General features: G+C 63.7%; 53 protein-coding genes (2 of these 53 running past the window's edge). 31 read left to right on the top strand and 22 right to left on the bottom strand.

Annotation, left to right across the window (positions count from 1 at the left end; genetic code table 11):
• Together CV_RS03980 and CV_RS03975 are read left to right on the top strand one after the other, a co-directional pair.
• Positions 1-1,767, top strand: partial view of a sensor domain-containing diguanylate cyclase gene (locus CV_RS03980; RefSeq protein WP_052278759.1) — the 3' portion only. It extends 222 nt beyond the left edge of the window; 1,767 of the gene's 1,989 nt are visible here — the last part of the coding sequence; its start codon lies off the left edge, out of view; it ends in the stop codon at positions 1,765-1,767.
• 34 nt (positions 1,768-1,801) lie between these two features.
• Positions 1,802-2,605, top strand: coding sequence for a DUF3025 domain-containing protein (locus CV_RS03975; protein ID WP_011134366.1), 804 nt, complete (start codon positions 1,802-1,804; stop codon positions 2,603-2,605).
• Here the strand turns inward: CV_RS03975 and CV_RS03970 are convergent.
• Positions 2,557-3,765 (bottom strand): YihY family inner membrane protein, encoded by a 1,209-nt coding sequence (locus CV_RS03970; protein WP_043595462.1) that lies wholly within the window; start codon positions 3,763-3,765, stop codon positions 2,557-2,559. The genes CV_RS03975 and CV_RS03970 overlap by 49 nt on opposite strands.
• A 98-nt stretch (positions 3,766-3,863) precedes the next feature.
• Here CV_RS03970 and wrbA point away from each other — a divergent pair, with 98 nt between their 5' ends.
• Both wrbA and CV_RS03960 read left to right on the top strand, forming a co-directional pair.
• A complete protein-coding gene (gene wrbA, locus CV_RS03965) occupies positions 3,864-4,460 on the top strand; it encodes an NAD(P)H:quinone oxidoreductase (protein ID WP_011134364.1) in 597 nt (198 codons plus the stop codon).
• A 190-nt stretch (positions 4,461-4,650) separates the two neighbouring features.
• On the top strand, positions 4,651-5,643 hold the full coding sequence (locus CV_RS03960; RefSeq protein WP_011134363.1) for an NADP-dependent oxidoreductase: 993 nt from the start codon (positions 4,651-4,653) through the stop codon (positions 5,641-5,643).
• Between the two features lie 75 nt (positions 5,644-5,718).
• Here CV_RS03960 and CV_RS03955 read toward each other — a convergent pair whose 3' ends face one another.
• Genes CV_RS03955 through hemA form a run of 5 tightly spaced genes read right to left on the bottom strand, consistent with a single transcriptional unit; the run spans position 5,719 to position 11,821 of the window.
• On the bottom strand, positions 5,719-7,614 hold the full coding sequence (locus CV_RS03955) for a phenylacetate--CoA ligase family protein (protein WP_043595459.1): 1,896 nt from the start codon (positions 7,612-7,614) through the stop codon (positions 5,719-5,721).
• Complete coding sequence (locus tag CV_RS03950) at positions 7,611-8,789, bottom strand: ATP-grasp domain-containing protein (protein WP_011134361.1); 1,179 nt, start codon at positions 8,787-8,789, stop codon at positions 7,611-7,613. Before CV_RS03950 ends, CV_RS03955 begins: the two co-directional genes overlap by 4 nt.
• Positions 8,786-9,745 carry a 3-oxoacyl-ACP synthase III family protein gene (locus CV_RS03945; protein WP_011134360.1) on the bottom strand — a complete coding sequence of 320 codons (960 nt, stop codon included), beginning with the start codon at positions 9,743-9,745 and terminating at the stop codon, positions 8,786-8,788. The genes CV_RS03950 and CV_RS03945 overlap by 4 nt, the downstream gene beginning before the upstream one ends.
• Positions 9,745-10,587 carry a TauD/TfdA dioxygenase family protein gene (locus CV_RS03940; RefSeq protein WP_011134359.1) on the bottom strand — a complete coding sequence of 281 codons (843 nt, stop codon included), beginning with the start codon at positions 10,585-10,587 and terminating at the stop codon, positions 9,745-9,747. Before CV_RS03940 ends, CV_RS03945 begins: the two co-directional genes overlap by 1 nt.
• 22 nt (positions 10,588-10,609) lie before the next feature.
• Positions 10,610-11,821 carry a 5-aminolevulinate synthase gene (hemA, locus tag CV_RS03935; protein WP_011134358.1) on the bottom strand — a complete coding sequence of 404 codons (1,212 nt, stop codon included), beginning with the start codon at positions 11,819-11,821 and terminating at the stop codon, positions 10,610-10,612.
• 183 nt (positions 11,822-12,004) lie between these two features.
• Here hemA and CV_RS03930 point away from each other — a divergent pair, with 183 nt between their 5' ends.
• Together CV_RS03930 and CV_RS03925 are read left to right on the top strand one after the other, a co-directional pair.
• A complete protein-coding gene (locus tag CV_RS03930) occupies positions 12,005-13,225 on the top strand; it encodes an MFS transporter (RefSeq protein ID WP_043597329.1) in 1,221 nt (406 codons plus the stop codon).
• A 190-nt stretch (positions 13,226-13,415) separates the two neighbouring features.
• A complete protein-coding gene (locus CV_RS03925; protein WP_011134355.1) occupies positions 13,416-15,014 on the top strand; it encodes a peptide ABC transporter substrate-binding protein in 1,599 nt (532 codons plus the stop codon).
• A 51-nt stretch (positions 15,015-15,065) separates the two neighbouring features.
• Here the strand turns inward: CV_RS03925 and CV_RS03920 are convergent, their stop codons facing one another.
• Positions 15,066-15,839, bottom strand: coding sequence for an AraC family transcriptional regulator (locus CV_RS03920; RefSeq protein WP_011134354.1), 774 nt, complete (start codon positions 15,837-15,839; stop codon positions 15,066-15,068).
• 96 nt (positions 15,840-15,935) lie between these two features.
• Between CV_RS03920 and CV_RS03915 the strand changes: the two genes are divergently transcribed.
• The 7 genes from CV_RS03915 (at position 15,936) to CV_RS03885 (ending at position 23,405) form a co-directional block, all read left to right on the top strand.
• Positions 15,936-17,135, top strand: a complete 1,200-nt coding sequence (locus CV_RS03915; RefSeq protein WP_011134353.1) for an MFS transporter — start codon at positions 15,936-15,938, stop codon at positions 17,133-17,135.
• Between the two features lie 97 nt (positions 17,136-17,232).
• Entirely contained in the window at positions 17,233-19,089 is a 1,857-nt protein-coding gene (asnB, locus tag CV_RS03910) for an asparagine synthase (glutamine-hydrolyzing) (RefSeq protein ID WP_011134352.1), read from the top strand.
• 217 nt (positions 19,090-19,306) lie between these two features.
• Positions 19,307-19,849, top strand: a complete 543-nt coding sequence (locus CV_RS03905; protein ID WP_011134351.1) for an iron transporter — start codon at positions 19,307-19,309, stop codon at positions 19,847-19,849.
• A gap of 99 nt (positions 19,850-19,948) precedes the next feature.
• On the top strand, positions 19,949-20,284 hold the full coding sequence (locus CV_RS03900) for a cupredoxin domain-containing protein (RefSeq protein ID WP_011134350.1): 336 nt from the start codon (positions 19,949-19,951) through the stop codon (positions 20,282-20,284).
• 17 nt (positions 20,285-20,301) lie between these two features.
• A complete protein-coding gene (locus CV_RS03895; RefSeq protein ID WP_043595454.1) occupies positions 20,302-21,126 on the top strand; it encodes an FTR1 family iron permease in 825 nt (274 codons plus the stop codon).
• The gene (locus CV_RS03890) at positions 21,123-22,580 is read left to right on the top strand and encodes a 4Fe-4S binding protein (RefSeq protein WP_011134348.1); all 1,458 of its coding nucleotides are present in this window, start codon (positions 21,123-21,125) and stop codon (positions 22,578-22,580) included. Before CV_RS03895 ends, CV_RS03890 begins: the two co-directional genes overlap by 4 nt.
• Before the next feature lie 60 nt (positions 22,581-22,640).
• The gene (locus CV_RS03885) at positions 22,641-23,405 is read left to right on the top strand and encodes a substrate-binding periplasmic protein (protein WP_011134347.1); all 765 of its coding nucleotides are present in this window, start codon (positions 22,641-22,643) and stop codon (positions 23,403-23,405) included.
• On the opposite strand, the gene ybaK is transcribed toward CV_RS03885, so the two are convergent.
• From ybaK to CV_RS03860, 5 genes are all read right to left on the bottom strand, one after another.
• A complete protein-coding gene (gene ybaK / locus CV_RS03880) occupies positions 23,389-23,868 on the bottom strand; it encodes a Cys-tRNA(Pro) deacylase (protein ID WP_011134346.1) in 480 nt (159 codons plus the stop codon). The genes CV_RS03885 and ybaK overlap by 17 nt on opposite strands.
• A gap of 65 nt (positions 23,869-23,933) precedes the next feature.
• Positions 23,934-24,551, bottom strand: a complete 618-nt coding sequence (locus CV_RS03875) for a sulfite oxidase heme-binding subunit YedZ (protein WP_011134345.1) — start codon at positions 24,549-24,551, stop codon at positions 23,934-23,936.
• Positions 24,551-25,468 carry a protein-methionine-sulfoxide reductase catalytic subunit MsrP gene (gene msrP, locus CV_RS03870; RefSeq protein ID WP_011134344.1) on the bottom strand — a complete coding sequence of 306 codons (918 nt, stop codon included), beginning with the start codon at positions 25,466-25,468 and terminating at the stop codon, positions 24,551-24,553. Before msrP ends, CV_RS03875 begins: the two co-directional genes overlap by 1 nt.
• A gap of 84 nt (positions 25,469-25,552) precedes the next feature.
• Positions 25,553-26,473 carry a TIGR01212 family radical SAM protein gene (locus CV_RS03865; protein ID WP_011134343.1) on the bottom strand — a complete coding sequence of 307 codons (921 nt, stop codon included), beginning with the start codon at positions 26,471-26,473 and terminating at the stop codon, positions 25,553-25,555.
• Positions 26,474-26,549: 76 nt separating this feature from the next.
• Complete coding sequence (locus CV_RS03860; RefSeq protein ID WP_011134342.1) at positions 26,550-26,732, bottom strand: protein MIGRI; 183 nt, start codon at positions 26,730-26,732, stop codon at positions 26,550-26,552.
• 161 nt (positions 26,733-26,893) lie between these two features.
• Between CV_RS03860 and CV_RS03855 the strand changes: the two genes are divergently transcribed.
• From CV_RS03855 to CV_RS03840, 4 genes are all read left to right on the top strand, one after another.
• Entirely contained in the window at positions 26,894-28,036 is a 1,143-nt protein-coding gene (locus tag CV_RS03855; protein WP_011134341.1) for a homoserine O-succinyltransferase MetX, read from the top strand.
• Positions 28,033-28,629, top strand: a complete 597-nt coding sequence (gene metW / locus CV_RS03850; RefSeq protein ID WP_011134340.1) for a methionine biosynthesis protein MetW — start codon at positions 28,033-28,035, stop codon at positions 28,627-28,629. Before CV_RS03855 ends, metW begins: the two co-directional genes overlap by 4 nt.
• A 25-nt stretch (positions 28,630-28,654) precedes the next feature.
• Positions 28,655-28,843, top strand: coding sequence for a YqaE/Pmp3 family membrane protein (locus CV_RS03845; protein WP_011134339.1), 189 nt, complete (start codon positions 28,655-28,657; stop codon positions 28,841-28,843).
• Between the two features lie 91 nt (positions 28,844-28,934).
• On the top strand, positions 28,935-30,212 hold the full coding sequence (locus CV_RS03840) for an AmpG family muropeptide MFS transporter (protein ID WP_011134338.1): 1,278 nt from the start codon (positions 28,935-28,937) through the stop codon (positions 30,210-30,212).
• A gap of 20 nt (positions 30,213-30,232) precedes the next feature.
• On the opposite strand, the gene CV_RS03835 is transcribed toward CV_RS03840, so the two are convergent.
• The 6 genes from CV_RS03835 to polA all read right to left on the bottom strand — a co-directional run bounded on the left by CV_RS03835 (position 30,233) and on the right by polA (position 36,122).
• Positions 30,233-30,655, bottom strand: coding sequence for a type IV pilin protein (locus CV_RS03835; protein ID WP_043595449.1), 423 nt, complete (start codon positions 30,653-30,655; stop codon positions 30,233-30,235).
• Positions 30,652-31,287, bottom strand: coding sequence for a pilus assembly protein (locus CV_RS03830; RefSeq protein ID WP_011134337.1), 636 nt, complete (start codon positions 31,285-31,287; stop codon positions 30,652-30,654). Before CV_RS03830 ends, CV_RS03835 begins: the two co-directional genes overlap by 4 nt.
• Positions 31,284-32,153, bottom strand: coding sequence for a hypothetical protein (locus CV_RS03825; protein ID WP_147296166.1), 870 nt, complete (start codon positions 32,151-32,153; stop codon positions 31,284-31,286). Before CV_RS03825 ends, CV_RS03830 begins: the two co-directional genes overlap by 4 nt.
• A complete protein-coding gene (locus CV_RS03820; RefSeq protein ID WP_043595444.1) occupies positions 32,131-32,625 on the bottom strand; it encodes a hypothetical protein in 495 nt (164 codons plus the stop codon). The genes CV_RS03825 and CV_RS03820 overlap by 23 nt, the downstream gene beginning before the upstream one ends.
• Positions 32,612-33,154 (bottom strand): GspH/FimT family pseudopilin, encoded by a 543-nt coding sequence (locus CV_RS03815; protein ID WP_011134335.1) that lies wholly within the window; start codon positions 33,152-33,154, stop codon positions 32,612-32,614. The genes CV_RS03820 and CV_RS03815 overlap by 14 nt, the downstream gene beginning before the upstream one ends.
• A 181-nt stretch (positions 33,155-33,335) precedes the next feature.
• Complete coding sequence (gene polA / locus CV_RS03810; protein WP_011134334.1) at positions 33,336-36,122, bottom strand: DNA polymerase I; 2,787 nt, start codon at positions 36,120-36,122, stop codon at positions 33,336-33,338.
• 13 nt (positions 36,123-36,135) lie between these two features.
• On the opposite strand from polA, the gene CV_RS03805 reads away from it, so the two are divergent.
• The 7 genes from CV_RS03805 to CV_RS03775 all read left to right on the top strand — a co-directional run bounded on the left by CV_RS03805 (position 36,136) and on the right by CV_RS03775 (position 45,166).
• Positions 36,136-36,864 carry a TIGR00730 family Rossman fold protein gene (locus tag CV_RS03805; protein ID WP_011134333.1) on the top strand — a complete coding sequence of 243 codons (729 nt, stop codon included), beginning with the start codon at positions 36,136-36,138 and terminating at the stop codon, positions 36,862-36,864.
• A gap of 287 nt (positions 36,865-37,151) precedes the next feature.
• Positions 37,152-37,484: a DUF2782 domain-containing protein gene (locus CV_RS03800; protein WP_011134332.1), complete on the top strand. Its 333-nt coding sequence runs from the start codon at positions 37,152-37,154 to the stop codon at positions 37,482-37,484.
• 10 nt (positions 37,485-37,494) lie between these two features.
• Positions 37,495-38,436: a homoserine kinase gene (locus tag CV_RS03795; protein WP_011134331.1), complete on the top strand. Its 942-nt coding sequence runs from the start codon at positions 37,495-37,497 to the stop codon at positions 38,434-38,436.
• 156 nt (positions 38,437-38,592) lie between these two features.
• Complete coding sequence (locus CV_RS22690) at positions 38,593-38,865, top strand: hypothetical protein (protein WP_011134330.1); 273 nt, start codon at positions 38,593-38,595, stop codon at positions 38,863-38,865.
• A 320-nt stretch (positions 38,866-39,185) separates the two neighbouring features.
• Positions 39,186-42,047, top strand: a complete 2,862-nt coding sequence (locus CV_RS03785) for a YjbH domain-containing protein (RefSeq protein WP_011134329.1) — start codon at positions 39,186-39,188, stop codon at positions 42,045-42,047.
• A gap of 24 nt (positions 42,048-42,071) precedes the next feature.
• Positions 42,072-43,964 carry an SLBB domain-containing protein gene (locus tag CV_RS22685; protein WP_011134328.1) on the top strand — a complete coding sequence of 631 codons (1,893 nt, stop codon included), beginning with the start codon at positions 42,072-42,074 and terminating at the stop codon, positions 43,962-43,964.
• Entirely contained in the window at positions 43,961-45,166 is a 1,206-nt protein-coding gene (locus CV_RS03775; RefSeq protein WP_011134327.1) for a GumC family protein, read from the top strand. Before CV_RS22685 ends, CV_RS03775 begins: the two co-directional genes overlap by 4 nt.
• Positions 45,167-45,184: 18 nt before the next feature.
• On the opposite strand, the gene CV_RS03770 is transcribed toward CV_RS03775, so the two are convergent.
• Positions 45,185-46,405: a multidrug effflux MFS transporter gene (locus CV_RS03770; RefSeq protein ID WP_011134326.1), complete on the bottom strand. Its 1,221-nt coding sequence runs from the start codon at positions 46,403-46,405 to the stop codon at positions 45,185-45,187.
• 184 nt (positions 46,406-46,589) lie between these two features.
• On the opposite strand from CV_RS03770, the gene arsC reads away from it, so the two are divergent.
• From arsC to CV_RS03740, 6 genes are all read left to right on the top strand, one after another.
• Positions 46,590-46,940 carry an arsenate reductase (glutaredoxin) gene (arsC, locus tag CV_RS03765; protein ID WP_011134325.1) on the top strand — a complete coding sequence of 117 codons (351 nt, stop codon included), beginning with the start codon at positions 46,590-46,592 and terminating at the stop codon, positions 46,938-46,940.
• A gap of 189 nt (positions 46,941-47,129) precedes the next feature.
• Positions 47,130-47,630 (top strand): MarR family transcriptional regulator, encoded by a 501-nt coding sequence (locus CV_RS03760; protein ID WP_011134324.1) that lies wholly within the window; start codon positions 47,130-47,132, stop codon positions 47,628-47,630.
• 93 nt (positions 47,631-47,723) lie between these two features.
• Positions 47,724-49,139: an efflux transporter outer membrane subunit gene (locus CV_RS03755; protein ID WP_043597315.1), complete on the top strand. Its 1,416-nt coding sequence runs from the start codon at positions 47,724-47,726 to the stop codon at positions 49,137-49,139.
• Positions 49,140-49,151: 12 nt separating this feature from the next.
• Positions 49,152-50,300: an EmrA/EmrK family multidrug efflux transporter periplasmic adaptor subunit gene (locus CV_RS03750; protein WP_011134322.1), complete on the top strand. Its 1,149-nt coding sequence runs from the start codon at positions 49,152-49,154 to the stop codon at positions 50,298-50,300.
• Positions 50,301-50,312: 12 nt separating this feature from the next.
• Complete coding sequence (locus CV_RS03745) at positions 50,313-51,845, top strand: DHA2 family efflux MFS transporter permease subunit (RefSeq protein WP_043595434.1); 1,533 nt, start codon at positions 50,313-50,315, stop codon at positions 51,843-51,845.
• Between the two features lie 328 nt (positions 51,846-52,173).
• Positions 52,174-52,614, top strand: a complete 441-nt coding sequence (locus CV_RS03740; protein WP_043595432.1) for a hypothetical protein — start codon at positions 52,174-52,176, stop codon at positions 52,612-52,614.
• 56 nt (positions 52,615-52,670) lie between these two features.
• Here CV_RS03740 and CV_RS03735 read toward each other — a convergent pair whose 3' ends face one another.
• A complete protein-coding gene (locus CV_RS03735) occupies positions 52,671-53,552 on the bottom strand; it encodes a LysR family transcriptional regulator (RefSeq protein WP_011134319.1) in 882 nt (293 codons plus the stop codon).
• 104 nt (positions 53,553-53,656) lie between these two features.
• Here CV_RS03735 and CV_RS03730 point away from each other — a divergent pair, with 104 nt between their 5' ends.
• Positions 53,657-54,682: a YeiH family protein gene (locus tag CV_RS03730; RefSeq protein WP_011134318.1), complete on the top strand. Its 1,026-nt coding sequence runs from the start codon at positions 53,657-53,659 to the stop codon at positions 54,680-54,682.
• 79 nt (positions 54,683-54,761) lie between these two features.
• On the opposite strand, the gene CV_RS03725 is transcribed toward CV_RS03730, so the two are convergent.
• Both CV_RS03725 and CV_RS03720 read right to left on the bottom strand, forming a co-directional pair.
• Positions 54,762-54,950, bottom strand: coding sequence for a YbdD/YjiX family protein (locus CV_RS03725; protein ID WP_043595429.1), 189 nt, complete (start codon positions 54,948-54,950; stop codon positions 54,762-54,764).
• A protein-coding gene (locus CV_RS03720; RefSeq protein ID WP_011134317.1) for a carbon starvation CstA family protein crosses the window boundary here: on the bottom strand, positions 54,943-55,958 show its 3' portion. It continues 1,051 nt past the right edge of the window; only the last 1,016 of its 2,067 coding nucleotides appear in the window; its start codon lies off the right edge, out of view; its stop codon occupies positions 54,943-54,945. Before CV_RS03720 ends, CV_RS03725 begins: the two co-directional genes overlap by 8 nt.

Here is a 55,958-nt window from a genome sequence, read left to right as displayed (position 1 = left end):
CAGCGGCGCAAGGCGCGCGCCACCTTGCAGGATGCCTGCCTGGGCTTGCTGGAATTCGATCTGGCCCAGCAATACGTGCGCGGCAGCGTCCACACCCTGCAACGGCTGCTGGGCCTGCCCGCCCACACCCGCGGCATGAACTGCGCCCGCTGGCTGATGCTGCTGCACCCGGAAGACCGCCAACTGTTCTCCAACCTGCTGCTGCATCCGCCGGGCACGCCGGAAACCGGCTACGAAATGCGCATCCGCCACCACAGCGGCCACTGGGAATGGCTGGAGATGAACCTGCAGCCCACCTGGCGCAACGGCAAGGTGCAGCAGTTGACCGCGATCTGCCGCGTGATCACCGCGCGCAAGCACGACGAGGCGGCGATGCTGCAGCGCGAACAGCAGTTCCGCACCCTGGTGGAGAATGCCGAGGACATCATCGCGCGCTACGATCTGGAGCTGCGCTGCCTGTTCATCAACCGCAGCGTCTGCCGCTTCTCCGATCTGCCGCTGGAGGAGCACCTGGGCAAGACGCCGCGCCAGAAGGGCTGGTCGGACGAGGCCAGCGCGCGCTTCGAACAGGAATGCCAGCTGTTGATCAACAACTGGGAGGCGCGCCGCTTCGAGTTGGAGCTGCAGCACGGCCAGCAGCGCCACATCTTCGAAATCCGCCTGTTCCCGGAGTTCGACAAGGCCGGCATGCTCAAATCCATCCTGTCGGTGGACCGCGACGTCACCGCCACCCGCCAGGGCGAGCGGCTGCTGGCCGAGGAAAACGAGGTGCTGGAAATGATCGCCGGCAACCATCCGTTGCCGCAAACGCTGGAACAGATCTGCCAGATGATGGAGTCGCAGCAGCCGGGCTCGATGTGCAGCGTGCTGCTGCTGGAGGAGGATGGCCAGTCGCTGCGCTTCGCCGCCGGCCTCAGCCTGCCGCCGGCCTACCGCAAGCTGTCCGAACGCGTGGCGGTCGGCCCCAGCGTCGGCTCCTGCGGCACCGCCGCGCACTGGAAGCGCACCATCGTCGTCGACGACATCCAGACCAGCCCGCTGTGGGCGCACGCGCTGCACAAGGTGCAGCCCTTCGGCCTGCGCGCCTGCTGGTCGATGCCGATCTTCTCCAGCGACCGCCAGCTGCTTGGCACGCTGGCCACCTATTACCGCGAGCCGCGCAGCCCGTCCCAGGAAGAGCTGGCGCTGGCCCAGCGCATCACCCGCATCATCGCCATCGCGCTGCAGCGGGACGGCCACGAAAAGCAACTGTACCGGCTGGCCACCCAGGACGGACTGACCGAGCTGAACAACCGCCGCCAGTTCATCGAGCTGGCCGACCGGGAGATCGAGCGCAGCCGCCGCCACGGCAGCCGGATGAGCGTGCTGATGATGGACCTGGACCATTTCAAGGACATCAACGACCACTACGGCCACGCCGTCGGCGACGAAGTGATACGCCACTTCTCCCAGGTCTGCCGCGAAGTGCTGCGCGCCAGCGATCTGTGCGGCCGCCTGGGCGGCGAGGAGTTCGCCGCCGTGCTGCCGGACACCGGCCTGGACGACGCGCGCCAGGTGGCCGAACGCCTGCGCAGCCTGGCCTCCTCCGCCAGACTGTCCGCCGTGTCGGGATCCTTGGGCTACACCGTCAGCATCGGCGTCGCCGAGCGCCATGCCGACGAAACCGACATCGACGAAGTGCTGGGCCGCGCCGACAAGCAGCTGTACCAGGCCAAGCGCGACGGCCGCAACCGCGTCAGCGGCGCGGCGCCCGCCCATTGCGGCTAGAATGCCGGCTTCGACCGCATCCCTCTGCTTTCCCGTGAACCGCTGGCACACCGACTACCTGTCCCATCCGCTGTACCGCCCGACGCGGCGCTTCCTGCCCGCGCTCGCCGGCTGGCCCGACCAAGCCGGCTACGACGCGCTGCTGGCGCGCGCCCGCGCCGCCGGCTCGCCGTTGCCGGCTGGCCTGCGCTTCGTCTGCGGACTGGAGCCCGACGGCTATTACGAGACGCACATCGGCGCGACCGGCGAGGTCCCCACCCGCGCGGAAAACTGGCATGACTGGTTCAACGCGCTGGCCTGGCTGGCCTGGCCGCGAAGCAAGGCGGCGCTGAACCGGCGCCACGTGCGCGCGATCGGCCGCGGCGAAGTGAAACGCGGCCCGCTGCGCGACGCCGCCACCTTGCTGGACGAGTGCGGCGTCGTCGTGGCGACCGCCGACCCGCAGCTGGGCCAGTTGCTGGACGATATGCGCTGGCAAGCGCTGTTCATCGAACGCCGGCAGGACTGGGGCCGCCGCATCGCCGCCTTCACGCTGGGCCACGCGCTGATGGAAACCGGGCTAGCGCCGCATATCGGCTGGTGCGGCAAGGCGCTGATCGTGGAGGTGGACGAGGATTTCTTCGGACAGGACGAGGACGAGCAGACCGCCCGGCTGGACGCGCAACTGGCGGCGCGGCTGGACGACGATGGTTTCCTCGCCAGCCCGCGCGCGCTGTGCCCGCTGCCGCTCTTGGGCATTCCGGGCTGGTGGCCGGACAACGAAGACCCGGCCTTCTACGACAATGCCGATTATTTCCGGCCGACGCGCCGCGCCAAATCGGCCACCGTCACCGCCTGAAGCTGCTCGGTCAGCGGCCCCAGCAGCTCGGCCAGGGTCGCATCCAGCGCATCCCCCGCGCTGGCGTCGCGGCGATAGACGAAGATCTGGAATAGGTCGGACAGATTGATGGCCGCCGCGCGCCGCATCAGCACCCAGGCGTCGCCGTGGCCCTTCTGCACATAGCCGCGCTGCGCCAGCCGGTCCAGCACCAGGCCCAGCTCGTCGTAACCCACCTTCACCTGCTGCCGCAGCTGGCGCGGCGTCAGCGCCTCGCCGCGCGCGTGGGCGGCGTCCAGCAGCAGCAATACTTCCAGCGCGTCCTGGAAGCGGCGGTGCGGCTCGTTGCGGCGGCGCCAGGCGTCGCCCTCCCAATAGGACAGCGCCGAGGTGAACACCGCGCCGGCCAGCACCACCAGCCACAGGCAATACACCCACAGCAGGAAGATCGGAATGCTGGCGAAGGCGCCGTACACCAGCTGGTAGCTGGCCACCTGGCCGATGTAGAAGCCGAAGCCCATCTTGGTGAGCTCCAGCAGCACCGAGGTGACCAGCGCGCCCCACACCGCGTGGCGGAAGGGCACGAAGCGGTTGGGCACGATGCGGTACAGCAGCGCCAGCACCAGCGCGGTCAGCACGATGGTGCCGCCGGCCTCCAGCACGCTTGCCAGCAGCGGCAGGTTCTTCTCCAGCCGGGTAGCCTTGAACAGCCAGCGCCAGGACAGCAGGCTGCCGCCCAGCACCAGCGGCCCCAGCGTCAGCACCGTCCAGTACACCATGCTCTGCTGCAGCCACGGCCGGCCGCGCCTGACGCCCCAGATCGCGTTGAAGGTGCGCTCTATGGTGGACATCAGCATCAGCGCGGTGACGCCCAGCATCACGATGCCGGCGGCGGTGAGCTTCTCCGCGTTGTCGGCGAACTGGCGCATGTAAACGGTGATCACCTTGCCGGCGAACTCCGGCACCAGCGTCGACAGCAGCATGATCTTGAAGCGGGTGCTGTAGTCGGAAAACACCGGAAACGCCGAAATCACCGACAGCGCGATGGTGAACAGCGGCACCAGCGCCAGCAGCGTGGTGAAGGTCAGGCTGCCCGAAATCTGCAGCACGCGCAGGCAGCTCATGCGCCGCGCGATGAAGCGGGCGAAGCCGAAATAGGGTTCTAGGCGTTGGACTTGCATGGCGGCAAAGGTAATGCCAAAGCCGCCGCGAAGCAAGGGAGGCAAGACGGGCCGCTTTGCCCTATCATGCGGCGATCGAACGCAATATAGAGGTCATCATGCTAGACATCCTGGTGCTGTATTACAGCCAGCACGGCGCCACCCGCGAACTGGCCCGCCTGATCGCCCGCGGCGTGGACGGCGTGCCCGGCTGCCAGGCGCGGCTGCGCACCGTGCCCAAGGTCTCCGCCGTATGCGAGGCGGTCGAGCCGGCCATCCCCGACGGCGGCGCGCCCTACGTCGAGCGGCAGGATCTGGTCGACTGCGCCGGCCTGGCGCTGGGCAGCCCCACCCGCTTCGGCAATATGGCGTCGGCGATGAAATACTTCCTGGACGGCACCAGCGGCGAATGGATGCAGGGCGCGCTGGCCGGCAAGCCGGCCTGCGTGTTCACCAGCACCTCCTCGCTGCACGGCGGCCAAGAGGCCACGCTGCTGACCATGATGGTGCCGCTGCTGCACCACGGCATGGTGATCGCCGGCCTGCCCTATTCCGAAGCCGCGCTGCTGGCCACCCAGACCGGCGGCACGCCGTACGGCGTCAGCCATCTGGCCGGACCGCAGAGCGACCGGCCGATCAGCGAGCACGAGAAGGCCCTGGCGGTGGCGCAGGGGAAGCGGCTGGCGGAGTTGGCGGTGAAGCTGGCGCAAAAATGATGTGATGGCGCCGCATCCGGGATCCGCGCAGCTTGCGGAAAGTCTTGGCGACAACACACCAAACCGGGCGGGCCGCCTGCCGAGCGCATTCGACCCGCGCGCTCGCGGCAGGGAAACCATCGCAGACAGATCGAGAGTCAGTCACTTTTATGATAATGTGATATTTCCTTGAAATTTGAAAGCTGACCGCATGAAGAGTTTGGAAATCCATCTGATCCGCCGCCCGACTGGCATGCCCAGCGCCGATCTATTCGCGCTCGAAGAAGTGGCGCTCCCCAAGCTGCAAACCGGCCAGGCGCTTATTGAAAACCTGTACTTATCCGTCGACCCCTATATGCGGGAATGCATGGATTTGGAAGAGGAATGGCCATTGCACACGCCGCTGGAAGGCCGCAGCATAGGCCGCGTCATCGATGCCGGCAGCAGCGGTTTGAATGTGGGGGAGCTGGTTTTCCATCGCGAAGGTTGGCGTAGCCATGCGGCGGTGGCGGCGGAGGAGCTGCGGGTACTGAAAGAATACCCCGGCGTCTCCGCCAGCGCCTTCCTGAGCATCATGGGGGGCACCGGACTGACCGCCTATGTGGCGCTTAGCCGCATCGCCAAGCTGCAGGCCGGCGAAGATATCTTCGTCTCGGCGGCCGCTGGCGGCGTCGGAAGCGCGATCGCGCAGTTGGCCAGGCTGATGGGGGCCGGCCGCCTGATCGGCAGCACCGGCTCTGCCGCCAAGGCCCGCTACCTGACGGAAACGCTGGACTATGATTTTGCCATTGACTACCACAGCCAAGACCTGTCCCAGGCCCTGGGCGAGGCCGCTCCGGAAGGATTCGACATCTATATCGATAATGTCGGCGGCAAGCACCAGGAGGCGGCGATCCGGCATATCCGCGATCATGGCCGCATCGCCTGGGTAGGCGCGGTGGGCCAATATAACCATGCGGAGTCGCCCGAACTGGCGCGCAATCTCTACGACATCGTGGGGAAAAGCCTGCGGCTGGAGGGTTTTTTGGTGCGCAACTACCGCCACCTGCAAGACGAATTGGAGGCTTTTGTCGTTCCCCATCTGCAGTCGGGCCGGCTGCAGCCGCAACAGACCGTTAGAGAAGGGCTGGAGAATATGGCGCAAGCCTTCGTCGACATGCTGGCCGGGGCCAATCTGGGCAAGATGCTGATCAAGCTCGCCTAATGCGAAGCGCCGCGCCTCGCTTCCGGTTTTGGAGCGCGGCGCGGCGCTAGCCTTGGCGCCATGCGGCGCCCGTTTTCACACCCGGGTGTCGATCACCGGCTTCACCTTGCCGCTGACACTGTTGCGGGGCAGCTCGCCCTCGCCCAGCGACTCGACAGACACCTGCAGCGGGGCATCAATATCGGCGTCGCCGCGCAAGGTCTCAAACCGTTCCAACAGATGTAGACGCATGGCTTCGGCATCGGCGCGCTGAGGCGACTCGGTCCGCAAAATCAGCGATTCGCTGTGCGCGACGCTCGCAATCTCGACTTGCAATAGAGAAACGCCAAATGGCTGCAGTGACTCGAGCAGCTCGCTGTAGAGCACAGTATTGGTCTGGATTTTGATCAAGCCATCACTGCGACCGATATAGTCCAGCACTCGCCCTGAGGCGCCGCAAGAACAATCTTGATGCAAGATGCGGCCGTAATCGCCGATGCGGTAACGGATCAGCGGACCTTCCTGTTTTTGCAGGCTGGTGATCAAAATATGGCCCGGCTGGCCGTCCGGCAATGGATGGCCATCGTCATCGACGATCTCCAGCAGATTGTAATCGTCGCACAAGTGATGCAGGCTGCCTTGCAAGTGGCCGCACTGGTAACCGATCTGCGCCCCGTCATTGGCAGCCAAAACGCTGGTGATGGTTCGCGCGCCCAATTCCTCGCGCAGCCATTGCTTGTCGGCCTCCGCCATGGGCGTGCCGCCATATAGGACTTTTTCCAGCCGCAACTGCGGCCGCTGCGCCTTGGCCTCGCGCAGCAAGGGCAGGATCAGGGCGGGAATGCCGATGATGGCATTGGCCTGGAAGCAATCGGTCAACATCAGCAAAGTGTCCAGCGTAATCGCCTGCCCTGTGCTGTAGGTTTCCAGCGGCATGCGGGAAAACTCGCAGACGGTCGTGGTCAATCCCCCATACATGGCTCCGCCATACAGGGTATTGATCAGCTTGTCGCCGCGCCGCAGTCCCAAGGAATAGAACAAAGGAACCGCCTCGCGGATCATATTGCTCCAGTCCGTCTGCGAATAGACGATGTAACGCGGCTGGCTGGACGTGGCGCCGCTGCGCAGCACCTCGCCGCTGGGCGCGTCCCCGCTGCACAGATTCCGGCTGAATGGCAGCGACTGGGCCTCAAGCGCCGCCTTGTCCAAAATGGGCAGATCCGACAGAGACTGCAGGCCGCGGATGTCCGGCAGCGCGCGGTAGTGCGGCGTGCGCTTGGCTTGCTGCACCAGATAGCGCAATTTAGCGTCCAGCCGCGCGCGCGCGCCCGCCTCACCTTGCTCGGCACGGGCTTGAGCCAAAGTCACGCCGGGATGGTGCCGGCGGCGATAAAGCTGGTTCAGCCAGCCATCATGTCTATCCAGTTGCCAGACGCGGGGCAACCATGCGGCAGGCGCGCCTGGCATCCTGGCCGCCAAGCCCGGCGCGGCGCCGCTCGCCGGCACGGCGATATCGCGCCAAGCATCGACCTCCATCCCGCTCTGGGCCGCGAGATCAGGCACAGACACTGCCACGGCAGATGGCGGCGCCTCTGCCGTTCCGGACTGGATGCCAGGCAAAGGCCAGCCCCCCGCGTTCAGCAAGGCGGCCAGTCCCTGCCAAAAGTCCGGCCGTTGGCTGCGGATATGAACCTCATTGCCCCAAGCCAGCGCCCAGATCAAACCGCGCAGCGTGCTGGCGGCACACTCATCCACCAGCGCCACGCTCCCGACCGGCAGCCATTCCGAGACATCGTCGCTGTGCGGATGCGGCTGGAAAGGATACTGGGCGATCCCATCCAGCATGGCGTCCAGCGCCTCATGGAAGGCGGCGCTATCGAGCATCGGCCCCAGGTGCTGCAAATGGTGCTGGGCCAGCAGCCCTTCCCAATCCGGACGCAGGCGGTCGAGCGAAGCCAGGGCAAGCAACAGATCGCTTGGGAAATACGTCATATCGGCCTCCTGTTTATTTGGATACGTCGCATGCAATCGTTGAAAAAAACCGCCAAGGCCTGCGGGCTTTCATCCGAAGCTTCGATGAAAACCGGCACCTGCCACTCGTGATACGTGATGTGCTGGCTGAGCGCCTGCCCGGCCGGCAGCGTATGCAAACGGTCCACGCGGGGATCGCTGGCCAAGTCTTCCGGCAAGCGCAGGTCGGCTTCGCCTTCCCCCAGATGATGGCCGGGGAAAACCAGCCAACCGTGGAAACGCCCGCTGCCTGGCTGCGGCCGCGGCCTGGGCAACCCTAGGCGGATGGCGATTTCGTGGCTGGGCAAATGGATGCCGCCATGGCGCCAATGCGCGTCGACCACGCCGGCGCCCCCCATCCGGTTTGCCACTTCCAGGAACACCAGCCGCTTATCGGCGGTTTCAAAAAACTCCAGGTGCAAGCAACCGTCACGTATGCCCAGGGCCTGCACCACGTCCACAGCGAAGGCGAAATGACGCGGATCAGTGGGCAATTGGTAGGAACCGAGCGGGTTGCCCTCGGCGAAATCGACGGGCTTGTTCAGATAGCGGCTGACGGTCAGATCGACCAGCTGGCCGGCTTGCACCAAGCCATCGGCATGATGGATGCTGCCTTCAATGTATTCTTCCAGCTGCCAGTCCTCGCCATCCTGCAGCTCAGCAAACGCGGCCCAGGCCTGGTCCATTGCCGGGTAGATCCTGACGCCCTCGCTGGAGGCGCCTTTCCGGGGCTTGAGCACGGTTTGGCCCTGCCAGTCTGGCGCGCTCAGCCCCTGGGCGGGGAAAAAACGCGGGAAATCGATGCCCGAGCCATGCAGCGCCGCCTTCATTGCCACCTTGTCGCGCACGCGCTGCAACATCGCCAGGTCATCGCCCGGCACGCCCAGATGCTGTCGGACCCGGTAGGCCTGCAGAATGCCGAACTCCGACAAAGACAACACCGCCTGGTAACCATCCTGCGGCGAAGTCTGCCGGATCACGCCGTCGGCCAAATCCTCGCCGTCATTCAATAACAGGCGTTGCGCCCGCAATGAGGCGGGAAGATCCGCCATCCGTGCCGGATAGCCGATATAGGTGATGTCATGCTGCTGATGATCCAGCCCCAAGTGGTACTGCATCTTGGGATAAGGCACTTGGTGAATGATCAGGATCTTCATGCTTGGTACTCCACGGCGGTAATGCCCCAGCTAAAGCCCATCGCGCTGCTGGCCAGCAGAATCAGATCTCCGGCCTGCAGCTGCTGCTCGCGCTCGAGTTGTTCCAGCGCGATCAAGGTATCGGCGCTCCCCATATGCCCCAGCCGGTGATAATTGAAAACCGTGCGCTCCTCGCTCAAGTCCAGCCGCGCCAGCAAGCTTCGATGCATGTCCTCGTCGCCATGATTGATGAGCAGATAGCGCACCTCGGCCAGCGATCTTCCCAGCGCGTCCAGCGTGCGCTGGACCAAGAGCGCGAAATTATCCAGGTAAGCCTGCGCCAAGCCGCGGCGGTGCGGCTGCCGCTCGACTCGAACCTTGCCATCCCGCCAGGCGCCGGCATAGTAATCCACCCAGCCGGGGTCGGTGCGCATGGCACTATGCAGCAAGCGGTAGCGCTCTCCTCCTCGCTTCACCAGCACCGCCGCTGCCGCATCGCCGAAGTTGAACAGAGAAAGCGAATCCGCGCTGTCGCGATCCACCAGACGGCTGAGCTGATCGGCGGTGACCACCAGCACCAGATCGGCGCGGCCGCTATCTAGCTTGTCGCAGGCGAGATTGATGGCCGTCCAGGCGGCATTGCAAAAGTTGGTGACTTCGAAACAATGGGCGCCATGGATGCCAATGGCCTGAGCGATCTTGGCCGACGGCGACCAAAACGGCCGATCCCAACAGCCGGTGCCGGCATAGATGACATGACTGATCTGATCGGGAGCAATGCCCTCCCGCCGCAACAGGTCGCGGGCCGCCGACGCGGCCAACTCCCAGCTTTGCTCTCCTTCCCCCAAGGCCGGAAACCCATCGCAGCGAGTGATGTTCAGCACCTCGTCCAGCGGCGCGCCGCTGGACTGGTGCAGCTGGCGCGCCTCAACCCGGCCCAGCGGATAACAAATGGACGGTGTCGCGATGCCTGGCATTAGACGGGTGCCTCAATGCTTGCCCTATGCACCGTGCGGCTGAGTCCGGGCTCGACTGCCGTGGCGGCATGCAAAGCGGTGCGGGTTTTCCAAATCAGCAGATCGCCCGGCTGCCAGCGGTGGACATACACATGGGCGGGGTCCTGCGTCAGTCGGTCGATCAGATCGAGGAACTCGTCGCTGCTGGCCCGATCCAGCCCGAGCACCTCGTCGACATACTCCTTGGAGGCATAGAGATAGGGCTGGCCGGAGTCCTGATCGATCTGCACCAGGGGATGCAACACAGTCGGGTGCTCCTGGGCGATCACCTCATTAAGTTCGGCAATCGACAGGCCGACATGCTCGGCGCGAATGCGAAAACGCTTGCTGACGGTATGACGAGCCTGCAAGCCAGCTATGCGTCGCTTCCACTCTTCGGGAAGGCGGCGATACAGATCGATCGCACTGGCAAACAGCGTGTCGCCGCTGCGCGGCGGGATGTTGATGCCGTACAACATGGTGTAAGCCGCTGGATCTTGAGTAAAAGACGAGTCCTGGTGCCAGAAATTGCCGACCCGAGCCACCCCCAGCGGCTTGCCATCCTTCACCTCGTTGGACGATATCATCAACTCTGGATGATCCGGATGATGGTAACGGCTCATCACAAAGGGAATGGGATGGCCGAACTTCCGCGCCAGCAACAATTGTTGCTCCGGCGTCAGCTGCAAACCGCGGATCACCAGCAATTGATGCTGGCGTAAAGCGTGGTCCAATTCAGGAAACAAAGCATCACTCAGGATGTCATTGAAGGTTACGCCGGTCAGCTCGGTTCCGATGGTCGGGAAAAGCGGATTGAAACGCATGGTGCAAGTTCTCCGGAAGAAATCAGGCAAGGCAATGCTTCAGCGCCGCGACAAACCGCTGAATCTCTTCATGACTGCGTCGAGGACCCACGGTCAGGCGGAAGCGTTCGCCTCCGCGCGGCACGGAAGGGTAGTTGATCGGCTGCACATAGATATCGAACTCTTCCAGCAGGCGACGAGCGACGGTTTTGATGCGCTCCGCCCCCGCCACTGGCACCAGCACCAGGTGGCTTTGAGCCGGCAGATAAGGGATCCCCGCCGCATCCAGCTGCGCGCGGAAGAAAATGACGTTGCTGTGCAGATCCTGCACCAATTGCCGGTCTTCGCGCACTCTCTCGAAACTGCATAGCGTCGCGTCCAACAGCGCTTGCGGCAGCGCGGTGGTGAAGATGAAGCCAGGCGCGCTGGAGCGGACAAAATCCACCACCGAGGCCGGACCGGCGATATAGCCGCCCAAGGTGCCCATGGCTTTGCCGAATACGCCTTGAATGAATGTGGCCCTGGTTTCCTCTATCTCTTCGCAGAGGCCGGCGCCGCTTCCGCCATACAGGCCGATGGCATGGGTTTCGTCCAGGAAGGTCCAGGCTTGGTAACGATCCGCCAGATCCAGAATGACCTGGATTGGCGCGATATCACCATCCATCGAATAGATGGACTCGAAAACGATCAGCTTGGGTTGAGACAGCGGCACGCTGGCCAGCTGCTTTTCCAGCGTTTCTACATCGTTGTGCGGAAAGATGAATTTCTGGCACGGATGGCGGCGTATGCCTTCTATCAGTGAACGGTGATTCAGGCTGTCAGAAAATATCGCCATGTCGGGCACGGCTGCGATCAAGGTGCTCAAAAACTCGAAATTGGCGGTATAGCCGCCATTGAAAACCAGCGCCTGCTCCTTGCCATGCCATTGCGCCAACTGGCGCTCCAGCTCGACATGGGAGATGCTGGTGCCGGCTATATTGCGAGAGCCGCCCGTGCCCGAACCATGCAAGGCCGCGGATTCGCGCAAGCGCTCGATCACCTGCGGATCCTGGCTCAGCCCGAGATAGTCATTGCTGCACCAAACCTCAACCTGGCGTTGCCGATAGCGCGTCGTGCCAGGATGGCTCGCATCGTGCTCGCAGGGCATGAAACTGCGATACAGGCCTTCCGACTTAAGTTGCGTCAGTCGATCTTCAAAAAGGACACGCAGCTCCCGGTCCAAGTTCAGCTCAATCGTAGCGTTGTCAGTGCTCATCTACAGACTCCCGTCATATGGATTTTTGGATTGCCGATCATGCGCTTCCTGATTGACGGCGCCACAATAATGACAAATGCAAGTACCGTCAAATATAAAATTCGTATTAGATAATTATGTTGACGGACCATCTGCGTGTAGCTACACTCCCGCACAATGCCAATAGCATCAAATATACAAATTATGTCCATCTTCAAAAACAGAGTAGCAAAGAACCTGCTCTTGGCGATTCTATGCTCCAGCATTGGCGTCGGCGTGCACATTCTTGCAATGGGACAATTGCTATTCGAACTAACTGGCAGCATTACCGCCATGGCAACAATTTTGAGTTTCCAGGGCTTGGGAGCCATCTGTGTTTTGCCCTTTGCCGGCCCGCTGGTCGATCATCTCGATGCGAAAAAGGTTTATCTGGCATGTGATCTCTCCCGCGCCGCGACCATGGCCATCATCATTCTGCTAGCCGCCTCCAGAATAGATGGCATGGTCCTGCTGATTACCGTGGCCGCGATCTTTCTCGCATTGATAGACAACGTCCATCGCAGCGCCTTATTCAAATTTACGGGATTGAATATTCCTGACGAACTACAGGGCGAATTGAATGCAAAGATAGGGGTAATGTTTCAAATCGGCGTATTGAGCGGCATGGCATTGCTAGGCATCATCCTGTATCGCTCCAGCCCAATTTACGCGCTGATTTTCGATGTATTGGGCTCACTGATTTCAGCGTGGATCATGGCCCGGCAACCCTCGGTTTCTGCAGCCCCGCGGGACAATGCAGCGCAAACGGGCTGGCGCCCTGGCGCGCTGTTGCAACAAGTGCTGCATGGCTGGCTGCATCTGCTGAGACAAGCGGCCAAACAGAGCACCGTGCTGGTCATGCTGGCGCTTTGCTCGGCGGATTTTATTTTGTCCTACAGCCTCAACGTATTGGTTGTGCCCTTGGTGGCTAAATATTACGCCGGCGCGAGCTGGCCGATTTCCGCCATGGAAGGAACGATGGCGATCGGCATGATCGCGGCCTCATTCTTCACTCGGCGCACCCTGGCGCAAAAAATGCTTCCCATCTGGCTGTTTCTGCAGGCTGGCTCGACTTTGCTGCTATCGCTGGCAACGGCGCCGCTATGGCACTTCGCCGCTTTTTTCATCATTGGTTTCGCCAGCTTGAATAGCATCACTTGGCTTTTAACCGCCCTGCAGCGGCAAGCCTCGGAAAGCGACAAAGGCAAAATGGCTTCCTTGCGTTTGCTTTCAATTGGACTGGGGACCGCGCTCTCCATGCCCTTGGTCAGCAATATGTCGCGCATTTCCTTCTCCTTCGCCTTGCAAGGCTGCGCGCTGATCATGATGTGTTTTTTCATGCTATCGCTATGGGTTGCCTACCGATTCCAGCCCATCCACGCCTGACCATCCTAAGAGATCTTCCTGCCAGCGGTGCTGGCGGGAAAAATGCATCCCCCCTAATCAAGCCCAGACAGATCTCATCAGCTTGCGCGATAACACCCATCCACTTTTCTGGACCGCGCAGCTTCCATTCCAATCGTGAGAAAGCATTGAAACTTTCCCTAACAATTTTCGCCTGGCAGGAGTCCCTTTTATGAAGGCCTCAGCATCCCTGTTGTTTCTTATTACGCTCATCGCCATGCCGGCACCGGCCGCCGTCATTCCAGCCGGCGCTGACTTGGCGGAACGGCAAGAACTGATCCGCAGCAACGGATCGGAGCCTGCGACGCTGGATCCGCAACTGGCGGAAGCGCTGCCCGACAATATGATCACCCACGACCTATTCGAAGGCCTGACCGCTATGGACAATGCCGGCCGCCTGCAAGCCGGTCTGGCCGTATCATGGGAACGGAAAAATCCTGACACCTGGATATTCCATCTACGGCCGGATGCGCGCTGGAGCGATGGCGTCCCCATTCGAGCTGCGGACGTCGTCTATAGCATCCAGCGACTGCTGGATCCGGCTTTGCATTCCCCTTACGCGAACGGCTTTGGCGGCGTGCTGAAGAATGGCATGGCCGTAACGGCAGGGAAAATGCCGCTGGCTGAGGTCGGCGTGCGAGCAGTCGATGACTATACGGTGGAGCTGATGACTGCTTACCCGGTGGCGTTCTTGCCAGAATTGCTGGCCAATGCGCAATGGGGGCCGGTGCCCAGGCATGCGATCCAGCGCTGGGGAAAAGACTGGGTGAACCCGGGGAAATTGGTTTCCAGCGGCGCCTTCCGGCTGGTCGCGTGGACAGCGGGGCAAAGTATCGTCCTAGAAAAAAACAGGCAGTACTGGGATGCCGACTCGGTGGTATTGCAGCGAGTCAACTATTTGCCGGTAGAGGATTTGGGCCAGGATGTCTCGCTTTATTTCTCCGGCAAAACCGATTTCGTTTTCCAACTCCCCCCCGGCCAATTCGACAAGCTGAGACTCTCTCACCCCGCCGAGGTCAAAAACAGCCCGTTGCTGAGCTTGCGCTACTTCAGCCTCAACCTGCGCGATCCTCTGCTGCGCGATGTGCGGGTGCGTAAGGCCTTGTCCATGGTGGTGGATCGCGACAAACTGGCGGAATCCATCACGGCGGATGGGCAAAGCCCGGCATATAGCGTGATTCTGCAAGGCTTGAGAGGCGCGGCGCCCTCGTCCTATGAATGGCAATCATGGTCCATGGCCCACAGGGTGGCAGCCGCCCGGCAGCTGCTGAAGGAGGCGGGCGTGGCGCCGCATCGCCAATTGCGGCTGATTTACAATACCAGCGACTACCAGAAAACCTTGAGCGAGTACTTGGCCAGCGAATGGAAAAGCAAGCTGGGCCTCGATTCCCAGCTGGAATCGACCGACTATCCCAAGCTGATGCAAAAGCGGCATCAGGGACAATTCCAGATCGCTCGCAACGGTTGGACGGCAGACTACAACGACGCGATTTCCATGCTCGGCATCGTCCGCTGCGGCGACGCCGAGAATGTTTCCGGCGGTTGCAACCAGACCGCGGAAGACTTGATCGAGCGCGCCAACCTGTCCCCCGACCCAGAACAGAGAAGCGCGCTGTTGACAGAAGCCAATCGCCTCATCATGCAGGACTACACCATCATTCCCTTGCTGCAATACTCCGACTCCAGGCTGGTCAAGCCCTATGTCGGCGGCTATGGCCAAAATCCGCTGGGACGCTATCGCAGCAAAGACATCTACATCATCCGCCATTGACTGCATGCGGGCTTCGGCCGCTGACGATACCCCGGCCGCCCCAAACGCGGTTTACGAGGCGGCGAAGAAGCTGCTCGGCGGCGCGCCCAGTTCGCGCTTGAACATGGTGGCGAAGGCGCTGGGGCTGGCGTAACCCAGGTCCAGCGCCACTTTCAGCACGCTGTCGCCGCAGGCCAGCCGCTGCAGCGCCTGCATCAGCCTCGCCTGCCGCCGCCACTGGCCGAAGCTGAGGCCGGTTTCGCGGCGGAAGCGGCGCTGCAGCGTGCGCGGGTCCAGCGCCAGCTCGCGCGCCCATTCGGCCGCGCCGCGCGCGTCGTCCGGGCGCGCCAGCCACACGTCGCACAGCTGGCGCAGCGCGGCGGACGACGGTTGCGGCAGCGACAGCGGCAGCACCGGCGCGCGGCCGATTTCCGCCAGCAGCAGATCCATCACCTTCTCGTCGCGCGAGCCAGGCGCGCAGGCGCGCCCCACCGCCACCGCGGCGACGATCAGCTCGCGCAGCAGCGGCGACACCTCCAGCACGCAGCAATCGGCGGGCAGCCCTTCCAGCCGGTCGCCGCGCACGTAGATGCTGCGCATCCGCACCTTGCTGACCATGCTTACCTGATGCCAGGTGCCGATCGGCAGCCAGATGGCGCGCGTCGGCGGCACCACCCACTGGCCGCGCTCGGTGCCGACCAGCATCAGGCCCTCCACCGCGTACAAGAGCTGGGCGGTGGGATGGCGGTGGCGTTCGGTTTCCTTCCCGGCCGGGTAGTCGCGCGGTTTGCCCACCACCGGCTCCAGGCCCAGGTCGAACTCGTCTCGGGGTTCCAGGCTGTCCACTCTGCCTCTTTCGATAAGATGATTGCCTCATTTTCGCAGGACTGGCGGAAACGTGCTTGCTAGCATGGTCCTACCACCCAGAATGAGTATCGCACGATGACTACCAGCAGTCCCACACTCGCCGCCGCGCAGGACACCCGCTTCCGCGTGCTCGGCGCGATCAGTTTTTCCCATTTTCTCAACGACATGCTGCAGTCGCTGCTGGTGGCGCTGTACCCGCTGCTGAAGGGCAACTACCACCTCAGCTTCGCCGAGATCGGCCTGATGACCTTCACCTACCAGTGCACCGCGTCGCTGCTGCAGCCGCTGGTGGGCATCTATACCGACAAGCGGCCTCAGCCCTATTCGCTGGTATTCGGCATGGGTTCGACGCTGATCGGCCTGCTGCTGCTGTCCGGCGCCACCAGCTTCCCGCTGCTGCTGCTGGCCGCCGCGCTGGTGGGCACCGGTTCGTCCATTTTCCACCCGGAATCGTCGCGCGTGGCGCGGATGGCGTCGGGCGGCCGCCCCGGCCTCGCCCAGTCGATCTTCCAGGTCGGCGGCAACGCCGGCAGCGCCACCGGTCCCTTGCTGGCGGCGCTGATCGTGATCCCGCTGGGCCAGCGCAGCGTGGCCTGGTTCGGTCTGGCCGCGCTGCTGGCGATGTACGTGCTGTTCCGCGTCGGCCAGTGGTACGCGCACCAGCAGCGCCAGGCGAAGAAAGCCAGCGCGGCCGTCCCGCCCGACCTGTCCTCGGCCCGGGTCAGGCTGACGCTGCTGCTGTTGCTGCTGCTGGTGTTCTCCAAGCACTTTTACCTCGCCAGCATCACCAGCTACTACACCTTCTACCTGATCCACCACTTCCAGGTGGGCGTGCAGTCGGCGCAGCTGTACCTGTTCCTGTTCCTGTTCGCGGTGGCCGCCGGCACCGTGCTGGGCGGCCCGATCGGCGACGCCATCGGCCGCAAGCGGGTGATAGGCTTCTCCATCTTGGGCGTGGCGCCGCTGGCGCTGGCGCTGCCGCACGCCAACCTGTTCTGGACCGCGGCGCTGTCGTTGCCCATCGGCTTCATCCTGGCCTCGGCTTTCCCAGCCATCCTGATCTATGCGCAGGAGCTGCTGCCGGGCAAGGTGGGCATGGTGTCCGGCATGTTCTTCGGCTTCGCCTTCGGCATCGGCGGCATCGGCGCCGCGGTGCTGGGCGAACTGGCGGACCTCAGGGGCATCGAATTCGTCTACCAGTTGTGCGCCTTCCTGCCGCTGCTGGGCATCGCGGCGGTGGCGCTGCCGGATCTGCATCGCAAGGCCAGGGTTTGACACCGTCCGGCGGCGCGCCGGATACTGCGCGGCATTGAAACCCAAGCGGGACGCCGGGCACAGGCTGGCGTTCCGCGCATTCGGAAGCGCAGTCATCATGTGTGGAATCGCCGGCTTCTTCTCGCGCCGCCCCGTCAATCCCGCCGTCCCGCAAGCCATGCTGGACGAGCTGCATCGCCGCGGGCCGGACGATGCCAGCCGCCTGCTGCTGGATTCGGAGCTGAACCCGGCCGATGGCGGCGCCATCCACAACGCGATGCTGCATGCCCGGCTCGCCATCGTCGATCCGCGCCCGGTCGCCAACCAGCCGATGGCCAGCGATGACGGCCAGGTCTGGATCTGCTACAACGGCGAGGTCTACGACTGGGAAATCGGCAAGGCCGAGCTGGAAGCCGGCGGCGCCGTTTTCCGCACCCATTCCGACACCGAATTCATCCTGCGCGGCTACCAGGCCTGGGGCATCGAAGGCTTGCTGGAACGGCTGCGCGGCATGTTCGCCTTCGCCATCCTGGACAAGCGCTGCGAAAAGGTCCATCTCGCCCGCGACCGCATGGGCGAAAAACCGCTGCTGTACTCGCTGCAGGACGGCGACTTCGCCTACGGCTCGCTGGTGCGCGCGGTACTGCCCTTCCTGCCGGCCGACAAGCGGGCTTTCAGCCCCGCGGCGATAGACGCCTATCTGGCCCACCGCTACATCCCGTCGCCGGCCACCGTGTTCAGCCATATCAACCGGCTGGAGAACGGCTACCGGCTGGAATTCGACCTGAATACCCGCCAGTTGACCAAACAGCGCTACTGGCAGCCGAAGGCGGAGTCCGGCGACTGGCTGCCGGAGCTGGATCGCGCGGTGGCGATGCGCACCGTGGCCGACCGTCCGCTGGGCGTGCTGCTGTCCGGCGGCATCGACTCCACCGTGATCGCCAGCCGGCTCGCCATCCAGCAGCTGACCCAGTTCTCCAGCTTCACCGCCGCCTTTCCCGGCTCCACGCTGGACGAATCCGGCGACGCCGCGGATTCCGCGCGGCGCATGGGCCTGCCCAATGTCAGGGTGGACATGCCGGAAAACCTGGCCGCCGATTTCGAGCGCATCGTCGCCGACCTGGACCAGCCCTTCGCCGATCCGTCCAGCTTCCCCACCTGGTATCTGGCGCGCGAAGTCACCAAGCATGTCAAGGTGGTGCTGGTGGGCGACGGCGGCGACGAACTGCTGGCCGGCTACAAGCGCATGGGCAAGCATCTGCGCACCCGCTGGCGGCAAAACATCCGCCTGCCGCTGCCGATCAAGCCGCAGCTGGACAGCAAGCGTGGCAAGCTGGCCACCGAGCTGGCGATGGACTGGAAGAGCGCCTATTCGCTGCGCTTCTCCGGCTTCACGCCGGGACAGCGCAGCTTTCTGCAAGGCGGGCGCAAGCTGGAGAAACTGTGCCACTGGCGCGCGCCCGACGACATCGGCCCGGAGCCCGGCGACGGCTCGCCCGGCCTGCACCAGCTGCTGGAGCTGGACTTCGCCAACTACCTGCCCGATTACATCCTGCAGAAGTCCGACCTGTGCACGATGGCGCATGGCCTGGAAGGCCGCGCGCCGCTGCTGGACCACGGCTTCTACCAGCGCCTGCTGAGCACCTCCGCAGCCGAGCGCTACACCCGCCCGGCCAAGCTGATCTTCCGCCGCGCCATCCACCCGGCGCTGCCGACCGACTTCTTCCAGCGCAAGAAGCGCGGCTTCAATCCGCCCTTGTCCGGCTGGCTGAAAACCAGCCTGGCGCCGCGCTTCGACGGCCTGGGCTCGCGGCTGGCCGAGGCCAGCGGCGGCCAGCTGGACGCCGGAGCCGTGGACGCCTTCGCCCGCGCCTATCGCGACGGCGCCGGCCATCTGGCCGAGCAGATGCTGCAGCTGCTGATCCTGGACGAGAGCCTGACGCAGCTGCGCCGGCTGTGCCGCGAGCTGGGTTGATTATTGCCTTTTCGGCCCGGCCTGCGCCGGGCTAGCCTCTCTTTCCGACCGAGAAAATACATCCGGGACCGCATTGGAATCACGAATTGACGAAGTCATACAAATTCATGATTTTCCTGCCCATTCCCAGACGATGCAGGTTTGCAAACGATAATTACTAGCATTATCATGTGCTTCACAGGCCGGTATCTCAGCCCTAATTTATAAGGAAAACATGATGCGTCGCTTTGTCTGCCAGCTGGCTGTCGCCAGCATCGCCCTGTCCGCCTCCTTCGCCGCCATGGCCAAGGAATACCCGATCGGCAAGCCCGCCCTGAAAAACGGCATGGAAATCGGCGCGGTCTACCTGCAGCCGACCAAGATGGAGCCGGATGGCATGATGCTGAAGCCGGAGGCGTCGGACATCCACCTGGAAGCCGACATCCACGCCACCAAGAACAACCCGAACGGCTTCGAGGAAGGCGCCTGGATGCCCTATCTGGTGGTCAAGTACGAACTGACCAAGGTGGGCGGCAAGACCCAGAAAGGCGAACTGATGCCGATGGTGGCCAACGACGGCCCGCACTACGGCGACAACATCAAGCTGCAAGGCCCGGGCAAGTACAAGCTGAAGTACACCATCATGCCGCCGACCGCCAACGAGCATGCCCACTTCGGCCGCCACGTGGACAAGGAAACCGGCGTGGCCGCCTGGTTCAAGCCGTTCGATCTCAACTACGAGTTCACCTTCGCCGGCATCGGCAAGAAGGGCGGCTACTGATCCGCATAGTGAGAATGTAAACGCAAAGCATTCTTGACTGCGATACAATGAAACGGCGCGGGCCTGCCGCGCTGTTTCTCATTCGGAACCCTGCTAACCATGACTGTTCTGCGCCTGATGGCCGCCGCCCTGCTGGCCGGCCTGCTCTCCTCCCCGGCCTTTGCCGAAGACATGCCGGTGTTCAAGCTGCAAATGAAAGACGGGCAGCTGATTCCCGCCCGACTGGTGGTGCCGGCCGGCAAGAAATTCAAGATCGAAGTGATGAATATCGGCAAGACGCCCGCCGAGTTCGAAAGCACGCCGCTGCGCAAGGAAAAGGTGCTGGGCCCCGGCGCCGAGTCCTTCCTGGTGTTCCAGCCGCTGTCGCCCGGCGAATACAAGTTCTTCGACGAATTCCACATGAAGACCGGCCAGGGCGTCATCGTCGCCAAGTAACACAGAGGTAAACGCGAATGGGACAGGTACTCTTCATCGTCTGGCGCGAAAGCGTCGAGGCGCTGCTGGTGGTCGGCATCCTCAATGCCTGGATGAACCACAATCCGGCCGGCCGCGCCGGCAAACCCTGGCTGTGGGGCGGCGTGGCGCTGGGCCTCGCGATGGCGATCGCGCTGGCGGTGGCGCTGTTCACCGCCGGCAGCCTGATGGCCGGCGCCCAGGATTACTTCCAGACCGGCATGGTGTTCATCGCCGCAGCGCTGATCGTGCAGATGGTGCTGTGGATGCGCGAGCACGGCCGCACGCTGAAAAAGGAACTGGAAAGCGGGCTGTCCGAGAAAGCCGCCAGCAACAACTGGTGGGGCGTGACCGTGCTGGCCGCGCTGGCCATCGCCCGCGAGGGCAGCGAGACCGTGGTCTTCCTGTACGGCATGCTGGCCGAAGCCGGCGGCATGGAGCTGGCCCGGATGGGCGCCGCCGGCCTGGTCGGCCTGCTGCTGGCCTTCCTCACCTTCTACCTGCTGCAACTGGGCGGCAAGGTGCTGTCATGGCGGCTGTTCTTCCGCGTCACCGAGATCATGCTGCTGCTCCTGGGCGCTTCGCTGTTCCTGTCCGGCGTGGAGAAGCTGATCTCGATGGACGTGCTGCCGGCGCTGGTGGACCCGCTGTGGGACAGCTCGGCGCTGCTTGACGACATGAGCCCCTTCGGCGGCGTGGTGGCGGCGCTGACCGGCTACCGCTCGCACCCGGCGCTGATGAGCCTGATCGCCTACGCGCTGTTCTGGGCGGCGATCTGGTCGCTGTTCCAGTGGCGCAACCGCCGCCTGGCCGTCGCCGCATGAAATCCGGCCGCGCCCAGCGCCCGCCGCAGCGGGTGATTCCCATCGCCGCAGCCTCCGGCGGCGGCTCCTGTAGCCCCGAGCGGCAGCCGCGCGGCCTGCTGGCGCTCGCGGGCATCTGGCTGCGCGACCACGCCTCGCTGCTGCGCAAGCTGCAGTGGGCGGTGGTGCTGGTTTACGCTTTCTTGCTGATCGTCCCCGCCTGCCTCTCGCTGCCGGAAGACACGGCAAGGATGTGGAACAACCTGACCATCTTCGCCCAGTTCGTGTTCTGGGGCATCTGGTGGCCGTTCGTGCTGCTGTCGATGGTGCTGTTCGGCCGCCTGTGGTGCGGGGTGCTGTGCCCCGAGGGCGCGCTGTCGGAATGGGCCGCGCGCAAGGGCATGGGCAGGCCGATCCCGCGCTGGATGCGCTGGGGAGGCTGGCCTTTCGTCGCCTTCGTGCTGACCACGGTCTACGGCCAGCTGGTCAGCGTCTACCAATACCCGAAAGCCGCGCTGCTGGTGCTGGGCGGCTCCACCGTGGCCGCCGTGGCCATCGGCTTCGTCTACACCCGCGGCAAGCGCGCCTGGTGCCGCCACCTGTGTCCGGTCAACGGCGTGTTCGGTCTGCTATCCAAGCTGGCGCCGCTGTACTACCGCGTCGACGAGGCCGCCTGGAAGCGCTCGCAATCCGCCCACGAACGCACGCCGGCGGTCGACTGCGCGCCGCTGCAACCCTTGCGCCACATGCAGGGCGGCAGCGGCTGCCATATGTGCGGCCGCTGCAGCGACCACCGCGGCGCGATCGAACTCAGCCTGCGCTCGTCCAGCGACGAAGTGGTCCGCGTGGCGGAGAAAGAGGCCGACGGCTGGCAAACCGCGCTGATCGCCTACGGCCTCTTGGGCGTGGCGATGGGCGCCTTCCACTGGACGGTCAGCCCCTGGTTCGTGGCGCTGAAGCAGGCGGCGGCCGAATGGCTGGTGGACCGCGACATCATGTGGCCGCTGGACACCGAGGCCCCGTGGTGGCTGCTCACCCACTATCCGCAGCACAACGATGTGTTCTCCTGGCTGGACGGCGCGTCGCTGATCGCCTACGTCGCCGCCACCGCGCTGGTTCTCGGCACCGGCATCCTGGCCTCGCTCGCCCTTTCGGTGGCGGTCTCCGGCGGCTGGCGCACGCAGCGTCTGCATCATCTGGCGCAGGCGCTGATCCCGCTGGCCGGCTGCGGCGTCTTCCTCGGCCTGTCGGCGCTGACGGTGACGCTGCTGAAGGCCGAAGGCTTCGGCATGCACTGGGTCAACGACGCCCGCCTGGCGCTGCTCGCCGGCGCCAATCTGTGGGCGCTGCATCTGGCGCGCCGCATCCTGGCGCGCTGGAACGGCGGCCTGCGCCGCTGGATCGCGCTGTTGCCGTTCTGCGGCGCGCTGGCGCTGGTCGACTGCGCCTGGGGCTTCATGTTCTGGTGGTGGTAAAACCTTGGTGGGGGGATGGCGCTGTGCGATAACTACAGTGTCCCCCCGCTAGGAAAAGCCATGTGGCGTCTACTGCTACCCGCTCTCGCCTTGTGCTTGGCCTGCCGCGCCCAGGCCGCCGAGCTGACAGTGGACCTCGCCAGCGGGGAGTGGCCACCTTACGTGTCGCAACAGCTGCCGGAACAGGGCGTGTACACCGAGATCGTCCGCGAAGCCTTTCGCCGCGCCGGCTACCAAGTCCGCATTTCCTTCCAGAGCTGGCCGCAGACGGAGCTGCTGACCAAGTCCGGCAAGGCCGCCGCCGCCTTTCCCTATCGCCCGACGCCCGAGCGGGAAAAGGATTTCGACTTTTCCGCTCCGCTGATGCATTCCACCAGCTACCTGTTCTATCACAAGCCCCATCAGCCGAATCCGCCGCAGCCCTTCAAGTCGCTGGACGAATTGCGCGGCTATCGCGTCGCCATCCAGCTGGGCTACTGGTATCTCCCGTTGTTCCAGCGCCACCGGCTGAACACGCTGATGACCAGCGACGAGGTCAACGCGCTGCGGCAGCTCTACCTGGGGCATCTGGACCTGGTTCCCATGGTGCTGGAGCGCGGGCTGTACCAGATCCACAGCGTCTTCCCCGGGCGCGAGAAGGAGTTCGGCTACATTCCGACGCCGCTCGACAAAGAGACGCCGCTGGCGCTGATGTTCTCGCGCAGCTACCCGCAAGCGACGCGGATACGCGACGACTTCGGCCGGGCGCTGGGGCAGATGGAAAAGGACGGCAGCCTGAATGCGATCTACCAGCGCAACTTCCCCGACACTACGCCGCCGCGCTGACCAGCGTCGGGCTCAACACCCGGATCACGTCCCGCGGGCTCACGCCGACCAGGAAGCCGCGCTTGCCGCCATTGATGTAGATGACCGGCAATTCCGCGATGCTGGCCTCCATGTACACCGGCATCGCGTGGCGGGTGCCGAAGGGACTGGTGCCGCCCACCTGATAGCCGCTGTGCTTGTCCGCGGTCTTGGGGTCGCAGGGGTGGACTTTCTTGGCGCCGATCTGCTTGGCCAGCATGCCGGTGCCGACCTCGCGGTCGCCGTGCATCAGCACGATCAGCGGACGCTTGTTCTCGTCCTCCATGATCAGCGTTTTCACCACCGCGTGCTCGTCGACGCCCAGCTCCCGCGCCGACACCGTGGTGCCGCCCTTTTCCTCGTACTTGTACAGGTGTTCGGTGTAATCGACCTTGTGCTCGCGCAGCACGCGGATGGCCTGGGTGACGGGAGCCTTGCTGGACATGACGTTCTTTCCGATACAAAACGCCACACTTTAAAACCCGCCCGCCCCCTTGCCAAGCGGCGGGATCAAGCCTTGCGCGCGCGCCACCACGCGCGCAGGCCCAGCAAGCCGACCAGCACGGCGGCGTAGATCAGTGGCTGGGTGATGTCCTTCTTCACCAGCCACCAGTAATGGACCACCGCCAGCACCGCCACCGGGTACACCAGCCGGTGCAGCTTGCCCCAGTTGCGCTTCAGACGCCGCATCCAGCCCTGGGTGGAGGTCAGCGCCAGCGGCGACATCAAGACGATGGCGGCGAAGCCGACGGTGATGAACGGCCGCTTGGCGATGTCCTTCAGGATGTGCGGCCAGTCGAAGAACTGGTCCAGCCAGACATAGGTGGTGAAGTGCAGGCTGGCGTAGAAGAAGGCGAACAGGCCCAGCATGCGCCGGCATTTCAGCGGCCAGGCCTGGCCGCTGAGACGACGCAGCGGCGTCATGGACAGCGTGGCCAGCAGCCACACCAGCGTCCAGGTGCCGGTGGAGCGGGTGATGAACTCCACCGGGTTCACCGCTTCGCCCATGAGCACGATCCACGCCGCGCGCGCGAGCGGCAGCAGGCAGGCGATGAACAGCAAGACCTTGCCGACGGCAAGCCGGCGTTCGGCCGGAATGGCGGGAAATCTCATGCGCAGCGTCGTCATCAAAAGTTCTTCCTCAGGTCCATGCCGCGGTACAGCCCGGCCACCTGCTCGGCGTAGCCGTTGAACGGCAGCGTCTTGCGTTTGAAGAACTCGCCGATGCGGCGCTCGGAAGCCTGGCTCCAGCGCGGGTGGTCGACATCCGGGTTCACATTGGAATAGAAGCCGTACTCATGGGCGTTGGCCATATTCCAGCTGGTGGCCGGCATCGTTTCCTGCAGCCGGATGCGGACGATGGACTTGATGCTCTTGAAACCGTATTTCCACGGCACCACCAGCCGGATCGGCGCGCCGTTCTGATTGGGCAGCGCATTGCCGTACAGGCCGACGGCGAGAATGGCCAGCGGATGCATCACCTCGTCGATGCGCAGGCCTTCGCGGTACGGCCAGTCCAGCACCGCCTGGCGCTGGCCCGGCATTTCGCTGGGCCGCTGCAGGGTCTCGAACGCCACGTACTTGGCACGCGAGGTGGGGTTCATCTGCTTGATCAGGCTGGCCAGCGGAAAGCCCACCCAGGGAATCACCATGCTCCAGCCTTCGACGCAGCGCAGCCGGTAGACGCGCTCCTCCAGCGGAAATTTCAGCAGCTCCTCGATAGAGAAGCGGCGCGGCTTGGCCACTTCGCCGTCCACCAGCACGCTCCACGGCCGGGCGCGCAGCGTGTGCGCGTTCTCCGCCGGATCGGACTTGTCGGTGCCGAACTCGTAGAAATTGTTGTAGCTGGTGATGTCCTTCAGGCTGTTGGGCTTGTCGTTGGCGGCCAGCTGCGACAGCGGGCTCTTCTTGGCGGCCAGCCCGGCCAGCGTCTCGGCCGACAGCAGCAGGCCGGCGGCGCCGGCCATGAATTGGCGGCGGTTGAAATACACCGATTCGCTGGTGATTTCCGACGGCAAATGGTCGGCGGGTTTCCTGATCAACATGGCGGCTCTCCTGTCGTTTCCATTTGGTCGGATGACCTTCCGGATTCTGACAGTAGCGCATGCAAACAGTTTTTCCAGCCCGTGTTATTCAGGCCTCCAGCTTCGGCCGAGCGCGCTGCCCTGCCCGCCGTCCCGCGCCAGCCGCTCGCCTATCGCCTGCAGCGCCGCCCAGCGCGGCCCGCACCAGTCGGGCGCGATCAGAGTCGGCGCCTGGGCGGTGGCCGAGATGCGGTGGTAGACGATTTCAGGCGGCGTGCGGCGGATCAGGTCGGCGGCGAGGCCGGCGTAGGCGTCCAGGCTCATCGGCGTCACTTCGCCGCGCCGGTATTGCGCCGCCATCCGGCTGCCGCGCACGATCATCAGCGGATGCAGCTTCAGCCCCTCCACGCCGATGTCCAGCACGGCGCGCAGGGTCGAATGGACATCATCCGCGTCCTCGCCCGGCAGGCCGGCGATCAGGTGGGCGCATACCTTGAGGCCGCGCGCATGGGCGCGGGCGACGGCGTCGCGGTAGTCGGCCAGCCCGTGGCCGCGGCGGATCCGCGCCTGGGTGCGGTCGTGCGCGGTCTGCAGGCCCAGCTCCAGCCACACCTCGGCGCCGCCAGCCTGGTACGAGGCCAGCAGGTCCAGCGCCGCGTCCGGCACGCAGTCCGGCCGGGTGCCGACGCACAAGCCGGCCACGTCGGCAGCCGTCATCGCCTCGTCGTACAGCGCGCGCAGCGTCTCCACTTCGGCATAGGTGCTGGTATAGGCCTGGAAATAGGCGAGATACTTGCGGGCGCGGCCGGTCTTTTCCTTTTCCCGCGCGATCTGCTCGGCGATGGACAGGCTGGCGGCCTCCCGGCCGAAGCTGCGCACATCGCAGAAGGTGCAGCCGCCGCGCCCCAGCGTGCCGTCGCGGTTGGGACAGGTGAAATCGCCGGCCAGCGACAGCTTGTGCACAGTCTCGCCGAAGCGTCGTTTCAGGTAATGGCCGAAGGTGTGGAGGTGGCGGGTAAGATCCATCGGGCTGCAGACAAAAGTCCGCAGTCTAGCGCGGCGGCGCCGGCGGCAAAATGCGCCGGATCAAGGACTTGTCGATTCAGATGTTCCGCCAGCCCAGCCAGTAAAGCACGCAGAACAGGCCGGCGCTGACCAGCAGCGCGATGGCCAGCGCGGAAACGAGCTCGTGCACGTTGCGGCGCTGGCTGGGCTTGAGGAACCAGCGGGCGACCGCCCAGGCCAGCAGGCACAGCACGAAGAATTTGAACAGGCGTCCGAACATGATGGGGACCGTGGCGGGAACCCGGCCGATTATCCCGGCGCGCCATACTCCCGCGCAAGCTTATGTTATGGATATAATCGACCGGTAGCCGCAGGAGACCGCATCCAGACCAGCCCCGGCAGAGGGCGGCGGACGCGGACAAATAGAAGAGGCAAGCACCCATGACCGACACCAACTGTTCGGTAGGCATCGTCGCGGCCCAGGATGCCGCGTTCGACATTCCCCTGCCGCTCGCCAGCGGCGCCGCGCTGCCGGGCTATCAGCTGCGTTTCGAGACCTACGGCAAACTCAACGCCGACAAGAGCAACGCCATCCTGATCTGCCACGCATTGTCCGGCCACCACCATGTCGCCGGCTATTACCGCGCCGACGACAAGACCCCGGGCTGGTGGGACAATATGATCGGCCCCGGCAAGCCGATCGACACCCGCCGCTTCTTCGTGGTCGGCGTCAACAACCTGGGCGGTTGCCACGGCAGCACCGGCCCGTCCAGCGTCAACCCGGCCACCGGCCAGCCGTGGGGCTCGGCCTTTCCGGTGATGACGGTGCCGGACTGGGTGACCTCGCAGGCGCGCCTGGCCGACCGGCTCGGCATTGAACGCTGGGCGGCGGTGATAGGCGGCTCGCTGGGCGGCATGCAGGCGCTGCACTGGAGCATCGCCTATCCGGAACGCGTCGCGCACGCGCTGGTGATCGCCTCCGCGCCCAAGCTGTCGGCGCAGAACATCGCCTTCAACGACGTCGCGCGCCAGGCCATCCTCACCGACCCGGACTTTTGCGGCGGCGACTTCTACCAGCAGGGCACCATCCCCCGCCGCGGCCTCAGGCTGGCGCGGATGCTGGGCCACATCACCTATCTGTCCGACGATGGCATGGGCGAGAAATTCGGCCGCATGCTGCGCTCGGGGGAATACCGCTTCGGCTACGACGTGGAGTTCGAGATCGAGAGCTACCTGCGCTACCAAGGCGACAAGTTCTCCGATTACTTCGACGCCAACACCTATCTGCTGATGACCAAGGCGCTGGACTACTTCGACCCCGCCGCCGCGCACGGCGGCGACCTGGCCGCCGCGCTGAAGCCGGCGCAGGCGGCGTTCATGGTGGCCAGCTTCACCAGCGACTGGCGCTTCTCGCCGGAGCGCTCGCGCGAGACGGTGAAGGCGCTGATCGCCGCCGGCAAGCGCGTCAGCTACGCCGAGATCGAGTCGGTGCACGGCCACGACGCCTTCCTGATGACCGACCAACCGTATGTGGACCTGATGCGCGCCTACCTGGACCGCGTGGCCAAGGAGGTGAACGCATGAACGCCATCCAGACTCTCCGCTCCGACCTCAGGCTGATCGCCGACTGGATCGCCCCGCACAGCCGGGTGCTGGACCTGGGCTGCGGCGACGGCAGGCTGCTGGCGGCGCTGCAGCAGGACAAGCAGGTGCTGGGTTACGGCGTGGACTTCGACGTCGCCAACGTGGTGCGCTGCGTCGCCGCCGGCGTCAACGCGGTGCAAGGCGACCTGGAAACCGGCCTCGCCGAATTCGGCGACCAGCGCTTCGACCACGTGGTGCTGTCGCAGACGATACAGGCGATGCGCCACACCGAGGCCATCCTCAACGAGATGCTACGCGTCGGCCGCGAGGCCATCGTCACCTTCCCCAATTTCGGCTACTGGCAGAACCGGCTGCAGATCCTGCAGGGCCACATGCCGGTGTCCGACACCATCCCCTACCAGTGGTACGACACCCCCAACATCCACTGGTGCATGCTGGGCGACTTCGAGGAACTCTGCGCCAAGAACCGCATCCGAGTGGTTCAGAGGGTGGTCATGGACAAGGGCAAACAGGTATCCTTGCTGCCTAACCTGCGCGGCAGCCTGGCGTTTTACCGGGTGGCCCGCGGCTGACCCCGCCTCGCACAAGGAGAGACGCATGCGCCTGTTGCTGGCCATTTTCCTGCCCTGGCTGCAGTTCTTCACCATAGGCCGACCGTTCGCCGGACTGATCTGCCTGGTCCTGCAGCTGACGCTGATCGGCTGGCTGCCGGCCGCGCTGTGGTCGGTGTACGCGCTCAGCCAGTACAAGACCGACCAAAAGATAGCGCAGGCGCTGCGGCGCTGAAACCGCCCCCGACGGGCTCCGCGCCCGCCTCCGCCGACCTCCGCCCGCCCGCAAGCGCGGGCGGCCCGTCCACCACCACGACAACAAGCACATGACCCTGGCCACCATCAACTGGCGGCGCGACGTGTTCTCGCGCACCATGCTCGTCTGCGTGTTCACCGGCTTCGCCTCCGGCCTGCCGCTGTACACCCTGATCAATTTGCTGCCGGCCTGGCTGCGCAGCGAAGGCGTCGATCTCAAGTCCATCGGCCTGTTCGCGCTGATCGGCCTGCCCTACACCTGGAAATTCCTGTGGTCGCCGCTGCTGGACCGTTTCGCGCTGCCGCTGCTGGGCCGCCGCCGCGGCTGGATGCTGGCCACCCAGCTGGCGCTGCTGGCCGGCCTCGCGCTGCTCGGCCTATTTGATCCGCGAGAGGACATCTGGAGCATCGCCGGCCTGGCGCTGGCGGTCGCCTTCTTCTCCGCCAGCCAGGACATCGTGCTGGACGCCTTTCGCCGCGAGATTCTCAGCGACGCCCAGCTCGGCCTCGGCAATACCGTCCACATCAACGCCTACCGGCTGGCCGGCCTGGTGCCGGGCTCTCTGTCGCTGATCCTGGCCGACCACCTGGACTGGGCCAGCGTGTTCGTGGTCACCGCGCTGTTCATGCTGCCGGGCGCGCTGATGACGCTGATGGTGAAGGAGCCGGCGCTGGCCTCGGGCAGCCCGAAAACGCTGCGCGAGGCGGTGGTGGAGCCTTTCCACGAATTCCTCACCCGCCAGGGCTGGCAAGGCGCGCTGTGGATACTGGGCTTCATCTTCCTGTACAAGCTGGGCGACAGCATGGCCACCTCGCTGGCCACGCCGTTCTATCTCGACATGGGCTACGCCAAGTCGCAGATCGGCCTGGTGGCCAAGCACGCGGCGCTGTGGCCTGCCGTGGCCGGCGGCTTGCTCGGCGGGCTATGGATGATCAAGCTGGGCATCAACCGAGCGCTGTGGGCCTTCGGCGTGGTGCAGGTGGTGTCGATACTCGGCTTCGCCTGGCTATCCAGCTACGGCCGCTTCGACAACATCGGCGCGTCCGAGCTTTCCATGCTGGCGGTGGTGATCGGCTTCGAGGCGCTGGGCGTAGGCCTCGGCACCGCGGCCTTCGTCGCCTTCATCGCCCGCAGCACCCACCCGGCCTACACCGCCACCCAGTTCGCGCTGTTCACCAGCCTGGCCGCGGTGCCGCGCACGCTGGCTAACGCCGCCACCGGCTACATCGTCGACTCGGTGGGTTGGACCTCGTTCTTCTTCCTGTGCACGGCGCTGGCCCTGCCCGGCATGATGCTGCTGGTACGGGTGGCGCCCTGGGGCGACGATCCCGCGCCGGAAAAAGCCTGAGAACGCGCCGCCGGCTCCGGCTACAGCCGGCAGTTCTCGACGCCGTCCTCCTGCCGGCACTGGCGGATATTGCCATCCTGGTCCAGCTTCAGCAGCCATTCCTCGAGGCCCGATCCCGTCTTGGCACGGGCCTCGATGATGAAGCTGGCCTGGTCGATATTGTCCGACGTCGGCGCCGCGCTGCTGAAGCCGATCACGAAAGCGCCGGTTTCCAGCACCGGCAAAGGCGGCCAGGATAGCGGCCCTTCCTGGTGGTAAACGCCGCGCAACTGGTACCAGCGCTGCATGAAATGGCCATTCTCCATCAATGCCGCCCTGGCCTCCGCCATCCGCGCCCGCTGCAGATACTGCAGGTATCCCGGCACGGCCAGCGTCAGCAAGATGGCCAAAATGGCCATGCAGCCGACCAGCTCCAGCAGGCTGAACCCCCGTTTCCGCTTCATTCCCCCACCTCCCGCCAGTCCAGCCGCCGGCCTTCGGCCACGCCCTCGCCGACCCGGTACCAGCTTTGCAGCGTCACCTCGCTCTGCGGATGCCGGCCCCAGGCGCGCACCGTGATCCGGTACAGCCTGTCGCCGGCCGACTCGCCGAAGCGAGGGTCGATCAGCTCCACCACGTAGCGCGGATTGGCCCAGTTGAGCGCGCCGCCGCGCACCCGCTGCGGGCAGGCCGTCTGCGACGGGCCCGGCTCCAGCGCGTACTCGCGGCTGTTGCCGCAAGGATGGAGCAGCGACTGGCCGCCCACTTGGCGCCGGTGAGGCGGCACCATCGGCTCGCACAAGCCCTTGCCTTCGATCCCGTCGCAGCTGGGCGGAAACAGGCGCCCCTCCCCGTACAGCCGCGCCGGATCCACGGCGTCCAGCCCCAGGCGGCGGTCCATCCGCCACACCCATTGCTCGGCGCCCAGCAAGGCCTGGCGCGCCTGCGTCTCTGCCCGCTGCCTGTCCTGGCTGTTGGATGCCAGCCGCGCCTCTCCGGCCAACTGCCGCGACGACGACAGCACCAGCAACCCCAGCACCGCCAGCAGCGACATCACCAGCGGCAACGCGCCTCCCGCCTGACGAGTCCTGCTCATGGCGATGCCTCGCAGGATGCCGCCGGCTCCAGCGCAAGATCCAGGCTGGACAGGCTCACCTCATCCTCCTTGTCGTCGGGATACCACTCCAGGATCAGGCGGGCGGCCTGCGGCGACAGGCCTGCGGGCCACTCGGACGCCTCGCGCCAACTCCAGCGGACCGCCTCGCCGCAACCATCCCGCATCAGTAACTGCAGGCCCAGCCGCTTGACGCCCTCCAGCAACACCCGCTCCTCGCCGTCCGCCACCCCGCCCTCCGTCTCACTCGCCAACAAGCGCTGGCCGCGCGCGTCCGGCGCCAACCGGTACCGCCGCTCGCGAGGCAGCCACAGCTGCAGCGACGACAAATGCACGCCCTCCGCCCCCGGCGCGACCGGCAGCGGCGGCGTCAGCACCAATTCCGGCGCGCCGGCCCCGCCCTTCCAATGGGCACGCCCGCCCTGCAACGCATAGCCGCCGCCGCAACTGCCCAGCCAGACGCGGGACCACGGCCGCCAGGCCTCGGACCGTTGCCGCGCCAGCTGCACGCTGGCCAGATCGTCTCCGGACCGGCCGGCGCGCACGATCTCCAGTTCCCGTCCCGGCAGTCGCAGCCGCCATTCTCCAGCCGCAAAATCGCCTGCCCGCCATGGCAGAAGCCGGCAGCCCGAACGCCCATGGCCGGCCAGGTCGCGCGCCAACTGCCTCAGCGCCCAGCGCGCGTCGTGACTCCGCGCCAGCCTGTGCTCGGCGACACGCACGCTGCGCTGCACCGCGGCCAATGCCGCCACCGACAGCGCCAGAACCAGCGAGGTCAACGCCACCGCCAGCAAAATGCCCAGCAGCAAGGCGCCGCGCTGCCGCCTAGGGCCGCAACGGCCAGACACCGGCCTGCTCCCGCCATTTCCCGTCCAGCCGGCTGCGCCATGCCACCCGTATCGCCAGCTCGCCCTTGCCGTCGCAGCCAGGCTTGTCCAGCGTCGGCCGCACCCGGCTGTCGCCGCGGCACACGACGCCGCGCGCCTGCTCGCTCCGGCCCGCCAGGCGCAGCTCGCGCTTGAAGCGGGCGAGATTGGCGTCGGCCAGTTGCTGCGCCGTGCAGCCGGCCACGCAGTCGCCGCCAGCCGAATGATCGTCATAGCCCTGTTCCAGGTATAGCGGCCACAGCTTGTCAGGACTTGCCAGGATGGCATTGGCGAGATTGCCGGCGGCATCGGCGATGCGCCCCTCCAGCTCCGCTTCGCGCGCATGCAGCAAGGCGCGCGCCTGGACGCCGCTGAAGGCCAGCACCGCCATCATCCAGATCAACAGCGCCACCAGCGCCTCGACCAGGCTGAATCCGCGCTCAGGCGCACGCATCGCCCACCTCCGCCAGCCAGGCCCGCCCATTGGCCGCCACGGTCAGCGCCAGGCACTGGCTGCGGCCGCTCAGGACAAAACGCACTGGCCGCGACGACTGCAGCCGCCCCTCGGCCGTCAACGCCAACTGCCGCTCCTCCGCGCGCACCGCCACCCTGTCGCCATCAAACATCGCCAGGCGCAGGCGTTCGCCGCCGTCGTAGTAAGCGTTTGCCGCGCCCTGGTCCGCGTAGACCAGCACGCCCTCCGGCCAGGACTGGCTGCTGCCGGCCTGCCGCGGCAGGCAGCCCTGCAGCTCGCGATTCACTTTCAGGTTGGCGGCGCACAGGTATACCGGCCGGTTGAGCCGCAATGCCTCCGCGCGCGCATGCTCCAGGCTGCCCATCAGCGCCATCGCATGGCCGCGCAGCCGCTGCCGTTCCATTTGCTGGCCGAGCATGGGCAAGGCCAGGCAGGCACCGACGGCGGCGATCGCCAGCGCGGCCATCATTTCCAGCAAGGTCAGTCCAGCCTGAAGCGGCCTGCCCATCGCATGCTCCATTCGGATATGGGGAGTCGCCAGTCTGAAAGCGCCGACGCCGGCGCCAGGCGCACCCTGTACCAAAGCCGGAGCCGCCGCGCGGCGCCCATATCCGAAAGTGCAGGTCCGCGCTGACGCAAAAACAAAACGGCGCCGAATGGCGCCGTTCCGGACGGATGCGATGGGCGCGTCAGTGCGCGGCTTCCCAGCTGTCGCCGGCCCCGACCTCGGCCAGCAGCGGCACTTTGAGCTCGGCCGCGCCGGCCATGATTTCCGGCAGCCGGCGCTTGACCTGCTCCAGCTCGGCCTGCGGCACTTCCAGCACCAGTTCGTCGTGCACCTGCATGATCAGCTTGCTCTGCAAGCCGTCGCGCTCCAGCCAGTCCTGCACGGCTATCATCGCCAGCTTGATCAGGTCGGCGGCGGTGCCCTGCATCGGCGCGTTGATCGCCGCGCGCTCGGCGCCGGCGCGCCGGCCCGGGTTGCTGAGCTTGATGTCCGGCAGGTACAGCCGGCGGCCGAACACCGTCTCCACATAGCCCTGCTCGCGCGCCTTCTCGCGCGTGGCCTGCATGTATTCGGCCACGCCCGGGTAGCGCATGAAGTAGCGGTCGATGTATTGCTGGGCGGCGCTGCGCTCGATGTCGAGCTGGGCGGCGAGTCCAAACGCGCTCATGCCGTAGATCAGGCCGAAGTTGATCGCCTTGGCGGCGCGGCGTTGGTCGGACGTCACCGCCGCCAGCTCCACGCCGAACACCTCGGCCGCGGTGGCGCGGTGGATGTCCTCGCCGCTGGCGAAGGCCTTCAGCATGCCTTCGTCGTCGGACAGGTGGGCCATGATGCGCAGTTCGATCTGCGAATAGTCGGCCGAAACGATCTGCCAGCCGGCCGGCGCGATGAAGGCCTCGCGCACGCGGCGGCCCTCGGCGGTGCGCACCGGAATGTTCTGCAGGTTCGGATCGTTGCTGGCCAGCCGTCCGGTGATCGCCACTGCCTGTGCATAAGTCGTGTGCACGCGGCCGGTCTGTGGATAAATCAGCGTCGGCAGCTTGTCGGTGTAAGTCGACTTCAATTTGGCCAGCCCGCGGTATTCCAGGATGCACTTCGGCAGCGGATGATCCAGCGCCAGTTGCTCCAGCACCGACTCATCGGTGGAGTAACCGCCCGACGGCGTTTTCTTGACGCCCTTGGTCGGGATCGCCAGCTTGCCGAACAGGATTTCCTGCAGCTGCTTCGGCGAATTCAGGTTGAACGGCTGGCCGGCCAGCTCGTAGGCCCGCTGTTCCAGCTCCAGCATCTGACTGCCCAGCTGGTGGCTCTGCGCGGCCAGTTTGTCGCGATCTATCAGCACGCCGTGGCGTTCCATCTTGAACAGCACCTCGGCCACCGGCAGCTCGATGTCGCGGTAAACTTTTTCCAGATCGCCGAAGAGCTGCCCGGCGAAGAACTGGTTCAAGCGCAGCGTGATGTCGGCGTCCTCGGCCGCGTAATTGGCGGCGATGTCGACGTCGACCTCGCTGAAGCCGATCTGCTTGGCGCCCTTGCCGCAAATCTCTTCATAACTGACGGTGTTCTCGCCCAGATGGCGGCGCGCCAGGTCGTCCATATTGTGGCGCTGGTGGCTTTCCAGCACGTAGGAGGCCAGCATCGAATCGTCTGCGATGCCGGCGAGGGCGATGCCGTGGTTGGCCAGCACGTGGCAGTCGTATTTCAGGTTCTGCCCGCACTTCTTCTTGCTTGCGTCCTCCAGCCACGGCTTGAGCTTGGCCAGAGCCGCCTCCAGCGGCAGTTGCTGCGGCGCGCCGGCGTAATGGTGCTCCAGCGGCAGGTAGGCGGCATGGCCGGCCTCCACCGAGAAGCTGACGCCGACGATGCGCGCCTGCATCGGATCGAGGCTGGTGGTTTCGGTGTCGAACGACACTACCTTGGCCGCCATCAGCCTTGCCAGCCAGGCGTCCAGTTGCGCTTCGGTGAGGATGGTTTCGTAATGGCGCTCCAGCGCGCCTGCGGACAGGGCTGGCGGTGCCGCAGGCGCGGCCGGTTCGGCGAACATGTCGCCCTGTGCCTCGCCGCCACGCGGCGCGTCCTCCCCGCGTTGCGCGACGGCCGGCATTTCCGCACCCTCGGTCACCTCGCGGTAGAAGGTGCGGAAGCCCAGATCCTGGAACAATTCGGCCAGCCGCGGCTTGTCCTTCTGGCCATGCTGCAGGCCCGGCAAGCCGTGCGGCAGGTCTGCCTCCAGATCGACGTCGCAATCGATGGTGATCAGCCGCCTGCCCATCGGCAGCCAGTCCAGCGCCGCGCGCAGGTTCTCGCCGACCTTGCCGCCGACGCTGCCCGCCTGGGCGATGATGGCGTCCAGGCTGCCGTACTCTTCCAGCCATTTGACCGCGGTCTTCGGCCCGCACTTGTCGACGCCGGGCACGTTGTCCACCTTGTCGCCGATCAGGGTCAGGTAGTCGATGATCAGGCTGGGCGGCACGCCGAACTTCTCCTTCACGCCGGCCTCGTCCAGCAACTCGTTGGTCATGGTGTTGACCAAGGTGACGTCCGGCGTCACCAGCTGCGCCATGTCCTTGTCGCCGGTGGAGACGATCACCTTCATGCCGGCCGCCGCCCCCAGGCGCGCCAGCGTGCCGATCACGTCGTCGGCCTCCACGCCCGGCACCACCAGCATCGGCCAGCCGGAAGCTTGCACCACATCGTGGACCGCCGTAATCTGGGAAGCAAGCTCCTCGGGCATCGACGGGCGGTTGGCCTTGTATTCGGGGTACAGGTCGTCGCGGAAAGTCTTGCCCTTCGCGTCGAAGACGCAGGCGCTATAATCGAACTCAACCTCTTTCTCCAGCCGCCTGAGCATGTTGACCATGCCATAGACAGCCCCCACCGGGCGGCCATCCGGAGAACGCAAATCGGGCATCGCGTGAAAGGCGCGGTACAAATAAGAAGAGCCGTCGATCAATAACAATGTTTTCATAAGAGGCAGAAGTATGAGCTTGTCCGATAAGTTACCGCAGACCAGCGATCGTCACGCCATGATGCAGCGCTTCCGTTCGCGCGAAGCCTGGCACGTGATGAAGATACTGTCGGAGTTTGTCGAGTCGGCCGAGGAACTGCAAGGCATCACGCCGGCCGTCAGCATATTCGGCAGCGCGCGCACCCCGCGCGACCACAAGTATTACAAACTGACCGAAGACGTGGCCCGCCGCCTGTCCGACTCCGGTTTCTCTGTGATATCCGGCGGCGGCCCCGGCATCATGGAAGCCGCCAACAAGGGGGCATTCTACGGCAGAAGTCCGTCCGTTGCGCTGAACATCGTGCTGCCGCACGAACAGAAACCCAACGATTACCAAGACCTGGCGGTCAAGTTCAACCACTTCTTCAGCCGCAAGGTGATGTTCGTCAAGCACGCGATCGCCTATGTGGTGATGCCCGGCGGCTTCGGCACGCTGGACGAGATGTTCGAGGCGCTGACGCTGATCCAGACCGGCAAGAGCCGCAAGATTCCCATCATCCTGTGCTGCCACGAATTCTGGGCGGGCCTGCTCGACTGGGTCAAGGAACGGCTGGTCAGCGAAGGCATGATCAATCCGGACGACCTGAACCTGATCCAGCTGATCGACGATCCGCAGCAAATCGTCGACACCATTTTCAAACACTACGAGACCCGCGGCTTCGAAGCGTTGCCCGAAGAGCGCGAGCAACTGCTCAACCTGTAGAACCCATTTACGATCTTTTCCCGGACGCGGCGCTTTTCCGCCGGATGCGGGGCGCGGAAATCGCCCCGCCGCAGTATCATTCACAACGCGGGGCATCAGGCAGAGCCATGCGCCGGCCAAAAGCGGCCGCGAAGGGCAGTCCTGCCGGCAGGCCATCCGCCGGACTCGGCCTTGGCATCGCCAGACCCTGCGCGCTCCAACTTGCATCCGGTCCTCTGGCAGGACCGGGTCGCCCGTGGAAAAATCGAAACCGAACTCGAAAACCGCATACCGAATAAGGACAAACCATGCGCCGCCTCACCGCCCTGCTTCTCCTCCTGCCGCTGGCCTCCGCCCTGGCCGCCGAGGCGCCCGCCTCCCCGCCCAAGGCTGTGGTGCCGCCTCCGCCTGCGATCAGCCCCGCCAACGCCGCCGAGCCGGAACCGGAAGTGCGCCTGATCCAGAAGGGCGACGAGAAGGTCGAGGAATACCGCCTGAACGGCCAGCTGTACATGATCAAGGTGACGCCGTCCCATGGCGTGCCTTATTACCTGATAGACGACAACGGCTCCGGCAACATGAGGCAGATCGACCCTGCGACCCGCATCGTGATCCCCCGCTGGGTCCTGGTTCGATTCTGACGGAGGCGGCATGTCGGTTTACACCACGGTCAGCCGGGAATCGTTGCAACACTGGCTGCAGGGCTACGCGCTGGGGCAATTGCTTGAGCTGAAAGGCATTGCGGCGGGCATCACCAATACCAACTACTTCGTCACCACCACGCATGGCCGCTACGTGCTGACGCTGTTCGAAACGCTGCATCTGGACGAGTTGCCCTACTACCTGACGCTGATGAGCCACCTGGCCAAACACGGCGTCGCCTGCCCTGCGCCAGTCGCCGACCACACCGACCGCTTCGCGTCGACGCTGGCCGGCAAGCCGGCCTGCCTGGTCAGCTGCCTCGGGGGACAAGACGTCAGCCACCCCAGCGCGGAGCAATGCCGCGCAGTCGGCGAAACGCTGGCCCAGATGCACAAGGCCGGCGCCACCTTCCCGCTGCAGATGAAGAACCCGCGCGGCCCGCGCTGGTGGAGCCGGACCGCGCAGCAGCTGTATCCGCAGCTGCCCGCCGATCAGGCCGAACTGCTGCGGGAGGAAATACAGTTCCAGGACAGTCACCGCTTCGATCACCTGCCCAGCGGCGTGATCCATGCCGACCTGTTCCGGGACAATGTTTTGTTGAATGGAAACCACATCAGCGGCTTCATCGACTTCTACTACGCCTGCAACGACATCCTGTTGTACGACGTGGCCATCGCGGTCAACGACTGGGCGCGGCTTGACGACGGCGAACTCGATGGCGGACTGGCCAAAGCCTTTCTCGAAGGCTATCAATCGGAAAGGCCGCTGGAAGCCGCCGAACGCGACTGCTGGCCTGTCATGCTCAGGGCCGCCGCGCTGCGCTTCTGGGTATCCCGGCTGCAAGATCTCTATCAGCCCGCGAGCGGCGAACTCACCTACACCAAGGATCCGGCCGTGTTCCAGAACCTGCTGCTGGGCCACCGCCTCCGGCAGGACTTCTGGCTGGACTAACACTGTCCGAAGGCCGTATTGCGCGAGTCGAGCCAGGAATTCACGATAACGTCATCTGGCTGATCTTGAAAAATGCGTGAGTTGGGATATCATGCAGGATGGAAGTACTTTATAACGAATTCCCTTGGTTCAACATAATCTAGCAAAGGATTCACCATGCTGCTGAAAAAAATCGCCGTCATCGCCCTCTCCTCCATGCTGGCTTCGTCGGCCTTTGCGGCTGAGGAAGCAGCAGCCACTTCTGCTGCAGGCTCATCGGCGGCGGGCACCACCAGCGCCGCTGCAGCCGGCGCTGCCGGCACCACCGCAGGCATCGCAGGCCTGAGCGTAGGCACCATCGCCGCCATCGGCGCCGCCGTCGCAGCAGCTGTTGCCGTCTCCAGCAACAGCAACTCCTCCTCGAGCCACTCTGCGGCAACCCACCACTAAGAGTGCCAATCACATTACAATGTGAGAATCACTCTAATAGTAAGCAAAGCAGGCGGACGAGGCTCCGCCTGTTTGGCTTTATTACACAAGATCACGAGGCGGCCACATATAAAAAGCATTATCCGCGGCCAGAAAAATATGATCATGCCATGCTTATCCGCAACAGGCCCCCAAATAGTCTCGACCACCTCGGATTCAATCCTAAAATACTGTTGACATGACCCAGACAAGGGTAGAATAGTTTTTCACCGTCATCGCCAAACTATAAGCTCTGAAATACAGGCAGTGCATCAAAGTTCAAAATAATCCGGGCCGTGCGAATGCATAAAAAATCCAGGAATGATCTGGTCACAGGGGTGTTGCAAAAAGGGGTTCCACTGCTATTTGCCTGTGGAGCATTGGCTCAGCCATCATTAAATGGCCAGATTGGCTATATCAATATGCCGTCTGCGCGTGTGGGCGATGACGGCACGATGAGCTTCGGCTACAGTTATGACAAGCCATACGGCACTCTCTGGACCTCGACCACCATACTGCCCTGGCTTGAGGTGTCGGGGCGCTACATCTCCATCGCCGGTGCACCAGGCTTTACCGATCAACAATATGGCGGTGGCTACGGTCGCTACAAAGACAAGGCCATCGATACTAAATTCCGGCTTGTAGAGGAGACCCGCTGGCTGCCGGAAATTTCACTTGGTTTCACTGACATCCAAGGCACTCGCCTATGGAAAGGCACGAACCTGATCGCCACTAAGCAAGTTCTCCCAGGTCTGGAGACGACGCTTGGCTACGGCTCGGGCCGCATTCAAGGCATGTTCGGCGGCCTGCGCTACACCCCTAGCTTTCTACCTAACTGGTCTCTGGTTGCAGAGTACGATGCCAATAATTACAGCCAAGATCCGCATCCATTTGTAGCACAGACATTTGCGACAGAATATCGAAAAAAGGGTCCTGCCATTGGCCTGGAATACCAATGGGGCTGGTTAGGGCTTCAAGTCGCTCGCCAGAAAACCCACAATAGCGTGAATGCGCATATCGACATTCCACTGAACGTAACCGAGTTTGTGCCCAAAATTCAGGAGCCTGCTTATTTCACAGGGGGCCCCGACCTCCCGACACGGCCGACGCTCGATCAATGGAAAGGCGATAGCAGCCGGGCTCGCCAGCTGGCCTCCGCACTGGGCAATCAAGATTTCAAGAATATCCGCATCGCCATGCAACGCGATACTTTGGTGATGGAGCTCGGCAATAGCCGGATATCGAACGTCGGCCGTGCAGTCGGCCGCGCAGTGCGGACCGCACTGTATTACGCTCCGCTGGAAACCCGTGAAATCAAAGTCGTGTATACCGAACTGGAGCAGCCGGTCGCTACCTATAACTTTTATGATATGACCACGCTCAATCAATATCTGCTGGGCAAGATCAATCGTGAGCGTTTCCTGCAAACCGTCAACATCAAATCTGGCCGCGACCAAGAGCTTGAGCCGCTGAACAGCCAAACCCTGGCGCAATCACTCCGCGATGGTATCAATGTCAACCTACTGACCAATCGCGACGGAGATTGGGTTCAAGTTACCAGCGACGATACCGAAGATAACCGCTTCCATCTGGCCCCCAAGCTGGGCGTCTATTTCAACGATCCTAGCGGTGCCTTCCACTATGACATCATGGCTGAGGCAACCTACAAACGACGTTTCAGCAAAGGCTTATACCTAGATAGCGCGTTAAGCGCAGATGTATATAACACCATCACGGCAGTCAAACAACCATCAAACAGTGATTTGCCTCATGTTCGGTCCGACATAGCGGACTATAAGCGAGTCAAGACACCCAAGCTGAACCGCCTATTGTTGAACCAGTACATGACGCTGTCGCCCAATGTCTACGCCCGCGCTTCCGCGGGCATCTATGAAGAAATGTTCCGCGGTGCTGGCGGTCAGGTTCTGTATTATCCTAGTTTCAACCAAAGCTGGGCGGTAGATTTGGCGGTGGACGCCTTGCAGCAACGTGATGTCAACGGCTGGTTCGGCAAGCGAGATTACCAAACCGTCACGGCAATTACGTCGCTGCACTACCAGTTGCCAATGGGTGTCACCACCACCGTCCGCGCCGGACGCTTCCTTGCCAAAGATGATGGCGTACGCTTCGAGCTATCTCGCCGCTTCCGTTCAGGTGTCGAAGCCGGCTTCTGGTATACCAAGACCAATGGCCATGACATCACCTCTCCGGGCACACCGGAGAAACCATACAATGACAAAGGGATATTCATCACCATCCCTCTCAATAGTCTGCTGACTTTCGACAGCCGTACCGTCGGCGGCTTCTCACTGTCGCCCTGGACACGAGATGTCGGCCAAATGGTCATGACTCCAGGCGATCTCTATGACATTCTCAGCAACCCCAAACGCGATATCCATGCCTACGATGGTCTGGGCAATTTCGCGGAACGCGCCGATGAACAGAATCTGCCACAAGTCACCTCGCCGCAACCCGACTATACACCTTGGCCAGTGATTCGAATGCGGCTGGAGGACTCCAGCAGTCAATGGCTAGAAATGGATAATAAGACTGCAGGGCTAGGGCTCGCGACAATTGCTGTCGCCACTGCCGCAGCCCTGGACAAACGGGTAGACCGCGCATTCAAGGACCACCAACAGAATAGCTTAGTAAAGAGTTGGGGCCAAGTTGGAAAGAATTTGCCTATTGCGACCGCTGCCCTTTCTGGCGCAGCGTTCGCTCTGGGAGATGATCGATTGAGCAACACGGGCCTGATTGCGCTGGAGTCAGCAGGTGTTGCAGTAGCGGGTAGCGAAATGTTGAAGTTTACCTCCAACCGCGCGCGCCCAGGAGATGACAACGCACCATGGCGTAGCCAGCCTGCAGGAACATCGCGTTGGCAAAGCAGCTTCACGTCCAATCACACGGCGATACTGTTCGCCACTGTTACACCATTCGCGAAGGAATACGACCAACCCTGGTTATACGGCATAGCCGCACTCGGCGCCGCAGGCCGACTGGCCAGCCAGGATCATTGGCTGTCCGACATCACCGCCGGCGGGATCCTAGGCTATGTCGCCGGCAATTGGCTCTGGCAGTCGCAACGCGACAATAGCCGCTATCAAAGCAATATAGTTGTTACCCCCAAGCAGGTTGGGGTGCAGCTCAACATTCCCATCCAATAAGTATTATAAATTAGGTAATCAAGCATGCGTTTTTTAAAATTGCCTGGAAAATCATTGTTAGCTATGTGCCTGCTACTGGGCAGCGCCTGCCTTCATGCCGCAGACAGCTACCCAAATGCAGCCACGCCCAACTATGACATAGAGAGTGTCAATGGTCTCCCATCTATCAATAATACACCTATAAACACTGGAAAAAATCCTATCCCTGGATCGCCTAAAGTTCAGAATACTCCGCTTCTGGATGAGCATGGCTATTTGCTGGACAAGGAAGGAAATCCCAAGCTCCCGCCCTTCACCATATTTATCAAAAACTCGACAGGCCAGACACTACCAATATTTGGTAGCCGTCTGTTTCAGAATCCGGCGACAAAATTCGATGCACCACAAAGCGTACAAATCAACCCGGATTATATAATCGGCAGTGGCGACCAATTGCAGATCAAGGGCTGGGGGATGGTTGACATAGACCTGACCCTGACCGTCGATCGTAATGGCGCAATCTATCTACCGCGCGTAGGCAATATTTCAGTCGCCGGCGTGCACTACCGCGACCTGCAGGGCGTACTGAAAAAAAGCGTCAGCCGTGTATTCAATAACTTTGATCTGACTGTCAGCCTGCTGCAAAGCCGATCAGTGCAAATTTACGTTGTCGGCCATGCGCGCCAACCCGGCAGTTACACCTTAAATGCAATGAGCACGCTGCTTAATGCCCTACTGGAATCCGGTGGGCCTAGCGATAGCGGCAGCTTGCGCAAAGTCAAGCTGATGCGGGGCGGCAAGGAAGTAGCAACAGTCGATCTGTACGCAATTCTAGTAGACGGCGATAAGTCAGAAGACCAAACGCTTCGCGACGGTGACGTGATACAGATCCCGACAGCCGGCCCCCGTGTAGCCGTGTTCGGCGATGTCAAGAATCCGGCTATCTACGAATTCAAATCCGGCGAAACCAGCGCCGATCTCTTGCATTGGGCCGGCGGTCTCGAATCTGCCGCTGAAGGCAAGGAGCTGTTGATTGAAAAAAATGTCGGCAACCGCTTCCTGAAGCAAGCAAAAGTGCAGGATGACTTGCAACCGCTGAACAAAATCCGCCTCAAGGCTGGCGATATCTTCCGACTCAATGTACCGAATGCCCAAGCAGTCAGCGTGTTGAAAGATGAGCAGTTCGTTACTGTCAGCGGCGAATCCAATGCCACCGGCACATTCCAACTCCGTAAAAACGAGACCCTGCGCCAGTTGCTGATACGACTTGGCGGCGTAAGCGAATACGGTTATGTATTCGGTACCATGCTGGCTCGCGAAAGCATACGCGAGCAGCAGCAAAAGAAGCTGGATGAGATCGCCTCACGCTTCGAAAAGGATCTTGAACAAAATGCCACGGCTCGTCTTGCCAAACTGACTGATAAAGACACCATTGCAGCAGTGAACTCAGAATTAGAAGCACAGCGTAAGCTAGCGGCCAAAATGCGATCCATCAAAGCTGAAGGTCGCGTAGTGCTGGAGTTGAAAGACAGCTCAGCCGAAATCAAGGACCTGCCTGATTTAGAGCTTAAAGACGGCGACAGGATTGATATTCCGCAACGCCCCGGTACTGTAAATGTCTTAGGCGCAGTTTATCAAGCCAATGCCTTCATTTACCGCCCGCAACGCAATGTCAATGATTACCTGTCTCTTGCCGGCGGAACCTCGCCGACTGCGGATAAGTCATCTGTTTATGTGCTGCGTGCGGATGGCACCGTTGGCAGCAACAATAACAGTGGCTGGTTTTCCAGTGTAAGTGGGATGCGTATCAACCCAGGTGACACCATCGTGGTACCAGAAGAATTGAACACTGGTAGCTGGACTCAAGCACTCAAGGAATGGACCACCATTCTCTATCAATTCGGTCTGGGCGCTGCGGGTCTGAAAGTACTGAAATGAGCGTGGATCAGATGAAAGAAATACAGATACAGTCAAGCCAGCCAACTCAAAACGATGAGATCGATTTGACGGCACTTCTGGTTAAGCTGGCTCGACAGCGAAACTGGATCATAGCTTGCACTATCTTGTGCGGGACAGTGACCCTCTGCTATGCCTTGCTGGCCAAGCCGATTTTCACCGCACAAACCAGCATCATGCCTCCGCAACAGCAAAGCAGCGGCATGAGCGCCCTGCTTGGGCAATTGGGTGGATTGGCCGGAGCGGCAGGCGGCATCTCGGGTCTGAAAAATCCGAACGACCTATACATCGGCATGTTGCAGAGCCGCACCGTCGCCGACAAGCTGATTGCCCGTTTCAAGCTGCAATCACGCTATGAGCAAGAAACCGTCGAAGGGGCTCGCAAAACACTGCAACAGAAATCCAGTTTCGTCAGCGGAAAGGATGGCCTAATAGCCGTTGCCGTGGACGATACCGATCCTCAATTTGCCGCCACACTGGCGAATGCCTACGTTGATGAACTGAAGGCGCTCAATCGCTCGCTAGCCGTCACTGACGCCGCCAAGCGCCGTCTGTTCTTCGAACAGCAGCTGAAAGACACCAAGGCGCAATTGGCGGCGGCAGAGACAGACTTGCGCAAGACACAGGAAGCGACGGGCCTGATCCTGCCTGAGGGTCAATTGCCGGCCATTGTGTCCTCCGTCACCCAGCTGCGCGCCACCATCGCGGCCAAAGAAGTCCAACTGGAGGCGATGAAAAGCTTCGCGACAGCTCAGAATCCTGCCTACATCAAAGCACAGCAGGAGTTGAGCGGCCTGCACGAGCAATTGGCCAAGCTGGAAACCGGCCAACGCGGCAACGGCGACCTATTGGTTCCAACCGGGAAGTTTGCGCAGAGCGGCTTGGAATACATGCGCAAGCTGCGTGAACTGAAATATCAGGAAACCATTTTCGAACTGCTGTCCAAACAGTACGAATTGGCGAAGATAGACGAAGCCAAGGATTCCTCGCTGATTCAAGTACTGGATACGGCGGTCCCCCCTGAACTCAAGAGCAAACCAAAGCGATCCCTTATCGTGATGCTTGGCTTGCTCGGGGGATTGATGATAGGCATACTCAGCGCCTTGCTGCGCGATTTGTTTCAGAGTGAGCACTCCCAGCAGCGGCGGCGCCAACTGTTGCTCGCTCTCAAGAGCAGCCAATGATAAACAAACCGGTCGTCCTCAAACGGCCGGTTTGTTTTCGTCCTTCCCAAGCTGTCTAAACCGATATCCCATCCGGCAGATAAATCCCAGCAGCAGCAGCAGATTCATCACCAGGGCCAGCCTCAAGGGGCTGGCCCAGGCCAGCGGCGCGATCACGCCGGCAACCAGGCTGGACACCATGGTCTGACAAAAACCCTGCAGCGAAGACGCGGTGCCGCGCAGCTCCGGAAACTGGTCCATCAGGTTCAGCGTGATCGACGGCGCGGCCAGCGACATGCCCGTGGTGTACAGCGCCAGCGGCAACACCGCCCACGGCAGCGCCTGCTCGGGAGCCAACAGGTTGTACACCAGATTAGCCAGCGCCGCGGCGAACATCAGCCAATAAGCGCGCGACACCACCTCCCGCGACGAGAAATGTCCGGCCATGCGCCCCGACAGGTAAGCGCCGAACATGATGCCCGACACCGCCGGGCCGAACAGCCACAGGAATTCGGTCGGACCCAGGCGCAGATGCTGCATCAGGAATACCGGCGCCGACGGCACATACAGGAAAAAGCCGGCGAAATTGAACGACACCGCCGCGGTCAGCAACTGGAAATTGACGGTGCGCCCCACCCGCCAGTAGCTGGCCAGCAGCGGGCGCGGATGCAAAGGCTGCCGCGCCGCCTTCGGATGGGTTTCCGGCAGGCCGAACCAGCACAGCGCGAACAGCGCGAAGCCGATCAGCGCCATGAACGCGAAGATGGAATGCCAGCCGAAGGCGCCGAACAGCCAGCCGCCGACTACCGGCGCGACCGCCGGGGACAGCGAGAACAGCATGGTCACCTGCGACATCAGCCGCTGCGCCGCGGCGCCTTCCAATCTGTCGCGGATGATGGCCCGCCCCACCACCAGGCCGGCCCCGCCGCACAGCCCCTGCAGCGCGCGGAACAACAATAGCTGGCCCAAGGTATTGGACAGCGCGCAGCCGACCGAAGCCAGGCCGAACAACAGCGTGGTCGCCAGCACCACCGGCCGGCGGCCCACCGCGTCGGAAATCGAACCGTGCCACAGCATCATCAACGCGTAGCAGAACAGGTAGACCGTCAGCGCCTGCTGCATTTCCAGCGGCGACGCAGACAGCGTGTCGCCGATGGCCCGCATCGCGGGCAGGAAGGTGTCGATCGAGAACGGACCCAGCGTGGACAACGCCGCCAGCAGCGCGGCCAGGCCAAAATGATTGCGAGAGGTGCGGGACATGACGGAAGAATCTCGGATAATGTCCGAATGTTAACTGTTGACGCTGCGATTGCCAAACCAAGCTGGCAAGCTAGCCAGGATGGCGCTTTCATGCCACGATGCGCCCCCTTCCCAACCCACAAGCAGCGGGTTATGCTGCCGGCAATGCCGCAGCGGCCCGGATCAACGACAAGGGAGAAGACTCATGATCCGTCTCTATCACAATCCCAAGTGCTCGAAATCCCGAGCCGCCCTCAGCCTGCTGGAAGAGGCCGGCGCCGAAATCGAAATCGTCGAGTATCTGAAGCACCCTCCCAGCTATGAGGAACTGGACCAGCTGCTGGGCCTGCTGGGCCTGGAGCCGCGCGAGCTGATGCGCCAGAAGGAAGAGGAGTACGCCGACCTCTACCTGGACGACATCACGTTGGAACGCAAGCATCTGATCGCCGCGATGGTGGACAATCCCAACCTGATCGAACGCCCCATCGCCATCGCGGATGGCCGCGCCGTGATCGGCCGCCCGCCGGAGCGGGTGCTGAATCTGCTGGGCAAATAAGCCTGCCCGTGGCGGCGCCTCCCCCGCCGCCACTCTCCCTCCTTCCCCCGTCTCGCCGGCCCTTCGGCTGCCGCCGTCTACCGGCCGCCAATCTAACCCATTGTCATTTCGCCACACTTTTCGCCAGCATTTCATTAGCAAGGTTATTATTACTTGCAAAATAATACCGCACGTTACTAAAATGGCCGCATGAGTCCAAACAAGTCCTTTTCCCAGTTGGAGCAAGCGATCAACCGCGTCGAATCGCGCTTTCCCGGCGTGCCCCGCCAGGAAGTGATCCTGACCCGCCTGATCTTCCACATCGTGCCGCGGCTGACCTCCCATCTGTGCGAGTGCCTGAAGCAGCATGGCCTGAACGAGACGGTGTGGATGGCGCTGCTGGCCTTGTACGCCTGTCCGAACCAGATGCTGAATCCATCGGATATCAGCGAAACGCTGGACTCCTCGCGCACCAATGCCACCCGCATCGCGGACGAGTTGGTGAAAAACGGCTGGGCCGCGCGCTCGGCCAGCGCCGAGGACCGGCGGAAGATCGTGCTGGAGTTGACGCCTGCCGGCGTGGAGCTGGTGGAAGGCCTGCTGCCCTACTCCCGCGAAATCCACCGCTCGCTGTGGGCCGACTTCGAAGCCGACGAGAAAGCCGAACTGGAACGGCTGATGCGCAAGCTCCTGAGCAAGCTCGGCGGCTGAGCCCGCGCTTTTTCACTCGAATAATAACCCGGGTGATTATCACCAGATTAATCACGTCCGGACCGACATGCATCATTGATGGAGACCGACAAGGTGAACAAGAAATCCTGGCCACAAACCGCCGGGGTGTTGCTGATCAGCGCCGTGCTGAGCGGCTGCGCCAGCTTCGGCCCAGACGCCGCCCCCGACCAAATGGTAGGAGCCGACCAGCTCAAGCTGGCCGTCGCCGGCCAACAGAATGTCCGCGCCGACTGGTGGCGCCAATTGAACGATCCCGAGCTTGACCGCCTGGTCGAAGCCACGCTGAAAGACGCGCCGTCGCTGAAGCTGGCCGCCGCGCGGCTGCGCCAGGCGCGCGCCGCGGTCGGCATCGTGGAAAGCAAGGACGGCCCGCAGCTGGACGCCATGGCCAACGCCGTGCAAATCCACGCCGATCCGCTGAAGGCGCTCCCGCACAACGACAAGGATTACATCAACGCCTACACCGCGGCGCTGGTCGGCAGTTGGGAATTCGATTTCTGGGGCAAGAACCACGCCGCCGTCAGCGCCGCCCTCGGCCAGCAGCAGGCCGTCGCCTACGAAGGCCAGCAAACCCGCCTGCTGCTGACCCAGGCCGTGGTCGCCCAATACACCCAGCTGCAGCGCAGCCTGGCCCAGTCCAGGCTGCTGTCCCAGCGCCTGGCCATCGCCCAGAGCCGCCAGAAGCTGACCCAGGCCCGCGTCAACGCCGGTCTGCTGCCCGGCGACAACCAACGCGGCAACGAAGTGTCGATCGAGCGGCTGCAGCAGCAGCAAAGCGCGCTGGACAACGACATCGCCCGCAGCCGCCACGCGCTGGCCGCGCTGACCGGACAAGGCCCGCAGCAGCAGGACAGCCTGAATCCCGGCAAACTGGACGCCGCGCCGCAACCGGCGCTGGACAAGCTGGACGCCAACCTGCTGGGCCGCCGTCCGGACATCGCCGCCCAGCGCGCCCGCGTCGAATCGATGACGGCCTCGGTCAAGGAGGCGCGCGCCGAGTTCTACCCCAACGTCAAGCTGACCGTGTTCGCCGGCCAGAGCTCGCTGAAAATGGACCAGCTGTGGAAGAGCGAATCGTCGTTGTGGGGCTTCATGCCGGCCATCAGCCTGCCGATCTTCCACTCCGGCCAGCTGCAGTCCAACCTGTCCAAGCAACAGGCCGGCTACGACATGGCGGTGCAGCAATACAACCAGACCGTGCTGGACGCGCTGCGCGACGCCGCCGACGCGGTCAGCGGCTGGCAGAACAGCCAGCGCCAGCTGCAACAGTCCGAGCGCGCGCTGCAGAGCAGCCGCAAGGCCAATGACTCGATGGCCGCCCGCCTGCGCGCCGGCCTGGTCAACAAGCTGTCGCTGCTCGACTCCCAGGACGCGCTGCTGAGCCAGCAATCCGCCAACATCGACGCCCAGGCCGCCAACCGCCTGGCCTGGGCCTCCCTGAACACCGCATTGGGCGGCGGCTTCGACAACCAGGCCGCCAGCCGCTAAGGACGCACGAAAATGGATCAGAAACTGGAAACCGCGAAGACTCGCAAACGCAACCTGCTGGTGGCCACCACCCTGTTCGCCGCCATCGCCATCGGCTACGGCGCCTATTGGGCGCTGGTGCTGAGCCACCAGGAAGACACCGACGACGCCTATGTCGGCGGCCACCTGGTTCAGGTCACCCCGGAAGTGGGCGGCACCGTCGCCAAGATTCTGGTCGACGACACCGTGGCGGTGAAGGCCGGCCAGGTGCTGGTCAGCTATGACAACAGCGACGCCCAGCTGGCCTTCGAGCGCGCCCGCAACGAATTCGCCCAGACCGTGCGCCAGACCCGCCAGCTGATGGCCAACAGCCAGCAGCTGGACGCCCAGGTGGCGCTGCGCCAGGCCGAGCTGTCCCGCGCCGAATCCGACCTGAAGCGCCGCAAGCTGCTGGCCGGCAGCGAGGCGATGTCCGCCGAGGAGCTGGGCCACGCGAGCGACGCCGTCGCCGCCGCCCAGGCCGCGCTGGCCGCCGCGCAGGAACAGGCCAAGGCCGGCCTGGCGCTGGTGGGCAAGGACGAGCTGGCGCACCAGCCCGCGGTGAAGGCCGCCGCCAGCCGCCTGAAGGAAGCCTGGCTCGCGCTGCAGCGCACCGAAATCAAGTCGCCGGTCAACGGCACCGTCGCCCGCCGCAACGTGCAGGTCGGCCAGCGCGTCGCCGCCGGCACGCCGCTGATGGCCGTGGTGCCGCTGGAGCATCTGTGGGTGGACGCCAACTTCAAGGAAGGCCAACTGGCCAAGATCCGCATCGGCCAGCCGGTGGAGCTGAAGTCCGACCTGTACGGCGGCAAGGTGGTCTACCACGGCAAGGTGCAGGGCCTGTCTGCCGGCACCGGCAGCGCCTTCTCGCTGCTGCCGGCGCAGAACGCCACCGGCAACTGGATCAAGGTGGTGCAGCGCGTGCCGGTTCGCATCGCGCTCGACCCCAAGGATCTGCAGGAGCACCCGCTGCGCGTCGGCCTGTCGATCGACGCGGTGGTGGACACCAGCGACCAGGACGGCAAATCGCTGGCCGAAGCCGCCCCGGCGACCGTGGTCAGCGAACACAACGGCACCCTGCCCGACCTGAAGCAGGCCGACAAGCTGGTCGCAGAAATCCTGGCCGCCAACGCCGGCAAGTAAGGACGCCCACCCATGAACCATCCGCCACTGAGCGGCTCGAAACTGGTTTGGATCACGCTGGCGTTGTCGATGTCGGTGTTCATGCAAGTGCTGGACACCACCATCGCCAACGTGGCGCTGCCCACCATCTCGGGCAACCTCGGCGCCGCCACCAGCCAGGGCACCTGGGTGATCACCTCGTTCGGCGTCGCCAACGCCATCGCCGTGCCGCTGACCGGCTGGCTGGCCAAGCGCTTCGGCGAAGTGAAGCTGTTCACCGCGTCCACGCTGCTGTTCGTGCTGACCTCCTGGCTGTGCGGCATGTCGGGCAGCCTGGAAATGCTGATCTTCTTCCGCGTGCTGCAAGGCGCGGTGGCCGGTCCGATGATCCCGCTGTCGCAGAGCCTGCTGCTGTCCTGCTATCCGGCCGCCAAAAAGAGCATGGCGCTGGCGCTATGGGCGATGACGGTGATCGTCGCGCCGGTGTTCGGGCCCATCCTGGGCGGCGTGATCAGCGACAACTGGCACTGGGGCTGGATCTTCTTCATCAACGTGCCGGTGGGCCTCGCGGCCGCCTTCATCTCCTGGCGCATCTTGAAGAGCCGCGAGACCGACACCTTCGACCTGCCCATCGACAAGCTCGGCCTGGCCTTGCTGGTGATCGGCGTCGGCTCGCTGCAGATGGTGCTGGACCGCGGCAAGGAACTGGACTGGTTCAACTCCGCCGAGATCGTCACCCTGGCGGTGATCGCCTTCCTGGCGCTGACCTATCTAGTGATCTGGGAGCTGGGCGAGGAACACCCCATCGTCGACCTGTCGCTGTTCAGCCAGCGCAACTTCACCGTCGGCACCGTCGCCATCAGCCTGGGTTTCATGCTGTACTTCGGCGCCGTGGTGCTGCTGCCCTTGATGCTGCAGACCCAGCTGGGCTACACCGCCACCTGGGCCGGCCTCGCCGCGGCGCCGATCGGCCTGATCCCGGTGGTGCTGTCGCCGATCATCGGCAAGAACGCCCACCGCTGGGACATGCGCTGGATCGTCACCGTCAGCTTCAGCGTCTACGCCATCTGCTTCTTCTGGCGCAGCACCTTCAACACCGACATGGACTTCTCCTACGTGGTGTGGCCGCAGGTGGTGCAGGGCATAGGCGTGGCGTGCTTCTTCATGCCGCTGACCACGATCACGCTGTCCGGCCTGCATCCGTCGCGGATCGCCAGCGCGTCCAGCCTGTCGAACTTCCTGCGCATCCTGGCCGGCAGCATCGGCACCTCGATCACCACCACGATGTGGGACCGCCGCGAGGCGCAGCACCACTCCAAGCTGACCGAGCATGTGACCCAGTACGATCCGGCCTCGGTGTCGTGGTTCGACACCATGGGCAAGCTGGGCCTGGGCCCCAGCCAGCAGCACGCGCTGACCCAGCTGCAAATCACCAAGCAGGGCTACATCATGGCCGCCAACGAGATCTTCTGGGTTTCCGGCATCCTGTTCGTGCTGCTGATCGGCCTGGTATGGTTCGCCAAGCCGCCGTTCACCGCTTCCGGCGGCGACAGCGGCGCGCACTGAGCAAGATCCAAGCCTCGGCACAAACGGGCCCTGCTGAACAGCGGGGCCTGTTTTTTTTGACACCGCACCCCGCTCTCGCCTCTTTCCTTCCGGCGCTCCCGCGCCACGCCGACAACCCATCCTCCCCGGCAGCCATCGAGATGGATGAAATCTGCAAAAGCGGATGTCGCCGCTCTGTTAGAGTCGTCTCGATCGCCATGCCAAACCGGTGCCCGCGCCTGACACAGGCCGGCACTTGGCAACCGAACATGTCCGGCCTGTCTGAATGCGCGCCATGCGGCACGGCAGGCCGCGCCGCTGCCATGCAAACTTCAGGAGAACATCCCAGATGATAGCTTCATCCAGCATTTCCCCCAGAGAATCGTTTCTTTACTTTTCCTGCCTGGAAAATGAAAAACTCCGGTCCGTCTCCGGCGCGAGCGCGCTGAAAACGCCGGAAGCAAGATCGAAACAGCTAGGGCTGGGCGTCAGCGCCGTAAGCAATACGCCCCTCAACCTGGCGGCTTCCTCCGGGTACAAGCTGTTCGACCAGGCCGTAATGGAAAACCCCAGAAGCGGAAAAGACATCTTCCGCGACCCTGCCATGGCAGACAGGGGCCGCGCTTTCGTGGCCAAGATATCCTCAGTCAAGACGCCGTTGGATTCCACCCTCTATGCGCTGACATTGAAAATCGGCGCCGATCTCGCCAATGGGAAAATCGACGCCCATTTGATCGGACAGGATATCAGTCTCGCCACGCTGAAACTGGACCATTTCGCCGCCCGATGAGGCGTTGAATCCATAGCCGCGCGGGGACGGGACGGCCGCTTCGTCCCCGCGCATCGTCAGCCCCACCCCAGTTGCAGCTTTTCGGAAAAGGCCGCCATGCCGCGGCCTATCGCCTTGTCCCGATGCTGGATGCGATACAGCGTCCGGGTCAGCCGCGGCAGGTCGGCGTCCACTTCGACGATGGTTCCGGCGGCGAGCAGGTCCGCCGCCACGTGCCGCGACAGGCAGCTGACGCCCAGCCCCGCCGCCACCGCGTGCTTGATCGCCTCCGAGTGGCCCAGCTCCATGCCTATGGCCAGGCGGTTCAAATGCGGCAGCAATACCCGCTCCACCTCTTCCCGGGTGCCTGAACCCGCCTCGCGCAATATCCACGGCGCGTCGGCCAGCTCGTCCAGCCCCACCTTGCGGCCGGCCAGCGGATGATCCGCCGCCGCGAACACGATCAGCTCGTCCTGCCGCCAACCATGGGCCAACAGTTCCGGATGGTGGCACGGCCCCTCGATCAGGCCGAAATCGACACGAAACGCCGCCACCGCCTCGACGATGTCGCGGGTATTGGCCACTTCCAGCTCCAGCCGCGCCTGCGGCCACTCCTTGCGGAAAGCGGCCAGCAACGGCGGCAGCAGGTAATTGGCGATGGTGGTGCTGGCGCCAATGCGCAGCGCCAGCTCGCCGCCCTGGAACAAATCCTGCACGTCGGCTGCCGCGTCCAGCAGCGCGCGGGCGCGCGGCAGCAGCAGGCGGCCGTGCTCGTTGATCAACAGGCGGCGGCCGACGCGATCGAACAGCTTGGCGTCCAAGCCCTGCTCCAGCTTGTCCAGCGCCTGGCTGGCCGCCGATTGCGTCAGCGCCACCCGCTCCGCGGCGCGCGTCACCGTGCCCAGCTCCGCCACCGCGACGAACACCTCCAGCTCCCGCAAGCTGATGCGCAGGCTCATGCCGGCTCCTAAGCAGTTTTATTAATGATATCCATTAATTTTATCCGTTTTTTTACTTATCGACAGTAGCGTATCTTGGACATATACCAAAGAGGCATTAACATATGACCAAATATCGCAACCTGATTCCCGGCCTGGCGCTGTCGCTGGGCCTGGCCGGCGCCGCCATCTGGGCCGCGGAGCTGCCCGCGATGAAAAGCCTGGGCCTGTCCGCTCTTACCCTCGCCATCGTCGGCGGCATGATCGTCGGCAATACCGTCTACCGTTTCGTCGCCGAGCCCAGCCACCACGGCGTGACCTTCTCCAAGCAGAAGCTGCTGCGCGCCGGCATCATCCTGTTCGGCTTCAAGCTGACCTTTCAGGACATCGCCGCCGTCGGCTTCTCCGGCGTGCTGATCGACGCGCTGGTGCTGACCTCCACTTTCCTGCTGGCCTTCTGGCTCGGCCGCAAGAAACTGGGCCTGGATGAACAAAGCGTGATCCTGATCGGCGCCGGCAGCTCGATCTGCGGCGCGGCGGCGGTGCTGGCCACCGAACCGGTGCTGAAAGCCCATGCCGAGAAGGTCGCCGTCGCGGTGGCCACCGTGGTGGTGTTCGGCACCGCCGCGATGTTCCTGTGGCCGCTGATGTACCAGGGGGTGCGCCACCTGGGCATCTCGGAGTTCAGCTACGGCCTGTTCGCCGGCTCCACCATCCACGAGGTGGCGCAGGCGGTGGCGGCCGGCAAGTCGGTCAGCGACGCGGCGATGAACACCGCGGTGATCACCAAGATGATTCGCGTGATGATGCTGGCACCGTTCCTGATCGCGCTGTCCGCCTGGCTGGCCAACAAGCACAGCGGCGGCCATCAGAAGAAGCAGGCGATCGCCATCCCCTGGTTCGCCGTCGCCTTCCTCGTCGTGGCCGGCTTCAACTCCTTCGACCTGCTGCCGCGCGCGCTGCTGCAACAAATCATCTCGCTGGACAACCTGCTCCTGGCCGCCGCGATGGGCGCGCTGGGCCTGACTACCCACATCTCCGCCATCCGCCAGGCCGGCGCCAAGCCGCTGCTGCTGGCCAGCGCGCTGTTCGGCTGGCTGATCGTGGGCGGCGGGCTGATCAACGCCGGCGTTGCGACCCTGCTGCATTGACGCCTCTCCACGTCCAGGAAGGATCCACGAAAAAACACCCGGCAAAACCGGGCGTTTTTCTATGCCGAGCCGCCAGGACTCAACATGGGCACTTCTTCATGCTCTTGCCGCCGTAGCGCTGCTCCTGGCAGTAGCGGAAGAACTCCTCGCGGCTCATCACCTGGGCCGCGGGATCGAAACGGCGGCGTCGGCTGACATAGATATCGTAGTCGCGCTGCCCCACCATCAGCCGGGCGGTGGCCACCGCCGCCCTCCATAACTCAGCCATTGGCGCCCTCCTGCCGGTATATCGCCGGCACTTCCTTCGCCGTCGCCCACTTCACCGCCAGCGATTTGCGGATCACGTAGATGCCGAACACCAGCATCGCCAGCACCACCGCCATGAACAGGGCAGTCAGCGTGGCGTCCACATAATCATTGAAGATGATCTGCTGCATTTGCGCCATGTTCTTGGCCGGCGCCAGCACCTCGCCCTTGGCCGCCGCCGCGGAGAACTTGTCGGCATGCGTCAGGAAGCTGATCTTGGGGCTGGAATGGAACAGCTTCTGCCAGCCGGCGGTCAGCGTGGCCAGCAGCAGCCAGAGGGTGGGCAGCGCGGTCACCCACACGTAGCGGGTTTTCCGCATTTTCACCAGCACCACGGTGGCCAGGGTCAGCGCGATGCCGGCCAGCATCTGGTTGGCGATGCCGAACAATGGCCACAGCGTGTTGATGCCGCCCAGCGGATCCACCACGCCCTGGTACAGGAAATAGCCCCAGGCCCCGACCGCGAGGCCGGTGGCGACGAAGTTGGCCGCCCACGACTCGGTGTTGGCCATCGGTTTGACCACTAGGCCCAGCAGGTCCTGGATCATGAATCGCAGCACGCGGGTGCCGGCGTCCACCGTGGTGAGGATGAACAAGGCCTCGAACAGGATGGCGAAGTGGTACCAGAACGCCATCATCGTCTTGCCGCCGATCACACCGGACAGGATATGGGCCATGCCCACCGCCAGCGTCGGCGCGCCGCCGGCGCGCGACAGCACGGTGTGCTCGCCGACGTCGGCCGCCAGCTGGGTCAGCGCGTCCGGCGTAATGACGAAGCCCCAGCCCGAAATCACCTGGGCGGCATCCGCCGCGGTCTTGCCGATCAGCGCCGCCGGGCTGTTCATCGCGAAATAGACGCCCGGATCCAGCACGCAGGCGGCGATCAGCGCCATGATGGCGACGAAGCTTTCCACCAGCATCGCGCCGTAGCCGATCATGCGGGCGTGGGATTCGTTCTCGATCAGCTTGG

The sequence above is a fragment of the Chromobacterium violaceum ATCC 12472 genome (genome assembly GCF_000007705.1).
GTDB lineage: Bacteria > Pseudomonadota > Gammaproteobacteria > Burkholderiales > Chromobacteriaceae > Chromobacterium > Chromobacterium violaceum.
The sequence above is the reverse complement of the archived record's forward strand: the minus strand, read 5'-3'. Positions and strand labels throughout refer to the sequence as shown.

Excerpts from the sequence above, each read along its gene's own strand:
- CV_RS03730 (WP_011134318.1), top strand. The coding sequence starts at position 53,657 with ATGACCAAATATCGCAACCTGATTCCCGGCCTGGCGCTGTCGCTGGGC.
- asnB (WP_011134352.1), top strand. The coding sequence starts at position 17,233 with ATGTGTGGAATCGCCGGCTTCTTCTCGCGCCGCCCCGTCAATCCCGCC.
- CV_RS03770 (WP_011134326.1), bottom strand. The coding sequence starts at position 46,405 with ATGTCCCGCACCTCTCGCAATCATTTTGGCCTGGCCGCGCTGCTGGCG.
- CV_RS03845 (WP_011134339.1), top strand. The coding sequence starts at position 28,655 with ATGCGCCTGTTGCTGGCCATTTTCCTGCCCTGGCTGCAGTTCTTCACC.
- CV_RS03725 (WP_043595429.1), bottom strand. The coding sequence starts at position 54,950 with ATGGCTGAGTTATGGAGGGCGGCGGTGGCCACCGCCCGGCTGATGGTG.
- CV_RS22685 (WP_011134328.1), top strand. The coding sequence starts at position 42,072 with ATGCGTTTTTTAAAATTGCCTGGAAAATCATTGTTAGCTATGTGCCTG.
- CV_RS03940 (WP_011134359.1), bottom strand. The coding sequence starts at position 10,587 with ATGCGTTTCAATCCGCTTTTCCCGACCATCGGAACCGAGCTGACCGGC.
- CV_RS03750 (WP_011134322.1), top strand. The coding sequence starts at position 49,152 with ATGGATCAGAAACTGGAAACCGCGAAGACTCGCAAACGCAACCTGCTG.
- CV_RS03970 (WP_043595462.1), bottom strand. The coding sequence starts at position 3,765 with ATGCAAGTCCAACGCCTAGAACCCTATTTCGGCTTCGCCCGCTTCATC.
- CV_RS03900 (WP_011134350.1), top strand. The coding sequence starts at position 19,949 with ATGACTGTTCTGCGCCTGATGGCCGCCGCCCTGCTGGCCGGCCTGCTC.
- CV_RS03960 (WP_011134363.1), top strand. The coding sequence starts at position 4,651 with ATGAAGAGTTTGGAAATCCATCTGATCCGCCGCCCGACTGGCATGCCC.
- CV_RS03775 (WP_011134327.1), top strand. The coding sequence starts at position 43,961 with ATGAGCGTGGATCAGATGAAAGAAATACAGATACAGTCAAGCCAGCCA.
- polA (WP_011134334.1), bottom strand. The coding sequence starts at position 36,122 with ATGAAAACATTGTTATTGATCGACGGCTCTTCTTATTTGTACCGCGCC.
- CV_RS03875 (WP_011134345.1), bottom strand. The coding sequence starts at position 24,551 with ATGACGACGCTGCGCATGAGATTTCCCGCCATTCCGGCCGAACGCCGG.
- msrP (WP_011134344.1), bottom strand. The coding sequence starts at position 25,468 with ATGTTGATCAGGAAACCCGCCGACCATTTGCCGTCGGAAATCACCAGC.
- CV_RS03835 (WP_043595449.1), bottom strand. The coding sequence starts at position 30,655 with ATGAAGCGGAAACGGGGGTTCAGCCTGCTGGAGCTGGTCGGCTGCATG.
- CV_RS03925 (WP_011134355.1), top strand. The coding sequence starts at position 13,416 with ATGAAGGCCTCAGCATCCCTGTTGTTTCTTATTACGCTCATCGCCATG.
- CV_RS22690 (WP_011134330.1), top strand. The coding sequence starts at position 38,593 with ATGCTGCTGAAAAAAATCGCCGTCATCGCCCTCTCCTCCATGCTGGCT.
- CV_RS03865 (WP_011134343.1), bottom strand. The coding sequence starts at position 26,473 with ATGGATCTTACCCGCCACCTCCACACCTTCGGCCATTACCTGAAACGA.
- CV_RS03860 (WP_011134342.1), bottom strand. The coding sequence starts at position 26,732 with ATGTTCGGACGCCTGTTCAAATTCTTCGTGCTGTGCCTGCTGGCCTGG.
- CV_RS03955 (WP_043595459.1), bottom strand. The coding sequence starts at position 7,614 with ATGACGTATTTCCCAAGCGATCTGTTGCTTGCCCTGGCTTCGCTCGAC.
- CV_RS03885 (WP_011134347.1), top strand. The coding sequence starts at position 22,641 with ATGTGGCGTCTACTGCTACCCGCTCTCGCCTTGTGCTTGGCCTGCCGC.
- wrbA (WP_011134364.1), top strand. The coding sequence starts at position 3,864 with ATGCTAGACATCCTGGTGCTGTATTACAGCCAGCACGGCGCCACCCGC.
- CV_RS03760 (WP_011134324.1), top strand. The coding sequence starts at position 47,130 with ATGAGTCCAAACAAGTCCTTTTCCCAGTTGGAGCAAGCGATCAACCGC.
- CV_RS03890 (WP_011134348.1), top strand. The coding sequence starts at position 21,123 with ATGAAATCCGGCCGCGCCCAGCGCCCGCCGCAGCGGGTGATTCCCATC.
- CV_RS03805 (WP_011134333.1), top strand. The coding sequence starts at position 36,136 with ATGAGCTTGTCCGATAAGTTACCGCAGACCAGCGATCGTCACGCCATG.
- CV_RS03905 (WP_011134351.1), top strand. The coding sequence starts at position 19,307 with ATGCGTCGCTTTGTCTGCCAGCTGGCTGTCGCCAGCATCGCCCTGTCC.
- CV_RS03895 (WP_043595454.1), top strand. The coding sequence starts at position 20,302 with ATGGGACAGGTACTCTTCATCGTCTGGCGCGAAAGCGTCGAGGCGCTG.
- CV_RS03830 (WP_011134337.1), bottom strand. The coding sequence starts at position 31,287 with ATGAGCAGGACTCGTCAGGCGGGAGGCGCGTTGCCGCTGGTGATGTCG.
- hemA (WP_011134358.1), bottom strand. The coding sequence starts at position 11,821 with ATGAGCACTGACAACGCTACGATTGAGCTGAACTTGGACCGGGAGCTG.
- CV_RS03840 (WP_011134338.1), top strand. The coding sequence starts at position 28,935 with ATGACCCTGGCCACCATCAACTGGCGGCGCGACGTGTTCTCGCGCACC.
- CV_RS03915 (WP_011134353.1), top strand. The coding sequence starts at position 15,936 with ATGACTACCAGCAGTCCCACACTCGCCGCCGCGCAGGACACCCGCTTC.
- arsC (WP_011134325.1), top strand. The coding sequence starts at position 46,590 with ATGATCCGTCTCTATCACAATCCCAAGTGCTCGAAATCCCGAGCCGCC.
- ybaK (WP_011134346.1), bottom strand. The coding sequence starts at position 23,868 with ATGTCCAGCAAGGCTCCCGTCACCCAGGCCATCCGCGTGCTGCGCGAG.
- CV_RS03745 (WP_043595434.1), top strand. The coding sequence starts at position 50,313 with ATGAACCATCCGCCACTGAGCGGCTCGAAACTGGTTTGGATCACGCTG.
- CV_RS03930 (WP_043597329.1), top strand. The coding sequence starts at position 12,005 with ATGTCCATCTTCAAAAACAGAGTAGCAAAGAACCTGCTCTTGGCGATT.
- CV_RS03735 (WP_011134319.1), bottom strand. The coding sequence starts at position 53,552 with ATGAGCCTGCGCATCAGCTTGCGGGAGCTGGAGGTGTTCGTCGCGGTG.
- CV_RS03740 (WP_043595432.1), top strand. The coding sequence starts at position 52,174 with ATGATAGCTTCATCCAGCATTTCCCCCAGAGAATCGTTTCTTTACTTT.
- CV_RS03800 (WP_011134332.1), top strand. The coding sequence starts at position 37,152 with ATGCGCCGCCTCACCGCCCTGCTTCTCCTCCTGCCGCTGGCCTCCGCC.
- CV_RS03815 (WP_011134335.1), bottom strand. The coding sequence starts at position 33,154 with ATGGGCAGGCCGCTTCAGGCTGGACTGACCTTGCTGGAAATGATGGCC.
- CV_RS03785 (WP_011134329.1), top strand. The coding sequence starts at position 39,186 with ATGCATAAAAAATCCAGGAATGATCTGGTCACAGGGGTGTTGCAAAAA.
- CV_RS03950 (WP_011134361.1), bottom strand. The coding sequence starts at position 8,789 with ATGAAGATCCTGATCATTCACCAAGTGCCTTATCCCAAGATGCAGTAC.
- CV_RS03820 (WP_043595444.1), bottom strand. The coding sequence starts at position 32,625 with ATGCGTGCGCCTGAGCGCGGATTCAGCCTGGTCGAGGCGCTGGTGGCG.
- metW (WP_011134340.1), top strand. The coding sequence starts at position 28,033 with ATGAACGCCATCCAGACTCTCCGCTCCGACCTCAGGCTGATCGCCGAC.
- CV_RS03945 (WP_011134360.1), bottom strand. The coding sequence starts at position 9,745 with ATGCCAGGCATCGCGACACCGTCCATTTGTTATCCGCTGGGCCGGGTT.
- CV_RS03795 (WP_011134331.1), top strand. The coding sequence starts at position 37,495 with ATGTCGGTTTACACCACGGTCAGCCGGGAATCGTTGCAACACTGGCTG.
- CV_RS03855 (WP_011134341.1), top strand. The coding sequence starts at position 26,894 with ATGACCGACACCAACTGTTCGGTAGGCATCGTCGCGGCCCAGGATGCC.